Origin of the sequence: Paenibacillus nanensis (assembly GCF_003583765.1) — a bacterium.
In the GTDB taxonomy this organism is placed as follows: Bacteria; Bacillota; Bacilli; order Paenibacillales; family Paenibacillaceae; genus Pristimantibacillus; species Pristimantibacillus nanensis.
Genome location: NZ_QXQA01000012.1, coordinates 1 through 57,671, shown reverse-complemented (window position 1 = coordinate 57,671; position 57,671 = coordinate 1). Strand labels below are relative to the sequence as shown.

The window sequence follows — 57,671 nt, the reverse complement described above, 5'->3', positions numbered from 1 at the left end:
CGCGCGCATGCCGTACTCCCATTATTCTACACAGCTCCTTAAAATTATTGTTCGTCTGTCGATTACTATAATTTCAGAATACCCTTTTGACGATATAAATAGAAGTAGATTCGAAAACATACTGGACGGGGTGTAAGATGAAGAACTCAACTATTATCGGTATTATTGTAGGACTTGTCGCGGTGCTTGGCGGAATGGTGCTGAAAGGCGCCCATCTATCCTCCTTGCTGAATCCCGCTGCTTATATGATTATTTTGGTCGGTACGGCCGCTGCTGTCCTGATCGCCTTCCCGATGGGCGAGCTGAAAAAGCTGGGCAAGCTGTTCAAAATTATATTTACGGAGCAGAAGCTCCCATCGCGCGAAGAGCTGATTACCCGGTTTATGGAATGGGCTTCCATCACCCGCCGCGAAGGCCTGCTCGCTCTGGAAGCGAAGGTCGACGAAATCGAAGACGATTTCCTTCGCAACGGTATGCGTATGATCATTGACGGCAACGACCAGGATCTCGTTCGCGACGTATTGTTGGAAGACATCGCTGCAACGGAGGACCGTCACAAAGCCGGCGCGCTCATCTTCACGCAAGCGGGCACCTACGCCCCTACGCTTGGGGTACTCGGCGCGGTTGTCGGACTTGTTGCCGCCCTGTCTGATATGAGCGAGATGGAGAAGCTGGCGCATGCGATCGCAGGCGCGTTCATTGCAACCCTGCTCGGTATATTCACAGGTTATGTATTGTGGCACCCAATGGCTAACAGGCTGAAACGCATTTCCAAGCAAGAGATTCAAATCCGTCTGATGATGCTGGAAGGATTGCTCTCCATTCAATCCGGCGTATCCACGATCGCGATCAGCCAGAAGCTGTCTGTCTTCCTGACGCCTACAGAACGGAAAAAGATGAGCGAGAAGGAGGCAAGCGCCGATGAGCAAAAAGCGTAAGCACGACGACCATGAAGAACACGTTGACGAGTCCTGGCTTATCCCTTATGCCGACTTGTTAACCTTGCTGCTCGCGCTCTTCATCGTGCTCTATGCCATGAACTCCGTCGACTTGAAGAAATTCGAGCAGATGTCCCAAGCCTTCAGCATCGCGTTCAACAACAGCGGCGCAGGCATTCTCGATTTCCCATCCGCAGTAGAGAATGGAACGGATCCGAAGAAAAACGACTCCAACTCGGATGATAAGGACAATACGAAAGAAAGCCAGCGGCAGGACGAAGAGGATAAGACGAACAACCCGGAGTCAGACGCCTCCCTGCAAGAGCTGATTAAGAAAGAACAAGCCGAGCTTGAGGATTTGAAGAAAAAAATCGATGACTATATCGAGCAAAACGGCCTGTCCACTCAGCTGGACACCGAGCTTAACATGTCGCAGCTGCTGATTACGATTAGCGACAACGCGCTGTTCTCGCCGGGACAAGCTACCGTTAAGCCGGAGTCGAAGGATTTGGCCGTAGCGATCGCCAAGATGCTGCAGCAATATCCGAATTACGATATTATCGTGTCCGGCCATACCGACAACACTCCGGTTGACCGTTCGGAATTCAAATCCAACTGGGATCTCAGCTCCACTCGCGCGATTCGGTTCATGGACATTATGCTCGAGAACAAAAACCTGGATCCGAGGCGGTTCAGCGCCATCGGGTACGGCGAGTATCAACCGGTCGCCGATAACTCAACAGTGGAAGGCAAAGCGAAGAACCGCCGCGTTGAAGTCTCGATTCTCCACACCTATGTGGATGCGACAAACCCTCAGAAGCTGAACGTTCAATAGTCCGATCACGAAAAAACCTCCATCCCGACAAATGCGGGAATGGAGGTTCTTTTTTTCGCCTGCTAGGGCACGCCCTTATTGCGGTGTATAGCGGAGAATCGCGAACAGCTCGCGGCGCTCGTCTTCCGTCAGATCGCGCCACTTCCCGGTCGGCAGCTCGCCCAGGCGGATGTTCATAATCCGAACCCGCTTCAGCTTGCGGACATGGTATCCGAACGCTTCGCACATTCTCCGAATTTGGCGGTTCCGCCCCTCGGTCAAAATAATTCGGAAGGTCCGTTCGGCCACGCGTGTTACCTTACATGGGAGCGTTAAGCTTCCAAGCACTTTGACGCCTTCCGACATGCCTTTCACAAACGCATCGTTAATCGGTTTATCGACCGTGACGATATACTCCTTCTCATGCTTTCCCTCGGAACGCAGGATGGGATTCACGACATCTCCGTCATTCGTAAGCAGGATCAGCCCCTCGGAATCCTTATCCAAGCGTCCGATCGGAAAGATCCGCTCGGCATGGTCGACAAAGTCGACGATATTCCCTTTTATATGCTGCTCTGTCGTGCTCGTAATGCCTACCGGTTTGTTCAGGGCGATATAGACATGGCGCTTATGCGCGCCGATCCGCCGGCCCCCAATACGAACATCGTCGCCGATTTCCGCTTGGCTTCCAAGCTCCGCCACGACGCCGTTAATCGTAACTTTACCGCTCTCCACCAGCTTGTCCGCTTCTCTTCTCGAGCAGTAGCCTGTCTCGCTAATAAACTTATTAATTCTCACTGCTGACTCACCTCATTGTAGCGTATCCTACACTAAAGCGAGACGTTGCGCAACCGCTTGGCCAGAGCCGCGATCTCATCCGAAGGAATGATGAGCGGCGCGTCTTCGCGAGACATCGCCGCGACCAGCATCGCCTCCGCGATCTGCTTGGCCGAAATCGGCTTATACTTGCGCATCGGGCCCTGGAATAGAAACGGCAGCCATCGCGCCAGCTTGGCCGCAAGCTCCTCGCCGAACCTGTGCTCCTGACGGTTTCCTATGATAAGGGACGGCCTGAAGAAGTGAAGCCGTTTCAATGACAGCGCCTGCAAATCCCGTTCAAGCCTTCCCTTCACTTGGCTGTAGAAAAAAATCGATTTCTCGTCCGCTCCCATAGCCGACACGACAAGCATACGCTCCGTTCCATAACGCTTAGCTAACCGGCCCAGCGTCATCGGATAGCCGTAATCCACACGTTCAAACTGCTCCTTCGAGCCAGCCTTTCTCCTCGTCGTACCTAATGCGCAATAGAGATCGGCGCCTTCGAACTTATCGGCAGGCACCTTCTCGAGTTCATCATAATCGATAACGAGCTGCTCAAGACGCGGATGAGCCATATTCATTCGCTTCCGCACCAGCACCGTAATTTTTTTGTACGTTCGACGCTCCAAAAGCAGCTTTACAAGCTCGCTTCCGACAAGCCCCGTCGCCCCAGCAATTAACGCTGTCCGTTCCAAAACAGACTCCCCCTGCGCAATGATTTCTATGCTTCTTGCTTTGCCAAGCTTTCACCAACATTCAAAGCCGGGAGCGTCAGCTTCACGGATGTTCCGACATTCACCTGGCTTTGAATATCGAGCGTTCCCTGATGGCTGTTAATAATGCGCTGACTGACCATAATGCCTAGTCCTGTGCCTGTCTCCTTGCCTGTGAAGAAAGGATCGCCGATTTTCGAGATCATTTCTTCCGGAATCCCAACCCCCTCGTCTGTAATCGATATGGCAATGCTGCCGCCTTTCTTTTGAATCGAAATATGGATCGGCCCGCCTCCAGGCATGGCCTCGATTGCGTTCTTGAGCAGATTAATGAATACTTGCTTGAGCTGATTCTCCTCGCAGGAGATCAAGCACTGTTCTTCCGTAATGACCGTGCGGAACACAATATTGTGCAGATGCGCTTCGCTGTCGAGGAACAGCAGCACATCCTGCAGCACGTCCCGGACATCTTTGGTCACAAATTTGGTCGCCTGCGGCTTCGCCAGAATGAGAAACTCGCCGACGATGAGGTTAATGCGGTCGAGCTCCGACAGCATTAAGGTGACGTGGGAAAGGTTAAGCGACTTGCTCTGCAGCTGCAGCTGCAGAAAGCCCCGCAGCGTTGTAAGCGGATTGCGGATCTCATGCGCGACGCCTGCCGCGAGCTGACCGACGGTCGTAAGCTTCTCCGAGCGGCGAAGCAGCTCCTCCATCCGATTGCGGCTGCGCATATCTCTGCAAATACTTGCAAAGGCGCGAATCGAGCCGTCGGAGTCGCGAATCGGAGACACCGTGACGCTGACCGGTATCATCTCGCCCGTCCGCGTGACGCGCATCGTCTCTTGCGCGGGAAGATTTTTGCCCGCGAGCAGCAGGCCGATCATTTGGCGATTCTCCATCCGATGCGATTCCGGAACGGTCGGATACCTCATGCCGAGCACCTCCGACTCCTCGTAGCCGAACAGCTGCTCGAAAGCGCGGTTCACCTGAATGACTTTGCCGTCCAGATCCATGAGATGGATCGCGTCATTCGAGTGATTAATGAACGACTCCAAATGCTCCTTCATTCTTCGGTTTTCTTCGAAAGCTTTTCGAAGCTTGTCCATATAAATGCTCAGATTCTGGGACATCGCGTTGATCTTCAAAGCCAGAAGGCCGAATTCGTCCTTGCGTTTAATTTGAATCGGCTTATGAAAACGGACGGACGATACCTCATTCACCTTCCATAGGATATCCTTCAGCGGGCGAATCATGAAACCGACGAACCAATAGAGCACAACCATCATGACAAGAAGAAAGATACCGGTATACAAAAGCGTATAATCCTGCTTCATATCGACTAAGGTTGTAATACTGGACCGGTCATACACCATACTTATTACGTAATCGCCAAGCTGGTCGCTCGCGTAATAGCTCCTTAAGAGCTTCTCGCCGTCCCTGTTGAAGTTCCGAAGCGCAAATTCGCCGGAATCCATCGCTTGCACATTTGCCGGATCGTTGTTAGCATCAGAATAGGTGTAGGTGCCGTATACGACCATCAAATTGTTTTTCTGAAAGACGGTAATTTCTTTAATGTAAGGATTAACCGTCTGCAGCAAATCGAGCAGAAAAACAGGGTCCGCTGAATCGGCGTTATTCTGTTTGGATGTTTCTTCATAGTCCTTTATAAACTCTGCCGCTTGGATGGAGGTATGCTCCATCGAATCCTTCATCAGATCCTTGATTCCGTTCACCATCGAATATTCGCTGAACAGGTGATAGAGAATGATGACGGAAAATAACACAAGCGTTATCGCTAGCGACAGCTTAGTCTTGATCGACAATGAACGACACATCCTTCCTGAGATGATCGGAAAGCATTAGTTCCAATTCACTATTCACACTTCATGCACAAAATCAACAGAAGTTATGCACAGCAGTGGATGGATTGTGGGTAAGTTTGTGTATATATGTTAAGTTATCCACAATGTTATCAACAGTATGTTAACATCGGAATAGATGTTCGTTGTATAAGCACTTGTTCCCTATCCCTATATCCCCAAGGAGACGAACGCAAGATGAGAAGAGAAGAAGAAGACCAGCGCTGGATGCTCGAGGCGATCGCGGAAGCCGAGAAAGCCGAAAGCATCGGCGAAGTGCCGATCGGAGCCGTGATCGTCCGCGACGGCGAAATCATTGGCCGCGGCCACAATTTGCGGGAGACCAAGCATGATCCCACCGCTCACGCCGAGCTTGTGGCGATTCGAGACGCCTGCGACCGGATCGGAGCCTGGCGGCTGCTGGACTGTACGCTGTATGTAACGCTGGAGCCTTGTCCGATGTGCGCCGGCGCGATTGTGCAATCCCGCGTGAAACGGGTCGTCTACGGCACGCCCGACCCGAAGGCCGGCTGCGCAGGCACGCTTATGAACCTACTACAAGAGCCCCGTTTCAATCACGAAACGGAGCTCACAAGCGGCATCCTGCAGACGGATTGCGCATTGCTGCTCACCCGATTCTTTCGTAGGCTGCGTGGTCGTTAGACGCTATTTATTGTTTGTCCCGGTGTAATGATGACATCACGAATTCGTTACGTTGAATATGCTGAAGCGCAACAATTAATTGATCAGCTTCCTCACTAATAGCCAAGACTGCAGGGTCCGTCAGACTGCCCCTGGCCTCGGCGGTTTCGTGCAGCTTTTGCCGAAGCGATTGCAACTGTCTGAGCAGGTGTTTTTTATCCATAATCGCTTCGAGGCACACTCCTTATCTAGTAATCATGCGGTAATAGTACCATTATACTCGGTACTTTCCGAAGTGTTTGTAAAATCTTGTCGATGAATGGCTACAATTTTCAGGCACCATTCGACAAATAAAGGTTATTTATTCCATTTTATAGTACCATTTTCCTAGGGCGTTCTTTCGCTCATTATCACCGTTCGTGTAATTGTAATATAAGAAGCGATACAGTAAAATTGGTTTCATACCCCGATAGAATGGCGGGATAACTCTTATGGGTCATAAAGCGGTCATTCTTGGATGCAATTATTATATCGGTCTTAGCGCTATTCGCTGCCTGGGCAAGTACGGCATACATACCGTAGCTATCGATCATTCGGCCAACCGCGCCTACGGCGCCGCATCGAAATTTACGTCCGAGCGTCTCATCGCTCCCCACTACAAAGAAGACAAGGATGCGTTCATCGCGTTCCTGAAGGAATATGGCAGGCAGCAGGAGGTCCCTCCCGTTCTTATTCCTTGCCATGATTCGTACGTAGAGGTCATCGACGAGCATCTCGAGGAGCTGCGCGAGCTGTATCTAATCCCGCAGACCAAACAAGGCTTATACACGGAAGTCATGAACAAGGAGTCGCTGCACCGGCTGGCAGCCCGGCATGGGGTGAAAGTGCCGGAGACCGTTCGCCCTGGCGATGACGGCTACCTGGACAGGGTTGAGAAGGAGCTTAAGTATCCCTGCGTCGTAAAGCCGACCGATTCACCGTCATTTGTGGCCGTGTTTCGCCGAAAGCTATTTATAGCGCATAACCGCCAGGAGCTGCTGGAAGCGATTGAGAAAGCGAAGCATGCCGGGCTCGACATTATCATTCAACGAATTATTCCCGGCTTTGATGATCATATGTATACTTTTGACGCGTACTTGAATCAGAATTCGACAGTAACGCACTGGGTTTCCTGCCAGAAATTTAGACAATTCCCGATTAACTTCGGCGCATCGGTCTATACGGGGCAGCTTTACGTGCCGGAGCTTCTGGAAATCGGAGGCGCGTTCCTTGAGAAGATCGGGTGGAAGGGCTTTGCCGAAATCGAGTTTAAGAAGGATGCGGATACCGGCGAGTTCTACCTGATTGAAGTGAATGTCCGGATCACGAACCTAAATGAGCTGCTTCGCAAAGTCGGCATCAACTTCCCCTACGTCACGTACCGGGAGCTTACCGGCTCTCCGCTCGAACCGCACGCCGTAACGCAGAACACAAACCGGGTCTTTTGGTATTGCTACGAAGATATGCTGGCCATACGCGACTACATCAGGACGAAGCAGTTGACCGCGTGGCAGGTGCTTCGCTCCTTGTTGAAACCGAAAGCTTACGCCATATGGGCCTGGAATGATCCAAAGCCCGCTCTTGCGTTCGCTTCCGTCATCGCGAGCAAACTATGGAGCAAGCTACGGAGAAAATAGTTTTCTATAGGATTGGAGCGAAAAACATGCTGCTGGCTGACTTAGTGAAAGAGCTTGATTACAATGCCCTGCAGGGTGATCTACATATTGAGATTTCAGATATCGCGTTTGATTCGAGGGAAGTGACGAAGGGAAGTCTTTTTGTCGCGATCTCGGGCTTCACCGTGGACGGCCATCGTTATATCGATAAAGCGATCGAGCTTGGCGCTTCGGCAGTCTTGGTCGAAAAGGACGTAACGGCAGACCCTTCGGTTACCGTGCTCAAGACATCCGATACCCGCCAAGCATTAGCGCAAGTGTCGGCGCGCTTCTATGGCAACCCTTCCGAGAAGCTGAATCTAATCGGCATTACCGGGACCAACGGGAAAACGTCGACGACTTATTTCATCAAATCGATATTGGAGCATGCGCAGCATTCGGTCGGCGTGATCGGCACGATCGGGGCGATGATCGGCAACGAGCCGCTGCAGACGAAGTCGACAACGCCGACGACGCCGGAATCGCTGCACCTTCAGCATATGTTCGCCGATATGGTCGCAAGCGGCGTACAGGACTGCGTCATGGAGGTATCCTCCCATGCGCTCAGCCTTCATCGCGCCGATGCGACCCGCTTCCGGATCGGCGTCTTTACGAATCTGACGCCTGACCATCTGGAATTGCATAAGACGATGGAGGAATATTTCGAAGCGAAGGCAATGCTGTTCGATCTGACGAGCGATTACAACATCATTAACGCGGACAATGATTTCGGCCGCAAGCTGATCGATAAAGTAAGGGATAAGGAAGCAAAGCTGCTCACGTACGGCATCGAGGAAGACGCCGATATCCGCGCGTCGGATATCCGCTACGAGGCGGACTATACCACCTATGTCGCGCATACGCCGGAAGGCAGCATCGAAGTGAAAGTCAATCTCCCCGGCTTGATCTATGTCTATAATAGCTTGGCCGCTATCGCTTGCGCGTACTGCAGCGGGATAAGCCTTGAGCTGGCGGCCGCCGGCATTCGCGCGGTCGAGCGCATTAAGGGCAGACTCGAGGTCGCCTACCAGGATAAAGACCTTAAAATCGTAATCGATTTCGCGCATACGGAGGACAGTCTCGAGAAGGCGTTAACGACGCTGCGGCCGTTCACCAAAGGCCGGCTCCTTCTCGTCTTTGGCGTCTACGCGGCGCCGGGCGCGCTTGGCAGCGGCAAGCGGGAAGCGATGGGCAAGATCGCGGCGGAATACGCCGACTTCTCGATCGTGACGTCGGACAATCCGAAGGATCAAGACCCGGACGCCATTGTCGAGGAAGTGTGCGCGGCTGTGGAAGCCGGCGGAGGCCGCTACCGCGGTATTGTAGACCGCAGGGAAGCCATAGAATTCGCGATCAACATGAGCGAGAAGGACGACGTTATTCTCATCGCCGGCAAAGGCCATGAGACTACGCAGGTTATCGGCAAGAAGGAAATTCCGTTCAACGAATCGGAGATCGTGGCCGAGATTATGGCCGGGCGCAATACTAATTTTACATCAAAGAAGGTTTGACCATGGATCAGAAAAGCTTAGGCGTCATCGGCGGCATGGGTCCCAAAGCAACGGCCGTCTTTTTCGATAAAGTCATCGAAAATACGGTTGCCCAGCGCGATCAGGAGCATGTCGACATGATCATCTTAAATCATGCGACGATCCCGGATCGTACGACGGTTATTCTCGAGGGTACGGAGGAGCGCTTCCTTAACGCGGTAGCGCGCGACCTCAAGCTGCTTGAGAATGCCGGCGTGGCGCATATCGCCATCCCTTGCAACACCTCCCACTATTTCTATGAGGAGATGCAAGCGATGACCTCCGTGCCGATCATTAATATGGTGGACGAGACTGTACGGATGATTCATGACCGTTATGGCTCCGGCATTAAGGTAGGCGTGCTTGCCACCTCCGGCACGATGAAGAGCGGCGTCTACGCCCGGGCATGCGAGCGTTACGGCCTCGAGCATTACGCGCCGGATGAAGCGATGCAGGAGCAGGTGATGAAAATCATCTATTCCAATGTCAAAAGGGATATGGATTTCTCGCCGGATGAGCTGCAAGCGCTCATCTATGAGCTGAAGGAGCACCACGGCTGCGAATGCGTCATTCTGGCCTGCACGGAGCTATCCTGCATCCAGCTTGGACCGAAGTTTGAGAGCAGCGTCGTCGATGCGATGCAGGTGCTTGTGGAGCGCTCGATCACGCTGTCTGGACGGACGCCGAAGAGCAGGCAATAGCGAGCGAGGGGCTGCCAGGCTGCCTCTTACTGACGCTTTACTGTGTTTTCCACCTTTGCAGGTTTCGTTACGCGTCAGGTCGTCGCTCTAATGGCGTTTTCCACCACTACAGGTGCTGATACGCGTCAGACCGTCCCTCTAGTGGTGCTTTTCACCACTGCAGGTGCAGTTACGCGTCAGACCGTCCCTTTAGTGGTGCTTTTCACCACTACAGGTGCAGGTACGCGTCGGGGCCTCCCTCTAATGGTGTTTTCCACCACTACAGGTGCTGATACGCGTCAGACCGTCCCTCTAGTGGCGTTTTCCACCACTACAGGTGCTGGTACGCGTCGGGGCGTCCCTCTAATGGTGTTTTCCACCACTACAGGTGCAGGTACGCGTCGGGGCGTCCCTCTAATGGTGTTTTCCACCACTACAGGTGCTGATACGCGTCAGACCGTCCCTCTAGCGGCGTTTTCCACCACTACAGGTGCTGATACGCGTCAGACCGTCCCTCTAGTGCTGTTTTCCACCACTACAGGTGCTGATACGCGTCAGACCTTCCCTCTAGCGGGCGTTTTCCACCACTACAGGTGCTGATACGCGTCAGACGGTCCCTCTAGTGGCGTTTTCCGCCACTACAGGTGCTGATACGCATCAGGTCGTTCCTCTAGCGGCGTTTTCCACCACTACAGGTGCTGATACGTATCAGACCGTCCCTCTAGCGGCGTTTTCCACCACTACAGGTGCTGATACGCGTCAGGCCGTCCCTCTAGTGGCGTTTTCCACCACTACAGGTGCTGATACGCTTCGGGTCATCCCTCTAATGGTGCTTTTCACCACTACAGGTGCTAATACGCGTCAGACCGTCCCCCTAGTGGCGTTTTCCACCACTACAGGTGCAGAGCGCAGGCCGGCAATAAAGCCGAAGCCCCTTACTACAGCAGCCGACTTTTAGCCTAACATAAAAACCTCCGCCGATACGCAGTCTTTGCGCATTCGCGGAGGTTTTAGCTCTATTCATATTTATCGAATAACGAGTGCATGAGTGCCCAAAGCGTCATAAGAGGCGAAGAATTGATCCGCGTCATACGTCACTTGGCCTTGCAGCGGATTCATGACATGAACGCGGTTGTTGCTTGCCGAATAGCCGTTCAGCACGACGCAGTGCAGGTTGACCGGCGCTTTGAAGAGCTCGCCCGTCGTGTTCAAGTACCAGGAAGAGGTCACTTTCGGCGGGGACAGGTCCAGTGTCACCCAAATGACAACAGGGCGGCCCTGCTTCAGCTCCTCATAGATTTGCTCGCGCGTGCTGCCCGTCAGGTCGACCGGCTCATAGTCGCCGCCGAACTCGGTGAACACCGTATTCGCCGCTTCAATAATCGGCGGCGCGTAAGAGAACCACGCGATCTGGTCGCGGGGGTTGCCTGCGTAGGCTTTGTTCGGATCGGCGCCGTACAGCTTGCCGTCCTTGCGATAAAACGGCTCCTGCGGCAAGTAGTTGTCCGCCATCACTTCTTTGGACAAGTCATAGCCGAGACCGTTCAGCACACTGGTCAGCGACGTAATCTCGCAGCCGTTCGGAAGCTCCGGCTTCTGCATGACAAGCGGCACATCAATATAGACCTCCGTCATATCGAGCTGGCCGTCCGCCGTCCACTCATAGCCTTTGACAAAGGCCGGGATTTCGCTTACGAATGCGGCTTCTTGATGGTCCGCATTCAGCGCGACGCTCATCGGCTGCACCTTCAATTCGAACGGAGTCATAATTTTGTTCATTTTCACAAGATACGTGCCGCCTTGATCCAGCTTGGATGAAACGGCCTTGCCGTCCGCCCCGGTTGTGACGGTCTCGATCGTCTGGTTCGACCCTGCATCGACAATCGCAAATTCCGTCCCTGGAATCGGCTGCTGCGAAACGCTATCGGTATGAATAATCGTAATAATACCTTGTTCAACTTTTTTAACGTTCTCAGGCGTTTTTTCCGGCTGCTGACTGTTGCTGCTTCCCGTCTGTCCCGCTTCGCCGCCGCCAAACTCGAGCTCGCCCCGCGCCATCAGGACGACAACTACAATTACGCCGGCGAACAGAGCAAGCGTTATTAACCTTTTCAACTGTCGGTACCTCCATGCTTATTACTGGTTCACAAACTTCTGATACGCTTCTTCATCGAAAACACGGTCAATCTCGCCAATGTATTCCGTATAGCGGTCCGGATGGCAGAAGCCCTCTTTGAACTTATACAGCCCATCCGATGCGTCCAGCTTGAACACGCCGCCGAAGTCGTAGCGGTTCTTGCCCTGCTCTAGCGCCCACTTGATCATTTCCCACTGCAGCAAGTGCGGGGCCATCAAATTGCGCTTCTCGTTGCCGCTGGCGCCGTAAATATACCACGTCTTATCCCCATAACTGATAGCGACCGCCGCGGCGATCGTATCGCCTTCATGCTCCGCGATATAGATGCGCGTGTAGTCGCGGTAAGCCTCCAGCATTCTCGCGAAATAAGGATACGGCCGGTACGAAATGCCGTGTCGGTTGCTCATCACCACATATAATTGATGGAAAAGCTCCAGATCGGACGACTCTTGGCTGTATCGAGTGGTAACGCCTTTCCGTTCCGAGAGCCGGATATTGTATCTGGTTTTATGATGAAAACCGTCCAGCAGCTCCTGCTCTGTCTTCCCCTTCAAATCGAGCACCATGTTGAACCGAGGCTGCGTCGTATCCTTCGACGATACGTTGCGGTTGCGCAGCACGTAGCCGAGCTCCGCATATTGCTTATGCAGCTCTTCGTCAAATGGCGTCTCCGGGTCGATCCGAAGCACGAACGCCCCATAATCCCGTGCCGCGGCCTCCGCCTCTTTCATTAGCCGGTCGACCAGCGCCACATCGGTTGGATCGCAGACGGGACCTTTGCAGCAGTAAGCCAGCTTCTGCTCGCCGACGGCGTTCACCATCAACACCGACATGGCCGCGATGATCTCGCCCGCCTCCTCCAAATAAACGTACAGCGGAATCCAGTTGCTCTTCACCTCGGACCATCCCGTGTCCTGTGTCGTTGTCGCGTAAGGAGACGTGCGGATGAAGCGCTGATAACGCTCGTACTCCGCTTTATTCGTGATGTCTACGATGGGCATTAGAGATTTCCTTTCTGTTCGTAAAATTGTTTGTACCGGTCCTCATATTGCTTGTAATATTTACGGACATGCCACCAGCGCTTGATCGCCTTATCCGCATCGTATTGCAGCGTCATGCAGTACTTCTTCTCCTTGATGAGCTTCTTCATATAACGGACCGCTTCCTTGTCCTCGGTGTACGTCAGCGCCACTTCCTTCGGCACACCCAGCCACAGATGCTCCGTCTTCGCATAAACGACCGGCTCATGCTTACCGTATACGAGATTTTCTACAATAAACTTCGCCAGGTTGTAGCCGCTGCCCGTCGTGAAGAAGCTGCTTCGTCCTTGACGCAGGTTGATTTCGAAAATTTTATACTTGCCGTCCCGCGCGTCATACTTCATATCGAAGTTGGCAAGCCCCGTGTAGCCCAGCGCCTCCAGGAACTGCTGATACTGCTTGTAAATCTCTTCGTTGTATTCGTTCACGATCGCGACGTAGTTGCCGACAAGAGAAGGCGTGCAATCCTCGAGCAGCGGTCTGCCAAGACACATGAGCCGAACCTTGCCGTTCTGGTCGGAGTAAGCGTTCAGCACGCGCATATTCGAGTCGTCGCCGGGAATGAAATCCTGCACGATCATTTTACCGGTGTAAGTCGATCCGTAGATTGCCTTCAGCGTCCGCTCCAGCTCCGCCTGTTCTTTAATAATGTACGCCTTCTTCTTGCCTTCGAAAGAAGCTTCCAGGTAAGCGATGCTGTCCGCCGGCTTCAGCGCAACCGGAAATCCGAACGGAAGCTGCGGGGACTCGTAATTGTCTTTCGTCACGATATACGTCGCCGGAAAATCCAGCCCGTGCTTCTCGCACAACGCATAGAACCGATCCTTATACAGCAGCTCATCGATCCATTTCTCCGCCACGAAAGGCAGCTCGTAATAAGGCGCCAGCTTATCCTGGTTGCGGATAACAAGCTCCGCGTAGCTGTCGCTGCTCGCGACCAGCACCAGCTTGTCCGCCTCTTCCTTCAGCTCCCGGGCAAAAGCGATCATCTCATCCGCAAAGACAGCCGGATCGTCGAGATTCTCGACAACCTTGATCGTCGTAATGTCGGAGTAATTCGTCATGAACAGCTTGCCCTTGCCGATGCAGCGGCTTGTTACGCCGTAAGCCATATGGAAGGAACGCGCCATGCCGTACGCGTTAATGTCGGTGCCTAATATAACCGGAATGAAATCCTGCTTTGCCACGAGAACATCGATCTCCTTTTAACGTAGAACTCCTATTTAAGCATCAATAAAAAATCGTTTATACCATACTAAGAAGACATAGGTCGTCCAGATATAACGCGCGCGGTTCTTCCGGCCATGGAAGTGCTCATCGAGATAGCCGATAAGAATATCCGTGTTGAAGAAGGCTTTCGCATAGTCCGACGAAAACGTCTTCTTCACGCGGTTATAATAGCGCTCCTCGCGCAGCCAGTGGCGGACCGGCACCGGGAAGCCCAGCTTTGGCCGGTTCGCCCATTCCTCCGGCAGGTCCTTGAGCGCCGCCTGACGCAGCGCGTATTTCGTGTCAATCGCGTTCACCCGGTAGCGAGACGGCAGCTTCTTCCCGAGCTCCATGACCCGCTTGTCCAGAAACGGCACGCGCAGCTCGATCGAATGCGCCATGCTCATTTTGTCCGCTTTCAGCAAAATATCGCCCGGCAGCCACAAATGAAGGTCAAGGTGCTGCATTTTGGTCACGTCGTCGGCGCCCTTCACCCGGTCATACACCTTGCCGGTGATGCTGTAGACGGAAGGGCCTTTGCGATATTCCGGCTTCAGCACGCCAAGCGCGTCCTCTTCGCTGAAAATAACCGCTTCGCCGATGAAGCGCTCCTCGACCTTTTGGCCGCCTTTAATGAGGAACTCCGTCACCCGGTTTTTCGGCAGCCTTTTGGCGATGTGATGAGCGGTACGCCGGATGCCGTACGGCAGCTTCTCGTATTTCTCCATCTTCGGCGAGTTCTGATACCACGGGTATCCGCCAAAAATTTCGTCTGCGCCTTCACCCGACAGGACAACCGTCACGTCCTTGCGCGCAAGCTCTGCCAGGAAGTAGAGCGGCAAAGACGACAGGTTCGAATGCGGCTCGTCCATATGATATTGGATCGTCGGGAGGGCGTCGAAGCACTCCTCGGCCGTTACCATTTTGCGCTCGTTCTGGACGTTCAGCTGCTCCGACAGCTCCTTCGCCAGGTTCGTCTCGTTGAACATCGCCTCGTAATCGGCAAAGCCGACCGAAAACGACTTGTTCGGGCGAAGCAGCGCCGTAATATAACTGGAATCGATGCCGCCGGAGAGGAAGGAGCCGACCTTCACATCGCTAATCTTATGAGCCGCGACCGATTCCTTCATCGTCTCTTGGATTTGCTTCACGTAATGCTCAAGCGTATTCTCCTCTTCTTGGAACGACTTGTCCCAGTAAGGATGAACGCTGACCGAACCATTGTGAACCATCATAAAATGCGCCGGCGGCAGCTTGTACACGCCTTTGAAAAACGTCTCGTCCATCGCCGAATACTGGAACGTCAAATATGGCCGCAGCGCGTCCTTATTCAGCTCCTTCACGAACGAAGGATGCGGCAGGAACGACTTGATCTCCGATCCGAACAGGAAGGTGCCGTCCGCCGTATTGCGCGTGTAGTACAACGGTTTAATCCCGAAAATATCGCGCGCGATAAACGCCATGTTGCTCCTCTTATCCCAGATGCAGAACGCGAACATCCCCCGAAGCTTCTGCAGAACGCCGGTGCCGTAGGCCAGGTAGCCGTATATAATGACTTCGCTGTCCGACGATGTGCGGAAGGTGTAGCCCATCTCCTTCAGTTCCCCGCGCAGCTCCTGGAAGTTGTAAATTTCGCCGTTGAAGACAAGCACGATGTTGCCGTCTTCGCTATATAAAGGTTGATTCGCCGCCGTCGACAGGTCGATGATGCTGAGCCTGCGGAAGCCGAGCACGGCCTGCTCGTCCTCATGCACACCCCCGCTGTCAGGACCGCGATGAATGATCGTTTGAAGCATATGGTCAATCGTTGCCTGATGGTCAATCGCTTTCGTGCCTTTTAAATATCCAACAAAACCACACATAGAAGCTCACCTCGATTTCATACAATCGCACTCTATACATGATACCTTTATGCGGTGCGGTTGTCGACTTTTGCGGGCTAAGTTAAGCATAAAGACCGACCTGAGCAAAAAAGCTCGGATCGGCCTTTATATAAAGAACTAAGGACTTTCAGGCTGCCATGTGTTCCCTGGTACATAGCCATCCGCTACATGCTCTGCATCAAATGTGACAGGTACGAACACATAACCTATAACCTCGTAGTTTTCATCAAAGAATATATAGTAAACGATTTGATCATTTACCGTTTTAGGTCCCGAATCATTCTGGTAGGAGTAGGATCCTCCCATTTCTATTCTTCCGGAAGAATGATGGAATTCATTAATAGAACTTAAAATAGGAGCGGAAATCCCCTCAGGCACGACACCCGTTTTTATATCCTCCAGAGTAAATGCTGGACGCGGAACAGAACGAGGCGCATATAGCCATTCCACACTACTCATGTAATATTTTACGTTGGGCAGTTCCTGATACAACTTATCAAAATCAATGTACGTTTTCGTGGCGCTTCTTAACGGCTCCGACAAAAACGGCAATTCATGCACGAGATCAATTAACTCCTGCTTTGTAGCGGGGATAACTTCTATACCAACATCTTCTGGAATGAGATTAATTGGAGTGAGATCAAATTGATAGTCCCCTTGAGCGATAATTTCGTTGTTTCTAATCACTTCAATGTAGAAGCTGTTTGGTGTCGTTGCAAAGAAGCTGTTAGGGATGTAGACGCCCCAGCCATCTCCAGAGCTTATAAGCTGTTCCTTCGCAGAGCTCGTATATAGATTAACTTGGTCAGAATCGCTCAACCGACCGCCATTAATAAAGCCCGCATTTAAAGTATAGGAAGTGCTCCACTCTTGTGTGGATCCGCCAAAGTTGTAGTTGGTCGTTATTTTAAATGAATCCTGGATGGACCTGTCACGATAGATGATCACACTATAGTGCTTCCTGCTTAATTCGTCACCGCTTGTAACCGTAATGTCCAACCTGACATCTTGATCTGGTTTAAGCTCAAGATTATATTCATTCTGCTCTAGAACAACGAATTGAGAAGTGTTATCCTTCCCTTCGGTTATGGATATCCCTAAGGTAACCGTAGAATGATCAGTGCTTGTAACGGACAAAGGAATAGTCTGTGGACTATCAAGTGTATTTGCTGCCGAATACTTAAATGCATCAGGTTCAAACCCTCTATCGCCTGTAAGAATATCATTTGCGTTCAAATGATATAACTCAAAATTACCAATCTGAAGGCTTGTAAGTTCGGCTATCTTACATTCATCACTAGTACATGGATTTTGCGGCGTCTCTGGGTCTGTTGGCGTCTCCGGATCCGGCGATGGCGAAGGTGTCGGATTAGGGTTAACGACTACCGGTGGCGCTGGTGCTGGTGCCGGCGCTGGAGCCGGAGCACCTTCACCGTCGACGCTCACGGGCTTCGTCTCGAAGCTCGAGCCTTCCGCGCCTTTATTCACAACCGCATCTGCAACCTTGCCTTCCCCGAGCAGCTTCGTAACGGTATCCAGAACAAGCTTCAAGATTGTCGCTTCCTTATCAACCGTAATTTGATTGTCTGCCGCGCCTTCTGCAACGTTCAGAGATTCAACCGAGCCCTTAGGGATTTTTACTTTTACATTAGAAGACATGACGTTAACCGACTCAAAATGTCCTAAAAGCTCCACTTGAGAGCCCTCCGGCAACGCCGGCGATAAGTCCACTTGGGCGATTCGCGTATCGCTCGCAATGGATTCCTCGATCTTCACTGGTGAGTTAACCTTTATGTATCGAATCGAGGTTTCTCCAGCGACTACAACACGTACCGAACCGTCATTTTTGTCGACCGTAATCCGCACAAGCACGGAATCCTCGAAATGAACGGAGTTCGGTCCGCCGCCTTCCACGAATACGTCGCCTTCCACGGTCAGACCCTTAAAGAAAGCTTCGCCTTCTCCTACTTCTTCCGATACAGTAAGATTCCCTGTAATGACGACATTTTGAAGCGTTACGCCGGAAGCGCTAACTACAACGTTCCCGTAAATGATCTCCTTACCCGATGCCGGACCATACTCACCCGGCTTATCAAATACCGATGTTTGTTGCGTAAATTGCAGCGCATCCTCCAATAATGTGACGGCTTGCGCTCTAGTGAGCGGTTTATCGGGAGCGAACGAGCCATCCGGCAGTCCCTTCAAAAGCTCTTTCTCTGCTAATGCAGCGATCGATGCCTTTCCTTCTGCGGTGAATGCCGAAGCATCCGTGAACTTGTCCGCTTCTTCAGCAGCTGTTCCTTCCAGACGCAGCAATTTGCTCACCATAATGGCGGACTGCTCCCGGGTCACCGCTTGCTCAGGACGAAACTTGCCATTTGGAAAGCCGTTAATATAGCCTTCATTGACAGCGACTGCGATTGGCTCAAAGTACCACTTCGCGCTATCAACATCGCTAAACTTCGCGTCATCCGACTTCTCGGAGAAAGCAAATGCTCTATTAATAAGTGCAACAAATTCAGCTCTCGTAATCACTTTCTCCGGTTGATAGAATCCCTCTTCGTAGCCTTTTAATAGACCCGCCTCAATCCATTTGTTCAGATCCTCTTCCGCCCAGTGGCCTGTCACATCGCTTTCATTATTCGCTGCTGCGCTAACAACATGACTAACAGATAATAACAGGGCCACTGCTAAAAACATGCTTAACCATCTTCTTCTCGCTCTTCCCATCATCGCGTTCATGCGTCCCTCCTGTCGGAAATATAAAACTAGCATTACAAGGAATAGAGAACTAGGAAATATAGCCTATGTCTCTACACCGAGTTCCATTATAATACATAAAGTCCCAGCACTCGACAGTTTTTTAAATTCTACCCGTTTCTTTTACGCCGTCTTTGCCTGCAACCCAAGGCGGAACGATGCTTGCACCCCTTAAATCCCCATGATAAAATATGGAGTGTTGCGCGCCCGTAGCTCAGCAGGATAGAGCGACAGTTTCCTAAACTGTGCGTCGCGGGTTCGAATCCCGCCGTGGCGCGCCATTCATAATAAGCCTTGTCCCGTTTGCCTGAATGACAATGACAACCCTCCTCCAAGATTTCTCGTGCGGGAGGGTTTTTGCTATGCAAGTCGATCCGCAGGGTGGACGAAAAATCGTTAGGGCATTAATGGGAACACGGTCTCTTGGGAGGATGAAGGGAAAATGAAAAAGGCACTTATGTTACTGCTTGTGGTATCGCTCGTATTTGGCGGCTCCCTTTCGGCGAGCGCGGCGGAGAAGGCGAAGACGTACAAGAACTGTACCGCCTTGAACAAGGACTATCCCGGCGGCGTGGCCAAGGACGCCAAGGTCAAAAACAAGGGCGGCAAGACGAAGCACAAGCCTCACGTCTCGAAAGAACTGTACGAAGCGAATAAGAAGAGCGACCGCGATAAAGACGGGATCGCTTGCGAGAAATAAACAAGCCGCAGGGAGCCCCCTCGGCTTTTCTTATGCCGTCACATTTCGAACACCATCTTTCAAACGTTTCGGCTAACGGCAGGGCAAAGGTCCTGGAGAATTGGCCCGGGACGCGAGGACCTTTCCGTTCCATAGGGCAGAAAAGGTATAAGGACCGCCCAGCCAAAAATCTATACACAGTTGTTGTTTGATGGTATATTTGAGGGAATTGCGCCATTTATCAAATAAATGGAAGAGGCAATTCTAAAGGAGTGTTTCGTTCTGGAACCGACGATTCAGGAAGAGAGAAATCAAGCGCTGGCGCCCCTCGGCGTCTCCGGCTTAGGCGGCTGGCTGATCCTGGTGCAAATCGGGCTGTACGTCACTATTATCGGCGGCTTTACTTCGATCTTTACAACCTTCATTCCATCCTTCCAGCCCGATGTGCGGGACATATTTACCACGCCGGGCTCGGAGTACTATCATCCTTTATGGGGGCCGCTCCTGCTATTCGAAGCCGCGTACGGCGTCCTGCTGCTGCTGTCCGCAGCCGTGCTGCTCGTCTGCTTCTATATGAAAAAATCGTTTGTTCCTCGATTCTTTATCTGGCTTTATGCCAGCAATCTGATCTTGACGATCGCAGACTCCGCGCTGCTTCAAGTCATCGATAACGCGACAGGCATTCTCGGCGGTGACACCAGCACCTATTCCGACATTATCCGATCCGCTATCACCTGCGCCATCTGGATTCCGTACTTCAGGAAATCCGAGCGGGTGGCGAATACGTTTATCCGTTAATCTAGCAGCTTGCCAAAACAGCGGCCTTCTCATCCTTCGGGACGAAAAAGGCCGCTGTTTTCCACTTCAAGCTCCGTTCGCCATGGCCGCAATTATAGGAGAATCCGGTCCAAATGATAATTGACGACACGGCGAATTTCCTCGGGCGTCACGAGCTGCTTGCGGATCACGCCATGCACAACCAGCCCGTCCACCATGGCATGGAAACGCATCGCTTCCAAATGGGCGTCAATATCCGGTTTCGCCAGCCCATGCTGAATAAGCGGGTCCACGATCCTTCGGAATCCCTGATACAAAGAATCGTGCACCTCTTCACTAAGCTCGCGAAGCTTCGGATGAGCCAAAGCGCTGCCGACGAATGCGAGCCATACCTCGCATTCCGCTAGCCGCTCTTCGTCGAGCGGCACCAGCTCCCCGACAATTGCCTCGACATCCTGCCGAGGATTGCCGCTGTACCTTATGTTTTGAATTCTTTGATTGACCCGCTCCGAAACCAGCCGCATCGAAAACTCCAGCAGCTCGGACTGCGTCGTGAAATAGTGCCGCAGCGAGCCGAGCGACATCCCGGCCTCGTCTGCGACGCTGCGCACGGATACGCCCTCCACTCCGTCCCGGCGTATGACGCGCCAAGCCGCTTCCGCCAGCTGCTCCCGTCGCTCTTCATGATCTACAATTTTAGGCATGTCTTTAGTATAACATGATTTGCTTTTTTAATACACTTGTGCGAAAATAGGTTTACGTTTTATAGTACAGTTGTATCAAAAAAGGAGTGTCTTCTCTTATGGTTACCGCATTTATTATTGGCTGCGAAATCGGGTTCTGGATTCTCGTGCTGGCGGGCCTCGCCTGCCGTTACCTTCTGCGAATGAAAACGCTGGGCGCGATTCTACTGCTGCTGACTCCGGTCGTTGATCTGGTGCTCATTATCGCGACAGTTATCGACCTTCGGGGAGGCGCAATTGCCACAACCATACACGGCATCTCCGCTATCTATATCGGAGTATCCATCGCGTACGGCCACAAGATGATAAAGTGGGCCGATGTCCGCTTCGCTCACCGGTTCGCCGGCGGCCCCGCTCCGGCGCCAAAGCCGAAGTATGGCGCCGAGCACGCAAGCTACGAGCGGCGCATGTGGCTGTACCATTTGCTGGCCTGGCTGATCGGAGGCCTCGTTCTGCTCGGTATGATCTGGTACGTCGATGACGCTTCCCGCACCGAAAGTCTGCTCGCCATGCTGCGGCTCTGGTCCATTATCGTCGCAATCGACTTCCTGTACAGCTTCAGCTTCAGCATTTGGCCGAAGAAGGCAAAGGTCTAAGCGTTCGGATATACGAAGCTGCCAAGCCTCAATAGAAGAGCATCCGCTGTCCCCCGACAACGGATGCTCTTCTGGCGCTTCAAAGCGATATGCATTAGCCGTTCAGCAGCAGCTCCTTAAATCTTGTAATCTGCTCTCTTTCGCCTGCCACAACAATCGTTGTGTCGGCGGTAATCGGCTCGTTCGGCCCAGGATTTATTCGCTGCTCCTTCTTCCCTACAATCGCAAGGATCGTGGCCCCCGTTCGCTGCCGGACCTCAAGCTCCGCGATCGTTTTGTTTAAGCACTTGAAGGAAGGTTCTACCCTGAACCAATCGATAATCAGCTGCTGCAGCGTCACCTCTATCGTCTCCAACGCCTTCGGCTTGTAGGTCATCCCGCCGATGATGGAAGCGATCTGCCTCGCCTCCTCGTCTTCCAGCGTCACTTGAGAGATGCACTCTTCTTGCTCGCCATCTTCAAAATGGTAAATCTCCCGTCTGCCATCATTATGGATGATGATCACCATTTGATCGCCGCATGATGTTTCGATCTGATATTTCCTCCCGATACCGGGAAGATCACATTCCCTTATCGTTCCCATTGCTTGACCTCCAATAACAATTTATACCCCTTTTTCGACGGATACCGTCTCTTTGTCCTTATGCCATTTGAACACTTTATTTAGACCCTTGTAAATAGGCTTGGATTCCTTGGCCAACAAAGGCCCCACAATCGCCAGCACCAATACATACAGGGCGGAGAACGGCTTCAGTAAAGGCATTAGGCCCGCGGATAAACCTAAATTCGCGACAATAATCGTAAATTCCCCTCGAGCCATAACGGTCAGGCCGATATTGGTTGAAGCCTTATACGACAGGCCCGCGTTGCGACCTGCAATCATCCCCGCCATTATATTGCCTATTATAGTAAGAAGCACCGCTCCAACGGCAATCCAGGCCGCTTCGCCTAATGTCGTCGGATCTATGCTCAGACCGAAGCTAAAGAAGAACACCGCGCCGAAAAAATCGCGGAACGGAATGACGAGCTGCTCAATCCTCTTGCTGTGTTCCGTCTCCGAAAGCGCCAGACCAAATAGCAGCGCGCCGATCGCTTCCGCCACATGCAGCTTCTCCGACAAGCCGGAGATGAAGAGAAGCAGCGAGAAGACGACAATGATAAATATTTCATTCGAGGTAATGTTCAATATTTTATTCAACAAAGGCGGTCCTTTTCGAGCGATGACAAAAAATATTAACATATACCCCATCGAAATGGCAACAGATAGGAATACGCCGCCTATCGACGTAGCCCCTCCGAGAAGCAAGCCCGACATGATGGACAGAAAGACGGCAAGGAACAGATCGTCGAACAAGATCATGCCTAATATTAGTTCCGTCTCCGAATTTCCGGTCCGTTTCAAGTCCACCAGCACCTTAGCTACAATCGCGGTAGAAGAGACGGACAGCATGCCGGCAATAATTAAGGTCTCGTAGAGCGGGAAATTGACCAAGAAACCGTACGCGAGCCCAATGACAAAATTGAGCGCCACATAGACGGAGCCCCCGAACACGATGCTTCGGCCTGATTTCATGAGTTTGGAGACCGAAAACTCGAGCCCAATGTAGAACAGTAGAAACAGCACGCCGATTCTTCCGAGAAACGAAATGACAGGCTGACTCTGAATAAAGGTAAAATCAAATACGCCGATTACAGGCGCGTGGGGGCCGACTAGCATACCGAGTATTAATAAAAAAGGCACAATAGAGAGCTTCAGCTTCCCCGCCAGCAGCGATGCGAGAGCAACTAACAGCAAAGCGGTGCCGACCTCAAGGACCAAATACTCCATAAGACTATCACCTCACTATGCGGTTTTCGTAACTATGGTTCGTCGTAGATATGTCCTGCGTACTCCCGCCCCTGGCGCTTAAAGCCCGGATCATTTTGTTCTTCCATGCTCAACAATCCTTTCTATTTCTATACTTTTTGGAATTTTCAGACATTTAACGAAGTGTCTTTCCCCGTGAGTCATAGAAACTTCGGCCGATGATGCTTTTTCTGCATTTTTCCCATTAAGACCATCGGTTTCTTGCATCTTGGACATCGCGGCTTCATCTTCTCGTTGCCGGCTGGCTGCAGCCATTCATAACAAAATGCGCCTAGACATTTCCACACTTTCTCTTCCAGCCGATCGCTCGTTTTCATGCCGTCACCCCCATCCCATCGCGTAATAAATCGTCAATCCGATTGCGCCGAGGATAATAACAGCAGTTCCAATACCAGAGAGGTACAAGAAAAATAAGTAGTATTTTCTGTCGGGATCATCCACCTTCTTCACCGTGTTTCACCTCGCTTCCGCTTACAGAAGCTTTTTATCCCATTGTTCCGCCCTCACGCCAACCAACCGTTAGTACGAAACCTCAGCCAACCCCCATCACCTCCTATACAGACTCCTAAATGCGATTACTTTTAATGTAAAAAACCCCTATAAATAGACCGAGGCACCCCGCCTGGTAGACGGAATGCCTAGTTTCACTTACCATACCATGTAGATACTGGAATGTCAAAAAGCCCGTGCCGTCCACACCTCTATTGAACTTGGCCTGCCACTCTATAACATTTCATCAAAATGATTGCATCGCAAAAAATTTCTGCTACTATAGGAATAGCGCTGCGTATACAGATTTTGAGCATTTATGACATTTTTTTCTCGGTCAGCATGTTGTACTACGCAGGACGGCAAGATGCATATAATGCTACAGCGCATAATCACATGACGAGTTCGCCTCGTCGATTATAGGAGGTTAACCCCTTGAATCAACCCTTTTATCCGGTTTCAAACGAAGAGAGAACGATGGGCATGCTCTGCCATCTGCTCGCGTTAAGCGGCTTTATCATTCCGCTTGGCATGATCATTGGCCCGCTAGTAATCTGGCTTATTAAGAAAGATCAATCGCCGTTCGTGAACGACCAAGGCAAGGAAGCCCTCAACTTCAATATCAGCATCGTCATCTACAGCATTGTCGCGGGAATTCTTTGCTTAATCTTTATCGGAATCCTGCTGCTGTTCGCAGTTCTCATCGTCTGGCTGATCTTTACGATTATGGCGTCGGTCAAGGCAAACGAAGGCAAGATCTACCGCTATCCGCTCACCATTCGGTTTATAAAGTAAAAGCGAAAGCCCGCTGCTTCTCGTTTAGAGAATAGGCGGGCTTTCCTTTTATTTAGGCAGATGCGAGGCGTAACGCTTGCGCAGCGCATGAAGACGCTCCAGCTTCTCCATCGCTTCCCGGCCCCGCAGCTTCGTAACGCCGACAACTAGTGCTTCCGTGAGTGCAATCGGCGCCGTCATGGAATGAAAGCCATCCCATTCTCCTCGATCGATCTGCAGCTTGCAGTCACTTTGCGCGAGCATATCCGACACAAGCAAGTCGGTAACGAGTACCGTTACGCATCCCGCTTCCTTTGCATGCTGCAGGAGAACGGTCAGCTCAGGCGTTCTTTTGACGAACCCGAATAAGAAGAGGACATCGCCGCTTCCGGCATGCACCATCGTCTCGAGCAGCTCCCTGCCGGACACCGCCATTCTGATGACATCAACGCCGATTCGGCTTAACCGGTAGGCCATCAGTTCAGCAACACTGGCGGAAGGACCTCCCCCATAGAGGTACAGCTTCCTCGCGCGGTGAATCGTTTCGATTGCTAGATCGAACTGCCGGCGGTCGACTCTCTTGCCCGTCCCGGACAGGTTCGAAGACGCGACCCCTATCATTTCTCCCAGTATGTCGGCTTCATCATGCTCAACCTTATGGAGAATCTGCTTCATCTTACGCGCCGGCGTCGATAGGCCGGCCTGCAGCAGCTCAAGCTTAAATGCTTTCAGATTGGCATAACCGACAGCCCGCCAGAACCGCGACACCGTAGCCGTACTCACCCCGGCTTGGCGAGCAATATCTTCATCCGTGCAATACGGTATTTGCTGCAGCGAGCCGATCACATAATTGGCGATCGCCTGATGGCTTTTCGATAAGGTATCCAGCTCGACACGGAATTGAAAGTCCGCCACTATTTGCACTCTCCCTTGGCCCGATGTAGCTTTCCACCAGAGTATAGCATAGGATGAAAGACGATGAAAATTATATTTCATTTTTTTATTTTGAAATTTTATTTACAAATACCATATATGATTTTGATTATCCGTTAACAGTTCTCTCTTATATTGGTAGCGAAGCACTAACCAAGGAGGGAAGTTTGAATGCGTTCTTTGCTAAAAAATCGTTACGAGTTGACGCAATCCCAGAAGCTGATGGTATTTATTCTATCGATGGCCCTGTATGGCATTTCCAACATGTTCACGGAGCTGATCCCGTCCATCCAGCTTGGACCCATCGAGCTTAAGGTGGAATACTTCGCCTTTATTCCGCTGACGCTATGCATTCTGTTCCATCCTCTCTATGCGGCTATTGGCGCATCCTTCGGCGAAGTTATTTTCGGAGAATTGCTGCTCGGCCAATTCGGAGGGCTAGGCGAGCTGGAGAAATTCATTGAATTCACCCTTGCGATGTACATAGCCGGTCTGCTTGTTAGAGATCCCAAAAACCGCAGACAATTGGCGGTCGCTTCATTTGTAGCCGTCGGCATCGACCAGCTGCTCGGCGCGATTGTCGATATGGGGAAGGTATGGTTCGGCATTGAGGATCTGGAGACATTGCCGGGCATTCCGGAAAGCATGCTGCTGATTGAAGGCATCGGCTTTTTAAATGCAATGATCATTACGGGCATCCTCTTCTCCCTGCTGCCGACTTGGTACCTGGTTCCGCGTCTGTATGGCAAAATCGAGCCGCTTCTCGGCATGAAACCGAGAGATGGCCGCATCCCTGTCACACTGGGCGATATTTTGAAGCCCCGGCTTCTCATTCTTGCCATCGTATCGATATTTATCGCGGCAGCAGCTGAATTTTTGGCGGAATCCGATATTAACTTTGCGGTATGGGAGCCGGAATTTCTGGAGCAATACGGGAACGGATTTATTTGGGTAAGCATCGGCGCGGCAACGATTGTTCTTGTGATCACGCTATTTGCGGCGGTACGCTCCAGACGCCGAAACGCCGCAAGCCTTGAGGAAGTGAAGTCATGATCGAGGAGCTTCGGCACAACATGGCAAAGCCGAGCCATGCGGCTCCTATTCTGGAATTGCGGCAGGTCGGCTTTCGCTATCCCGGCGCGGAAGCCGACTCTCTTCGCGGCATCTCTTTAACCGTGGAGCCCGGCGAGTTTGTCGCCATTGCCGGCACGAACGGCAGCGGCAAGTCAACCTTATGCAAATGCTTGAACGGATTGATCCCGCATTACTATGTGGGTGACTTAACCGGCCATATCGAAATTGCCGGACTTACGGCCGCCAATGAGAGCGTGTCTACGCTCTCCCGCAAAGTCGCTTACGTCTTCCAGGATTTCGAGAACCAGCTTGTCCGCCCAACCGTCTATGACGAGGCCATCTTCGCTCCGCTTAATTTCGGATACGAGGATTATAAAAGCCGGGGAGAACGCGCCCTTGCCATGCTGGGACTTCAGCATTTGAGAGACCGGTGGATCTGGCAGCTCAGCGGGGGCCAGAAGCACTTGACCGCGCTGGCCGGCGTCTTATCCTTGGACCCCGATATTCTCATCATAGATGAGCCGGTCGCCCAGCTCGATCCACACCATGCCCGGCTTATCTATGACAAACTGAAAGTGTTGAACGAGCAATACGGCAAGACGATTATCGTCATCGAGCATCATACCGAATTTATAGCCGAATACTGCAGCAAAGTCGTGCTTATGGATCAAGGGACGATCCGCTGGACAAAGCCGGTCAAAGAGGCTTTATCCTCTGTACAGGAGCTTGCCGAGCTCAATATTTTGCCCCCGCAGGTCACGATGAGCGCTTATCTGTTGGATCCGAATAAACGGGATTATCCCGTGACGCTGGAAGAAGCCGAAGCATACTTCCGTCAGTTCCCGCTCCGTCCGGAAGCGCTCCAAGATGCGGCGGCCGCACAACTAAAGAAGGACAACGCTGGCGCCGTTCAAACGCTGGCAGATTTCCGGCAGGTATCGTATGGCTATAGAACAGTGACAAGAACCATCCATCCCGTCATCCAAAACGCGGAGCTGCAGCTGCGGGAAGATGACCGTGTCGCCCTAGTCGGCAACAACGGGGCCGGAAAATCTACGCTGCTTAAGCTGATATCCGGTTTAATAAAGCCTTTGAGCGGCATGCTGACGGTCTGCGGGATGGATACTAGGCAAGCCTCCCCGGAGAAGCTGGCCGACTACGTCGCCTATATTCATCAGAATCCGGAAGAGATGTTCATCGAAGATACGGTCCGCAAGGACATCGAATATTTTCTGAAATCGAGGAAGCTGCTGCACGATCCTTCCTTTATCGACGACATTGTAGACAGACTGCATCTTCAGGAAGTCCAGCACCGCGACGGACGTCTGCTCAGCGGCGGACAACAGCGGCGGGCTACGCTTGCGATCGCTTTGGCTATGCGGCCTGCCGTCATCCTTCTGGATGAACCTACGGCCAGCTTGGATGCGGCAAGCCGGCGGGAGCTTAGCGGTATGTTAATCGAGCTCCGGGACCGGGTGAAGCTGACCGTCATCGCCACCCACGACATGCAGCTCGTTGCGGAGTGGGCGAATCGTGTCATCGTCCTGCACGACGGCGAGATTGTGATGGACACGGATCCGCTCAGCTTGTTCAGCCAGCCCGGCCTGCTTCGGATGACCGGCCTCGTCGCGCCGCAAGCGACGACGCTGTCTCATCAGCTTGGCATCCGTCCGCCGGCGATGTCCGCCGCGCAAGTGGCAGCCGCTTTCAACTGCAGCGGGGAGAGAGAGGAGGGCATCGTACAATGGAACTCTTAAAACGGAATGTTCTCGATAAAATCAGCGTGGAGAACATCAAGCTGGAGCTCATGCGAACCGCCTTCGGCAGGCAATCTACGCTGCTGGGCAAGCTGGATCCGAGAATTCTGATCATCTGGTATTCCGTCTTCGCCGTTCTTCCGTGGTTTATCCATAATGAAGCGGTATTGGCCGGTTTGCTTATTCCGATGATCGTATTTACGTTCTTCTCTAAAGTCAGCCCGCTCGTTCTCCTTATTATGGCGATCGGCCTCTTGAGCGAAGTAACCTATATCTTTCTAGCCTCCTTCTTGTTCGGGGGCAGTCTGGAGGGAGTCTGGGCGCTGCTTGTTTTGACCTTGAAAATACTTATTATTTCCCTCGCAAGCATCGCCGTATTCTCGAGCATGGATCCTGAAAAACTGAGCGATGCGATGCTGAGCTTAGGGATGCCCTCTCAATTCAGCTTTGGCGTCTCCTACGGATACCGGATGCTCCCTATTCTCATCGAGGAGTATCAAAATCTGATTCATTCTTACCGGCTGCGGGGCAAGGCGCCGGAGCGGAAAGGCATTTTACGCCTTCGCTCCCTGCTCTATATGATTAAGCTCAGCATGATCGCATTCTATCCTCTTATCTTGAACACGGCCAAACGGATCCGCACGACGGTGGAGGCGCTGGAGGTTCGCGGTTTTACCTATTCACTGGTCAGCAAAGACGCCAAACGTTTAAAGCTCGCTTATCTGCGTGTCACTTGGCGGGATCTTCTCTTTCTCGTCCTTAGCCTCTTATATGCAGTGAGCTTATTTTGGGCGGGGAGTTATATTCATTTTTAATCCGAATAGAATGGAGACTTCATCATGATGAATATTGATTTGCATACGCACGGCAAGCTGTCAAAGAAGACCGAGTTCTCCCTCGACTATTTTTTATCGATGGCAAGGGAAGCGAAGGACAACGGCCTGCATGCCGTCGCGCTTACGGAACATTTCAACACTCGCCATTTCTTCGATATGATGGACCAGCTGGACGCTTCCTTCGACTACAAGGGCGATTATTACGAGGTCGACGGCCTGCGTGTTTTCTCCGGGATGGAGATTGATGTGAAGGATACGGGGCATATTCTTATCATTGCGAACCGCGACAACATTCGCGATCTCCGCCGCAGCCTCGAGAACTATACGGAGAAGGACAGATTCATCCCGTTCGAATCGCTGCTCGACTATACGGAGGGGTGGCCGGCGCTGCGAATCGGAGCGCATCCCACCCGCCTGAGCACGCCTCTTACGCACCATGCCCCCGCTCTGCTCAGCCGCCTGGATAGTCTCGACATGAACGCGAAGGATTTATACGAGGCTGGCCTTAATGTCGCGAATGACGTGCGCATGCTTGCCGAGAAGCTGCAACTGCCGGTAACGGCCGGAAGCGACTCGCATCAGCCCCTTCAATTCGGCAGTGTACTGAACCGGTTCGGCACCCTGTGCGATACGGCGGATGAGCTCCGGAGCGCCGTGAAATCGCGCCGTTTCGAAACGGAAATTTCCCCTTGCCTGCATGTGAAAGTGAAGGGCGCGCAGATGCTGAAGGAATTATTGAAACAAACGATGATCGTTGATTAACTTGCACAATCGGAGCTATCACCTAGCAAACAGACGTCCCCCCTGGGCGTATCGGACAGCTTTGGAGCCGCCGATAAAGCTCAGGGGGGACAACTTTGCACTTATTAAATCGGCAAAGACGCCGATTGGAGCTCACGCTCAAGCTCCTCCTCATCATTTTGAAGCTGCTCATCGCTATATTTTAAATAATCCGCCATACAACCGATGACGCCTTTCTTCCACCGCTTCACCCATTCGATATCGAAAAACATCGCCCCGGTGCGTCTTATGAAGAAATCGACCGGTTTGACGACCATTTCCTCCTCTATGCCGTATAGGAGCGCCGCATACAGTTCAACAGGCAGACCGTGCGGGATCTCCCAATCGCGACGCGCCTGTATGCGGTCATAGATAGCCGACACGTTCGAGCCGTAGCGGCGGACGAGCAGCTCCGCGATCTTAGGCGAAAGCCCCATACGTTCGCCTTGCTCCGTCATCTGCCGGACGAATGCCGGGAACCGCCCGGATCCGCCGACGTCGCCCCCCGAAATAGGCAATGTCCGAGTCGAGCACGGAGCGAACGGCCCGCGCCCTTCCGACTGAAGCTCCTTGGCTAGAAGATCCGTTACCGTCTCGGCCATTTTCCGATATCCCGTCAGTTTACCCCCGGCGATCGTCAGCATACCGGATGGCGAGACGAATATTTCATCCCTTCGGGACACTTCGGAAGGCGATTTGCCCTCCTCGTAGATCAGGGGGCGCAAGCCCGCCCAGCTGGATTCCACGTCATCGGCGGTCAGCTTAAGCTCCGGAAACATATGATTGCCGGCAGCCAGCAGATAGTCCCGATCCTCGGCGCTCATGCGGGGATGAGCGGTATCCCCCTCATAATCGGTGTCGGTCGTGCCAAAGTACGTTTTGCCGTCGCGAGGAATAGCAAATACCATGCGCCCATCCGACGTATCGAAATAGATCGCCTGCCGCAGCGGGAATCGGGCTCCGTCGAACACGAGATGGACACCCTTCGTGAGCCTCAGCGTCTTGCCCGCCTTGGAGCGGTCAAGCTCGCGAAGCGTATCGACCCAGGGCCCGGTCGCATTAACGACCTTTCGCGCCCTTATTTGATACGTCTTGCCGCTAATCGCATCTCTTGCAATTACACCGGCAAGCCTGCCTCCATCGTAAAGCAGCTCCTCGGCTTTCACATAATTGACCGCGTTCGCCCCCGCTTCCACCGCCTTCTTCATGACCTCAATCGTCAGGCGCGCGTCATCCGTCCGATATTCCACATAGTAACCCCCGCCCTTCAGGCCCTGCTTCCTCAGAAGCGGCTCCTTCCCGAGCGTCTCTTCCTTGCTAAGCATCTTACGCCGTTCCTCGCGCTTCACTCCCGCCAAGAAATCGTATACCCGAAGGCCGATCGATGTGGAGAACGCTCCAAACGTACCCCCTTTATAAAACGGCAGCAGCATCCACTCCGGCGTCGTGACATGAGGCCCGTTCTCGTAGACGACCGCCCTTTCCTTCCCTACCTCCGCGACCATCTTCACCTCGAACTGCTTCAAGTAGCGCAGTCCGCCATGAACAAGCTTCGTTGAACGGCTGGATGTCCCCCCCGCGAAATCCTGCATCTCGATTAACGCGGTATTCATGCCGCGCTTCCGGGCGTCAAGCGCGATGCCCGCCCCCGTAATTCCGCCGCCGATAATCAGCACATCGTAAACTTCCTTTTCCATCTCCATGAGTCTGCCTTGACGAGCTGCACCTGAAAAACCCTGTGTCATATGATAACCCCTCTTATGAAAGATTGTGAAAAAAAAGAACCATGAACAACCCGGCAGCGTCAATGCTGCGGGAAGTTTCATGGTTCTCCGGATCTCCTACCAAACTATTAACTTGTTATCTTCTATTATAAACCGATCAGAGCTTAAACGCCATGGCCGCTTGAACGGCTTTCTGCCAGCCTGTGTACAGGCGCGTTCTCTCGTCCTCCGGCATAGCCGGCTTGAACGACCGGTCCAGCATCCAGCCGTCCACGATTTCTTGCTTGTTCGACCAGTAGCCTACGGCAAGCCCCGCAAGATAAGCGGCCCCGAGCGCCGTCGTCTCATTCACGACAGGCCGCTCGACCTCTGTCCCCAGCAGGTCGCTTTGAAATTGCATCAGGAAATCGTTCCGAACCGCGCCACCGTCAACGCGCAAGCTCTTCAGCTTTAAGCCGGAATCCATCGTCATTAAGTCCAGCACATCTTTGCTTTGGTAAGCCAAGGATTCCAACGTCGCGCGAATGAAATGCTCTTTCGAGGTGCCGCGAGTCAGTCCGAATACGGCCCCTCGCACGTCGCTGTCCCAATAAGGAGTGCCCATCCCTACGAAAGCCGGCACGACATACACGCCTTCCGTGGACGTCACTCGAGTCGCGTAAGCTTCGCTGTCCGACGTGTTCTTCAGCATCCGGAGGCCGTCCCGCAGCCATTGCAGCGCCGATCCGGCCACGAATACGCTCCCCTCCAGCGCATATTCGACCTGCCCGCCAATTCCCCAAGCAATCGTCGTAAGCAATCCATGGCGGGAATCGATGGCTTCGCTTCCCGTATTCATCAGCATAAAGCAGCCGGTGCCGTATGTGTTTTTGGCCATGCCCTTGTCGAAGCACGCCTGACCGAACAATGCCGCCTGCTGGTCGCCCGCGATACCTGCGATAGGGATCTGCTTGCCGAAGAAATGATGTTCTACGGTGTGCCCGTATACCTCAGATGAGGAGCGAACCTCCGGGAGCATCGCGCGGGGAATGTCCAGAATGTTCAGCAGTTCTTCGTCCCAGCAGAGCTCATGTATGTTATAAAGGAGCGTCCTTGACGCATTGGAATAATCCGTCACATGGACCCTGCCCCCGGTCAGCTTCCATACGAGCCAAGAATCGATCGTGCCGAAGAGCAAATCCCCGTTCTCCGCCCTCTTCCGGGCGCCTTCAACGTTATCCAGCAGCCATTTAATTTTCGTCCCGGAAAAGTAAGCGTCAATCAGCAAGCCTGTCTTCCTGCGAAACAAATCGTCATGCCCTTGCTGCCTTAGTTCTTCACAAATATCATTTGTTTGCCTGGACTGCCATACGACGGCGTGATAGATCGGAATGCCCGTATGACGATCCCAGACGACGGCGGTTTCCCGTTGATTCGTGATCCCGATCGCTTCAATCTGCGCTGGGGAAATTCCCGCTTGGGACAGCGAGGCTGCGATGACGCCAAGCACAGACACCCAAATCTCGCTCGCATCATGCTCCACCCAACCCGGCTTCGGGAAAAATTGATGGATTTCCTGCTGCGCCGTACTGACGATTCGGCCGCCCCGATCAAAAATAATGGCCCGGGAACTCGTCGTTCCTTGGTCGATGGCAAGAATATACGTTTGTGACACTCAATGTTCCCCCTGTCTCCCGTTTAACTCGAAATGCTTCCACAGCTCGGTGTTCGATGTCGTAACCGCCGACGCACCCGCCCGAATGGCCTGCTCCACGTCGTTCACGGTACGGATTAAGCCCCCGGCAAAGATCGGAATTCCCGTCCGTTCCGTCACTTCTGTAATAATATGCGGGATTACACCCGGCAGTACTTCAATAAAATCCGGCTTCGTTCTCTCGAACATAACATAGCTTTTCTCAAGAGCGTTCGTATCGAGCAGGAACAGCCGCTGAATCGCGAGCACCCCGTTCTGCTTCGCCTTCGCGATGACGCCTGCCCGGGTGGACATGATACCTGTCGGCTGCACGACCTGACACAAATATTCCGCCGCGTATTCGTCGTTTTTTAGCCCCTCGATGAGATCGGCATGCAAAAGCGGCTTCTTCCCGTTGGATTTCGCCAGCTCGACGATCGATCGGATTTGACTGATGTGGGTGTCCAATATCACGATATATTCATACGATAATTTCATTAATTTTTCCAAATCCTTCACTTTACGAGCTGCAGGCAAAATGATTTGATGATTGAAACTCATGACCGTTTCCCCTCCTTTACTTCTCATCGGAACGCTATGATTGGCTCAAAAAAAAGGAGAAACACGAATTGATCGACGACGACCAATTTCGTGTGTTCTCCCTATCTCCGCCACGGTTATTAACTTAAGGCTATTATAATGGAAGTTGCATGCCGTGTCTATAACGTTCCATCTCTACAGCTCACCTAATTGCGTTAGACGAGATTCCAGAACAGCGCCGTATTGGCAACCGTAATCATCGTGAACAAGATGGTGTTCAAGAATGCGGCAAGCCATACGTTATTGGTTTTCTCGAATACTTTGCGGGAATAAACCGCCGCCACTGCAAGACATGGCACCAGAGCGAACAGCAGAATCGCGTTCAACGCTTGCCCTGGGTACAGCGCGACACCCGTGATAAAGTTTTTGCCGTATTGCGCCGCCATCCATAAGACGAGTCCGCCAATGTTCAGAATGATGGCCAGCAGGTAGCCGCCTTTTTGCCCGCGTGTATTGGCGTTGAGCGCAACCGTGCTCACGAAATAATAGACGAAGAAGAACGGAATGTAGCGCAGCGCCGTAATGACATGCTCTACTTGGAACGTCCGCACCGCGAGCACCCAGATCCGGAAGTCCGTGCCGAATACAGCTTGGAGCGCGAACAGGATCAGATAGCCGATTACGACTGCCGCAACCGCTGCGATTAAGCTGGAAACAATCGTTCCGACATTCAGGCTGATACCATAACTGCTGAACGATGTCCCTGCATCCTTCTTCGAGAAATAATGGAACGCCAGCGTTACGAACATCGTGATCAACGCCGATACGAGTGCCCAATATACGATTTGGTTTGTCGTAGGCTCGTTGAAGAAGGAACCGAGCTGGATAATCGAATCGGCTTGATGGAATACCAGCCACATGACGAGAGACACAACCGCAAGCAACACGCTGCCTACGCCAACGGAGCTCTTTTTCGTAATGAAGCCAATCATAGCGCCGATAACGCTTATTCCAAGCAAGATGAGAGATATCACGCTCAGCGTGTCCAATCCCGCAGCGTCCTTATCCATAAGGGTCGGGAACAAAATAGCCGGAATCAGCGTGCTGAACACGATGGCCAGCCAGTAAACCGTTTTTTGCTTGCCGTTAGACGGCGCTGACACCGTCGCAATGGTTCCCGACACGGCTTTGTTCAGGAACGGCACTTTAATCAGCAGGCTGACAAGCGGAACGAACAGCAGGAAGAAACCGATCAGCGCAATGAAGTTGCCGGCTTCCTTCAGCCACCAAATCTGATTGCCGGAATCCAAGCCGACATGCGTTTGGTTTGGCGACGTGACGCCTGTAAACGCATGGTCATAGAACTCGATCAAATGCGCCGTTACTTCCGGGGAAAAATGGTTCCACGGATGCGTTTGGTTCGGCGTGTAAATGATGCGTTCGCCCGTCTCGGAAGCGCGTACCGCATTCCCTTCCACGAGAACGTCTCCGGATGGCACGGAATAGAATGTGCCGGCTTCGGCCTGCTGGTCCGCCGGAACGCCGAGGAATGCTTTGCCCGATGCGGTCGCCGCGAAGTCCTTGCGTGTAACCGTGCCTGCGACTTCTTTCTCTTTAGCGCTCTTCTCCTCATCCGATTTGTTGAAGAAGAACTCGTCGTATTTGCCGGCGATTACGCCGACCGTCCGGCTTCCGTATGCGGCCTGCAGCTGATCCTGCGGCGCGATGGCGGAAGCGTAAGAGAAGTCCGCGCCGACCGCGACCCCTGCGTGGATCATGCGGTGGCCGGTTTGCAAAGCGGTCATCTCATCCATGTACATCGCGACCAAGGAGGAGAATCCGCCCATGGAATGGCCGCTTACCGCGAGATAGGCATTGCCGTTTTCGTCTTTTTTCGTATACGGCTGCTGGTACATATATTTCGCCGCGTCGAACTGGGAATAAATCCAGAAGGTGGCGAACATATCCTTTACCGGGATATCTCCTGTCCATCTCGAATCCCCGTGGTCGTATTGGTCCAGCGCCAGCACGATATAGCCGCGCCTCGACATTTCGATCGCCGGCGCGTCCTGCATCTCCTTCGTATTCAAATAGCCGTGCGTCGTGATGATGACCGGCCGCGGATCATCCGGACCAGCGCCTTCAGGCATGTACAGTAATCCGTTCAGATTCCCGTGGTCGCCCTTAAACGAAATTTCTTTTACCTTGACCGAATAAAACGAAGCGTGAAAAAGTCCTGCCGCAAAACTGCCGAGAATCATGAGCACTAGCGAAAGGGCCAGCAATCCCTGCGGTTTTTTCAAAAACGAACTCTTCATGTGCAATCCCCTTTGAGTCAAATTATTTGACAGCGCTGTCATTCTTGCTTTTGAAAAATACTACAGCCTCATCCTAAACCGTTCAGCTCTCTGCGAAGGCTGTTTCGGCGCCTCCTTTCCTCACGCATGTCAAGCAGCCGGATCCAATGAAAAAACACCACAACAGCTTCGACCGCGCGAATCGCGCAATCAAACGTTGTGGTGTCTCCCGTTCTCCGACCAGCTATTAATTTATGACTCATTATAACACGATCGGTTTTTATTGAATAGCCCTAGATTTTGTTCTAGAATCCGGACATGCCGCCGAATTGCTCCGACAATTCATCCATTGTCATTGCGTCCGTTGGAATCTCTTGCTCGAACTCTACCTTCTTGTTCAGCTCGGAGTATTCCGTTGTAACGGACAATCCGACCTTCGCGTCCAGACCGCTCTCCTCGTCCTTCACTTGAACGCCGATTTTTGCGGCTTGGTATACGAGGTAGTCACCTTTAATCGCGCCTGTCATTTCAAGCACGTTGAACTTCAGGTTGTTTTGAAGCACGTTCAAAATTTCTGTTTTGTTCGTCTCCAAATCTGCTTTCGCTTGCTCCAGATCCGCCTTCTCAAGCTCGGCGTACTCCAGGAACGAATCGTTGCTCAGCAGCACATCGATGATTTCAGGAAGCGCTTTGTTTACCAAGGTTTCCACCGTTTGCGCGTAGTTCTCTTCGCTGATCGCGAATTTCACCACTTGATCGGCTTTTACGCTTTCCGGCAGACCCGCTTCGCTTGCTTTCAGCTCAGAGAAGTAGGTCTTCTCGTCAAAATGCTTCAGCAAAGCCGCGGACAGCTCTTGCACCAGCTTCTGCTGAGCCGCAACGTCCATATTCAGCTCTGCGCCTTGCTCTTCCGCCAGCTCTTCTACATCGATCTGTACAAACTTATCGGCAATCGTCTCCGGAATACCAAGCATAGGAATGTTCGGGATCTTCACATAAACGATCTTATCGGTAACGATCATTGGAACTTCCAGCTTCATATCCATCATTCCTGGCAGAATCACTTCCAAATTCATATCCAGGCGCATCGGATCCTTCGTATACACCGCATCCGCTTTAATCGTCGCATCTTTGATGATGCCTGCAATTGCCGTTGTCGACATTCCCGCTTCGAGCTCCGGCGACTCTGGCAGTTCAAGCTCATCAAGCTGCAAAGTCGTCGACATCTTGTAAGACGTCGCCTCCATCGTTTTCAGGGTTGCGGCCTGCAGAGCTTCCTTCGGCGGCGTTTTCGAGCCGCAGCCTGCAATAATCATTGTCATGATGACCACAAAGATAAGTGCTAAACGCTGTACTTGCTTCATTAAATCAATTCCCTCCACTTTCTCTTTTTTTAGTCAGCAACTCCATTCTATTATATTTGGGAGGGGAATAGAAGTATAAATGGCAAAAAATCCCGCATCAAATTTTGGATGCGGGATTTCTCTTTCTATCTGCTAGGCTTATCCTTCGGGATTTTGATGGCCTACTTGATTTTGTATTTTGACCTTATGGGAGCCGGATAACGGCTTTGGCATTCCGCTGTCGTCATCCCGTCTCTTCTTCTCGTTACGGGGTACGGCATCCGGATTCGGATAAGTGTCGGGCTTACTCATCGCAATTTCCTCCTTAAGCTCTAGGTTCCGCCTCGTTGATGCTCCAGATCGGTCGGCTGATCGAAGTTAAGCGAATCTTGATGGCGGCGGTCATTTTTGTCCTGATTGAACTGCTGCGCTTGATGGCTGTTAACCGGCGTCTCTTCCAGCGCTTCAACCACGTTGGACAAATTTTTGTCCGCCGTTCCTTTGGCCTTCGTCATTCGAATCTCTCCTTAAGCGTGAGTCAGCTGCTGGAGCGCCTGCGCGCATTCATGCAGATGTCTCTTATAATCGTCGATCAATTGCTGAATAATATCGGTACGCTCATCCACCGTGACGTTGTCTTTCTCAACGTCGATCAGCTCCACCTTCACTTCACGGCTGTCGACATAAGTCACTTTGAAGTCAAACTCGTACCCTGTATGCCCCGCCGAATGTATCGTGACGCGAAGCGCTTTCTCATCGGCTTCATCCCGCAGTACGACACAGCGGTCGGAAACGTTCATCGTCCTAGGCAGTGTGCGCTGCCATGCATCCGCCAGCTGCTGGGGATCGATTCGAAGCTCATCAGATTTAGCCATAATTAGTAGCACCTCCACACGATTAAGATGCGATGGAGGCCGGGATTTTATACGAGTCCGGCTTAATCCGGCTGAGACGGCTCAAGCACAAATGTTTCCCAGCCCGACGCCGTGCTTCGATTCGCTATTAAGGGGCCGGCACCCGCGTTCTCGGCGGATACGAAGAGATTGTTAGCCGCCGATTTTAACGTTACGCCGCCGCTTACATTCGCGATCTGGAACGTCTCCCAAGTGCCGATCGCATCCGCCCTCGCGATGAGCGGACTTCCGCCCGCGTCCTCCGCCGTCACATACTTTCCGTTCACAAGAGAACGGAATGCCACGTTATTATTGCCCAGATCAATCCGCTCGAATTTCTCCCAGGTGCCGACGGAAGTGCGATTCGCGATGAGCGAAGCGCTGCCGCCATTGTCAGCCGAAACATAGCGCTGGTTCACTTGCGCTTTGATCGCGACGATCGGATTCGCGCCGGCCATCGCGCCATGCCATTTGAACGTAACCGCCGTCTTAGCAGGCACGGAATACGAGAAGCTTTGGTTGCCCCATTTCACTTTCACCGTCTGGGCATATGTCTGATTGTTGTACGCGACGACGACCTTCGATCCATCCGGATTTTTGAAGGCGACGTTCTGCATATTGCCGAAGGTCGGCGTCGCGATCCGGTAAGCCCCCGGCACGACAAACTTGCTGAATTGTCCGATCGCGTAATATTGGTTGCGGTATGTCACTTGGTCCATGCCGTCGCTTCGGATTTGCAGCATGCCATGGTTGATGCTGCTTGGCAGCACCGTCGGGCCGTTGTTCTGGTCAAGCGCGAGGTTCCAGGCGATGAACGATTTCGACCAGTTTCTCGGAATCGTAATAAGCTCCCACATCATATTATCGAAGCTTGGGTTCCACGTGCCGAAGCCGCCCTCCGTGAACCAAATATCCTTGAGCGGATATTTATCGCGGATGGTCGTCATCGCGGAAGGATTGCCGCCGTAATGGTGATAAGCAGTACCGGCGAGGTATTGATACACGGCAGGGTCGGCCAGCAGCTGGTCGGGCACCGCCGTATTATCCCAGTTGAAGTCATAGCCCATAATTTTTGTGCTGAGCCCTGCATTCCGGATCGCCGGACCGAGGTTATTTTTAATAAAATTGATCTGGTCGTCCGTCGACATGTAGGTCGTTGGATAGTCCTTGATTTGCAGGCCGGGTTCGTTCACCGGACTTATAGCATAGATCGGAATGCCTTGACCCTGATAAGCTTGAATGAACTTGACCAAATAGTTCGCGTAGCTGCCATAGTATTGCGGCTGCAAATAACCCGTTGCCATCGGATGCACAGCGTCGGGGTAATGTCCCGCCTTCATCCAGCCCGGCGGGCTCCATGCGGCAGCCATCACCTTCAGCTGAGGATTAACGTTGAGCGCTTGTTTGACTCTCGGGACAATATAGGGCATATCTCTGGAGATTGAAAAATTCGTGAGATTAGGATCGTTCGGGGTATCGTTATAGCTGTAAATTTCCCAGTTGAAGTCGGACGCGCCGATTGTTTGGCGAAGCAGGCTGAGACCGATGCCCGAGTAGCCGAACAGCTTCTCGTACACCTCGGCCCGCTTCGCGTCGCTCAGCCTGTACGTGAGCAGCCACGCCGACGCATCGGTGATCGATACGCCGAAGCCGTCCATCTGCTGGTACCTAATGTTTTCATTGACGTCGATCGTCAGCGGGTTCGAGCCGCTGTTCGGGCCGAATGACACATTGGCCTCCCGGTTCAAAGCCTTGCTTAATGTTTCATTCGTCATCCACACCTCGACGCTTTCGCCTGCAGCAGATACGTCCGCCGGCATCACAAGCAGCAGAACGAGGGCCAATCCTAGAAAGCTTTTGATGAATCTTGACATGAATCCACTCTCCTTTTCATTCGGAATGATATTCACTCTTCTCATCAAGCTATAACCAAGGAAGCTTTCTTATCGTAGCACGGCCGCCGCCGAAGCATAACGCGTCATTTTTTAGATGGACTGCAGCGTTTTTCACAATAAAAAAAGGCATAAAAAAAACCGATTCCTTTTCAGGAATCGGGCCGGTTTTGTGTCTGGCGGAGAGGGTGGGATTCGCTCCGTCGCTCGCGACAGTGCCGGTTGGCACAGTCACGATAATTGCGACTATCACGCCGGGGCCTACGAACATGCCTTTTGGCATATTCGCTTAACGGCCCGTTCTCATCCCACTCTGCCAGATACAAAAAACCGATTCCTTTTCAGGAATCGGGTCGGTTTTTGTGTCTGGCGGAGAGGGTGGGATTCGCTCCGTCGCCCGCGACAGTGCCGGTTGGCACAGTCACGGTAATCCGCGACTATCACGCCGGGGCCTACGAACATGCCTTTTGGCATATTCGCTTAACGGCCCGTTCTCATCCCACTCTGCCAGATACAAAAAACCGATTCCTTTTCAGGAATCGGGTCGGTTTTGTGTCTGGCGGAGAGGGTGGGATTCGAACCCACGTGAGCTTGCGCTCTAACGGTTTTCAAGACCGCCCCGTTATGACCGCTTCGGTACCTCTCCACATATAAGGTTGTGACGTGACAGAACTCATTGTACCACAGGTCAAATTTGAGAAGCAAGCTCTTCTTGATCTGTCGCGGCACACAATTGTTGGGTGCTGAACCGAATTACGGCTCAGCACCGCAGCTTTGTATTAAGGAGCCGAAATGACTTCCACTCCGCCCATGTAAGGACGCAGCACTTCAGGAATGACGACGGAGCCGTCCGCCTGCTGGAAGTTTTCCAGAATCGCGGCGACCGTACGGCCAACCGCAAGTCCCGAACCATTCAGCGTATGCACGAATTCCGGCTTGCTCTTCGGTTCTCTGCGGAAGCGAATGCCTGCGCGGCGCGCTTGGAAGTCCTCGAAGTTCGAGCAGGAGGAAATCTCGCGATACGTATTCGCGCTTGGAATCCATACTTCCAGATCGTAGGTCTTCGCGGACGAGAAGCCCATATCGCCTGTGCAGAGTGTCAGCACCCGGTAAGGCAATCCAAGCAGCTGGAGCACCTTCTCCGCATCGGCGGTCAGCTTCTCCAGCTCATCGTACGAATCTTCCGGCTTCACCAGCTTCACGAGCTCAACCTTGTTGAACTGATGCTGGCGGATCAAGCCGCGCGTATCGCGGCCGGCCGAGCCCGCTTCGGAACGGAAGCAAGCGCTGTACGCCACAAAATACTTCGGAAGCATCTCCGCATCCAAAATCTCTTCCCGATGAATATTGGTAACCGGCACCTCCGCCGTCGGAATCAAATAATAATCCGTATCCTTCAGCTTGAACAGATCCTCCTCGAACTTCGGAAGCTGTCCTGTGCCGACCAAGCTGTCGCGATTGACGATATATGGCGGCAGAATCTCCTCGTAGCCGTGCTTATCGCTGTGCAGATCCATCATGAAGCTGATCAGCGCGCGCTCCAGCCTTGCGCCAAGTCCGCGGTAGAACGTAAAGCGCGAGCCCGTTACCTTCGCCGCGCGCTCAAAATCGAGGATGCCCAGCTCAGCCGCAATGTCGTAATGCGCCTTCGGCTCGAAGCCGAACGAAGGCACGTCGCCTACGCGGCGCATCTCGACGTTCTCTTCCTCCGACGCGCCCACCGGAACGCTCTCGTGGGGAATGTTCGGAATGCTCAGCGTCAGCTCTTCCGCTTGAACGTCCATCTCGCGAAGCTCGTCGTCCAGCGCTTTGATGCGGTCGCCAACCTCGCGCATCTCCACGATCAACGCTTCGGCGTCGCCGCCCGATTTTTTCAGCTTCGCAACCTCTTGGGATACCGTATTGCGGCGGTTCTTCAGCTGCTCGGTCTCCTGAATTACCTCACGGCGCTTCTGGTCCAGAGCAGGGAAGCCGGCAACAAGCTCAAGCGACGCGCCGCGGTTCTTAAGCGCTTGCTCTACTTTGTCAAACTCCGTACGTAACAATTTCACATCTAACACGATTCACTGAAGCTCCTCTCTCGAGAGCGTATTATGTATAACCATTGTCGGCAGCAACCGAGGCGATTATGCCTTGGCTGCCGCCGCTTCCTTCACCATGTCCAAGAAATAAGCATGCAGACGGTAATCGTCCGTCAGCTCCGGATGGTACGATGCCGCGAGCAGCGTGCCCTGTCTGGCCGTCACGATCTCATCCTTGTACGTGGACAGAACCTCTACGTCTTCACCGACAGACTTGATCAGCGGCGCGCGAATGAATACCGCGCGGATCGGCTCATCAATTCCCTTCACATCCAGATCCGTCTCAAAGCTTTCCCGCTGGCGGCCGAACGCGTTGCGCGCTACGGTCATGTCCATGAGCCGCAAATGCGCTTCATCCTGGCCTTCAATCCGGTCAGCCAATACGATAAGTCCCGCGCATGTGCCGAAGAGCGGCTTGCCCTGCGCCGAGAACTCGCGGATCGCTTCCATAAATCCGTATTTGCGCATCAGCTTGCCGATGGTCGTGCTTTCGCCTCCCGGAATAACCAAGCCGTTCAGCTCGTCCAGCTGCTCTACCCGTTTCACGGCGACAGCTTCCGCGCCGGCCGCTTCCAGGCTTCTAATATGCTCCGCTACAGCGCCTTGCAGCGCCAGTACGCCTATCTTCATGGCTTTACACCTCGCTATCCTTTAAAAGCCGGCCTCCCCCGAAGGATTGGCCGGCTTGTCTGTTTCTATTAGATTCCGCGGTCCTGCATACGCTCAGCCGCGTGCAGCTTCGAAATCTCGATGCCTTTCATCGGTGTGCCCAGGTTCTTCGACACTTCCGCGATCAGCTTATAATCCGTGTAGTGAGTCGTCGCTTCCACGATCGCGCGGGCGAATTTCTCCGGATTATCGGATTTGAAAATACCGGAGCCCACGAATACGCCGTCCGCGCCCAGATGCATCATCAGCGCCGCGTCGGAAGGTGTCGCCACGCCGCCTGCAGCGAAGTTTACGACAGGCAGCTTGCCTGTCTCATGTACGCCGAGCAGCAGGTCGTAAGGAACGCCCAGCACTTTCGCTTCATTATAAAGCTCGTCCTTCGACAAGCCTTGAATTTTGCGAATTTGACCGTTGATCAAACGAAGGTGGCGAACAGCCTCTACGATATTACCCGTTCCAGGCTCGCCTTTCGTGCGAAGCATCGCTGCGCCTTCTTGAATACGGCGAAGCGCTTCACCCAGGTCCTTCGCGCCGCACACGAACGGCACGGTGAATTCATTCTTGCTGATGTGGAAAATCTCGTCAGCCGGCGTCAATACTTCGCTCTCGTCGATGTAGTCTACGCCCATGGACTCAAGCACTTTCGCCTCCACATAATGACCGATACGCGCTTTGGCCATGACAGGAATGGAAACAACCTTCATAACCTCTTCCACGATCGTTGGGTCAGCCATACGGGCAACGCCGCCGGCCGCACGAATATCGGAAGGCACGCGCTCAAGCGCCATTACCGCTGTCGCACCAGCCGCTTCTGCTATCTTCGCTTGCTCGGCGTTCATAACGTCCATGATGACGCCGCCTTTTTGCATTTCTGCCATACCGCGTTTTACGCGCGAAGTACCTGTCTCCATCTTTTTCGTTCCTCCTATTATTCATCCCTTAGAATGGTAATTATACCGCAGATGAGTTGCTCTAACCATTGATTTTACAGGAACTAAGGGTAATCGACAAGCCTAAATTCCCTGCTAAATGCTCGGAATTAGAACAAATCCATAATGCTGTTCCACAGATTCGAGAAGAAATCGCCGATCGCGCGGAAGAACAAGCTGAACCAGCCCGCTTTCTCCGCCTCTTCCGTCGTGACGAGGTTGACGGTATAGTCCAGATCTTTGCCTGTTGCGTCGTCCTTATACGTGTACGTGACCGTGCCAACCTTCGTGCCGGCCGCGATAGGCGCCACCAGCTCGCTCTCCGGGAGCAGCTCGTAGCCTTTCATTTCAATCTTCGGCTCGACGCCTTTCTTCACCATAAACGTAATGTCTTTGTCCGTGACGACCGGAACCGTCTTTTTCTTGCCCTTCTTAATCTTGACCGTTTCCAATGTTTCTACCACCGATTTTGGCGGCAGAACCGTCTTTTTCTCAAACGTTGCGAACGCGTAATCATACAGCTTCGCCGTTTCATAGAAACGCGCGTCTTTGTTCTTCGTATCCATGACGACGGAAATGTAGCGAATGTCGCCGCGCTTCACCGTACCTGTGAAGTTATAGCCCGCCGCGTTAATGAAGCCGGTCTTCATGCCGTCAACGCCTTCGTACGCCAAATGCTGCAGGAACTGATTGTTTTTGTTCGCGCCAAGCATATAGTTGAAGTTAATCATCGGCGCGGCGTCACGCTCGCGGAACTTATATTCTTGAAGGCTGGAGATCTCCAGGAATTCCGGATGCTCAAGCAAAATATGACGGGACAGCACAACGACGTCTCTAGCAGACATAACCGTCGTATCTTCAAACCCCGTTACACTTGTAAAATGCGCCGAAGTCAGGCCAAGCTCCTGCGCCGTTGCGTTCATTTTCTCCAAGAATGCGTCGATGCTTCCCGCTACTCTGATCGCGAGCGCCTTCGTCGCGTCATTCGCGGAACCTACCGCCATTGCTATATAAAGATCACGGACCGAATGCTGGTCGCCGGCCGCCAGATAGATTTGCGATTCCGACGGATCGGTATCAGCCGCTACCGGATCGACCGTTACGATTTCCTCCCAGGTCAGACGTCCGTTCTTAATTTCCTTCAATACGAGATACTCTGTCATCAGCTTCGTCATACTTGCAATCGGAAGCGCTTGATCCGGATTGACCTCGAACAGCACCTGTCCCGAATCCGCTTCGATGAGGATGGCGGATTTGACTTCCAAGCCTAGCGAGTTCTCCGTACTGGGTCTATTATCGAACCCAACAGCCAGCGCGCTTGTAGCGCCCAGCGACAACACAGCAAGCCACAACGCCAAGCTAGCAGCAATCACCGACAACCATCGAACCGGTCTTCCTATTACTTTCACTATCGTTTCCCCTTTTCCCTTAGTTTGTCCATTCCTCATTGTATCATAGTAGAATACCGCAATTAAACCTCTTTCCCCGCCTTATAAAATGAGAGTTCCTTCATCCCTTGCCAGTTATCCGCCATAAAAAAGAAAGGCCGAAACCTCCCGCTGGTCGGGCTTGTCTCGGCCTTATCTATCCGTTCTATTCGCGTCAGATTAAAGAGAGTAGTTCGGCGCTTCTTTCGTAATTTGAACGTCATGCGGATGGCTCTCGCGAAGACCCGATCCCGTAATCCGAACAAATTGCGTATCGTTGCGAAGCTCATCCAGCGTCGCCGTTCCGCAGTAGCCCATACCGGAGCGGAGTCCGCCAAGCAGCTGATGAACCGTATCGGCGAGAGGCCCTTTGTAAGGAACGCGTCCTTCGATGCCTTCCGGAACAAGCTTGCTCTCGTTCTCCTGGAAATAACGGTCCTTGCTGCCTTCCTTCATCGCGCCAATGGATCCCATACCGCGGTATACCTTGAAGCTGCGTCCTTGGAAAATTTCCGTCTCGCCCGGGCTTTCCGCCGTGCCCGCGAACAAGCTGCCGATCATAATCGCGCTTGCGCCGGAAGCGATCGCTTTCGTAATGTCGCCGGAATACTTGATGCCGCCGTCCGCAATAATAGGCACATTGTATTCTCTAGCTACCGTCGCGCAATCGTAGATCGCCGTAATTTGCGGTACGCCAATGCCGGCAATAACGCGAGTCGTACAGATGGAGCCAGGTCCGATACCGACTTTGATAACCGATGCGCCGGCTTCGATCAGATCTCTTGTCGCTTCTCCCGTCGCCACGTTGCCTGCGATAATCGTAAGATCCGGATAAGCTGCGCGCAGCTTTCGAACCGCTTCGATAATGTTGATGTGATGGCCGTGAGCCGAGTCGACAACCAGCACGTCGATGCCTGCGTTCACGAGCGCTTCCGCGCGGTCCATCGTGTCTTTGGAGATACCGACAGCTGCGCCGCACAGCAGTCTGCCATGCGCATCCTTCGCCGCGTTCGGGAACTGAATGGCTTTCTCGATATCCTTGATCGTAATAAGGCCCTTCAGCGTATTCTCCTCATCGACAAGCGGCAGCTTCTCGATCTTATGCTGCTGCAGCAAAACTTCCGCTTCTTGAAGCGTTGTTCCCACCGGCGCCGTCACCAGATTCTCGCGGGTCATCACTTCATTGATTTTGATCGAATAATCGTGCACGAAACGAAGGTCGCGGTTGGTCAGAATACCGACCAGCTTCTTGTCCTCATCCACAATCGGCACGCCGGAGATCCGGTATTTGCCCATCAGCTCTTCTGCGTCGTACACATGATGATTAGGCGTCAGCGAGAATGGATTCGTAATAACGCCGCTCTCCGAACGCTTCACACGATCCACTTCTTCCGCTTGCTGCGCGATCGTCATGTTCTTATGAATGATGCCGATCCCGCCTTCCCGAGCAATCGCAATGGCCAAAGCGGATTCCGTTACGGTATCCATCCCTGCGCTAATGAGCGGAATGTTCAGCTTGATGCTGGCGCTTAACCGGGTTGAAATATTGACTTCTCTTGGCAGCACTTCTGATTTGCGCGGAACGAGCAGAACGTCGTCGAACGTTAGCCCTTCTTTAGCGAATTTCGTTTCCCACACGAGTATGTTCCTCCCTTTTTTTCATTGCCTCTGACGTATATTATTGCAATATTAGCAGAGGGGGTAGGGGCTGTCAAGGCGAGAAGAATGCCGTAACGGCGCGGTTTTTTCCATTTTTAATTGTGCAGAATTTTGGCAATCTTCAGAAAAAGTCCGGCAAGTATGTCATACGTTCGGGTATACGATTTTGTAAGCGATTTATTGCTTCCATGTCGCCCCCGATACGGTTCAAAAACGATAAATCCGACGCATTTCGGTAAGATAGCAGCATGGAAGTCAATGTGCCGATTCCCATTTTTACCGTCTCTTCAACTGGACGTTCACCGGTCAGCCGCTTCGCTTCCGCTTGGCCCGATTCGCCAATGAGGAGTTCGAAGCATCCGTTGTTCCAAGGCGCATGCTCATCCGTAATGTCCAAGCAAACCCGGTCTGCGGAGCCGGAAGCCAGGAACGGATACGCGCCCAGGAATGCTTCCACATCCACGATGCGCGCCATGAAGTAAGGGACGATCTCCTGTTTGATACGCGGATCCGCGATCATGTCGGTCAACCGATCATTCATCGGCACAGTCATCGTCACCTTCTCGATCATCGAATCGTGCTGCCCGATGAACGACCAGATCGCTTCGTAGGCCTCGCTCGTCAAATAGACGAATTCATGTACGGTTAACTGCTGCTCCTTCACTTCATAGATCAAATATCCTTGAGCCTCTCCTTGCGAATCCCGGTATACGGCGATCTGGCCGGGCTTCCGCATGGGGATGCGGTGCTTCCACCACAGCTCGGACCGGCGAAGCGTGCCATTAAATTTGGATGCGTATGTCTCATATAATGCCTGTAAGCTGTTATAATCATACAACCGCTCGAATCGGCCTTTATAAGGTTTCCTCACGGGCAGCTGCCGAGTCTGAATTGTATACGTCTTATGTTCGGTATACGTCTCCCATCCATACTTCCGGTAGAAGGCGAATGCGAACGGACTGAGAAACGATACGGTTTGCCCTCTTTCGCGCATGCGTTCCAGAAGATGGACAAGCATCTTGGCGACATAGCCCTGTCTCCGATGCTCCGGCCAAGTCGAGACGGCCGCGACTCCCCCCATGGCAAACACTTTACCCCCTATGTATGTAGAAAGCTCCAATACGGCGGCTTGCGCGGCAAGCTGTCCATCCACGAACACGCCCCAGCGCTCCGAAGGCTCCTCTTCGATTCTGACCCGAATCTCCTCCAGCTGCTGCTCCGTCCTTGTATATTGAAAGGCGAATTGCGCAAGCTTCATGCTTTCCTGAAAATGCTCGTCACCAAGCCTGCCGATACGAACGTTACTCATCGAACGCACCCCCGCTATTGTTATCATTCTGACTCCATTATAATGGAAAAGCCGTCTTCCGGCATGAACCGAAAGACGGCTTTTCTTATTTTAGTCTACTTTGTCTTCAAGCTCGCGGACGAACGTTTCCGTTCCGTCCGCATTCCATGTCGCCTCGTGCGATACCGTCGCTTCAAGCGCATGTCCGAATCCCCATGACGATTCAGGAACGTCAGGGAACTTCGCGTCCACGCCGACAAGAGGTCCGCGGAACAGCATGCTGTTAATCATCGCGACCGCTTCCAGACGTGTAATTTTGTTGCCTGGCTTAAAGGTGCCGTCCGGGTAACCGCTGATGAGGCCGCCGCGCAATAATGCTTCGATTGCATCCTCAGACCAGCGTCCCTCGACATCAGAGAATTTGCCGTCAATGGAATGCGATACCGTCATGCCGATAAAACGCGCCATAACGGCAGCCAGCTCCTCGCGCTTCACCGGATCCTCAGGACGGAAGCTGCCCGTCGGATCGCCTTCGAAGATCCCGTTCTTCGATGCGATATAAATATAACGATGAGCCCAATGGTCCTTCGCCACATCGGTATACGGAATGCTTCCGTCTTCGCCGCCGCCTAACAGGCGAGCGACGATAGCCGCGAGCTCAGCGCGCGTCAGATTGCGTCCCGGCTTGAACTCTCCATCCGGATAACCCAGGATGTAGCGGATATGCTGTACCGCGCCGAACCGGTTCGATACGAGCTTCATCTTGACGGAAGCCGCTGCGTTCCGAATGCCCGCCGTCTTCTGCTCCGTGCTGATCTCCGCCGTTACTGTCACCATTTCTTCGGATTGCTTCAGCTGCGGCGATTTGACCATAACCGTAAATGTGCCTTTCTCAAGCGCGTCAACATCATGAACAGTCCATGAAATCTTATTGCCCTCGACCTTGCCGCCATCGGCGTCCACAACCGTGAAGCCTTCCGGCAGGGTCATTGTAACCGTTCCTTCCTTCAGCTTGCCGTCGCCAATGTTTTGATAAGTCACCGTTATTGGCATTTCCGTCTCTTCTGCCGCTTTGCTTTGCTCAATCGCAATGTTCACAACGAGCTCCGGCAGTTCTTCGCTGGTCTCAACAGGCGGCGGCGTAACTGGCGGCGCTGTCGGAATGACCGGTATCTTGTCCATATGCACGTTATGGCGCACAATGTCCCAATCAACCCGAATATGTCCGCTGTTATAGCTGAAGTAGCCCGGCGCCGTTACGTACAAATAGTAGTCCGTATTCGGATAGACCATGTAAGCGTACTTGCCGTCCGCCCCTGTCACCTGCGATGGCGACTGGTTATCGAATGGCAGGAAACCGCTGATTGCCGGCAAATAAACCTTTTGGTCCGTTGCCGGATTCAGCACGCTGACCGGCAGCAGGTTGCCGTTGATGTCCTTCGGATAATAGTACAGCGTGACCGTTGCGCCAGGAATGGCTTGGAGCGTACTGCTGTCCAATACATCGCCGTAAGGGTCGACGAGCTCTTCCAAAATATTCAGCTCGCCGTCTTCATCCAGCTTAATCGTCGGGTAAGCGTAAACCTGCTGCCCGCTGCCGTCAAGAACAGGATTGCCGTCCGCGTCGAACTGCGGCTTCTGATTAAACGCGATTTCGACGACATCGCCGTAATTCGGATTGTCTGGATCCGTGATTTCGATTGTATAGCGGATCTCTAACTGATATTCGGTTCCTTTGTCGAGGCCCGGAATATTAAATACGCCGTTATCGTCAAGCGCGAACCAGTTCTGCCCGTTGTCCGGATTCGTTACATACGTGTTATCCGGCTTCTTCAGGTAGACGCGGAATTGCTGCAGCTCTTCCTCCGTGAACAGCTGGGATTTGCTGCTGTCCGCCGCGTCTTTGATGCCGACGATGCCTGTTGCCGTCTTAGTCGACGGATAGTCCTGCTCATCTCCGCCTGAACCGGTCACTTCATCGACCCATACCTTTTGCTTGAAAGGAATGATAATGGGTTCATCCGAACCGTTGCGGCCAATCTCGATCGGCTTATAAATCTCCAAATCATAGCTCACATCGCCGCGAGGTACCGCAATCGTGTACTTGCCGTCGCTGTCCGAAGTCGTCTCCGCCGAGAAATCGATGATGCCATCGCCGTCAAAGTCTTTGGTCAGCTTAACCAAAGCGCCCGGCACGACCGTGTACTCTCCATTAATCGTGCTCGTCACGATGCCGGACACGCTGGCCGGCTCGAACGTAATGAAAATTTGCTCCCAATCGTAGAGATGATGCTCCGTGTCGTCGACCGTTGCTTTTACGGGAACCTTCTGCGAAATAATCCCTTCGATCAAGCTGGAACGATATTGAACCTTCGCTTGGCCTTTGCTGTCGGTCACCACAGTCGTATCGCCGAGGAAGGTGCCGACCGGATTCGAATCCGTCCCTGCCGAGAACTCAACCTCGATGCCGGCCATCGGTTTGCCGTCCTTGTCCGTTACAACGGCAGTCAACCAAGTCGTTGTCTTTCCGTCTCCCACGATAGAGGATGGGTCAGCTTTCAATTCAATACGGAAGTTGACGAGCGCAAAATCTTCCCTGACCGACGATGCATGCGGGTCGCTCGGTAGCGTATCGATATTGCGTTCCTTCGTGCTGTATCCCGGCTTTTTAACCGCAATCAAGTATTCGTTCGTCGGGATATTATCGAATCTATAGTTCCCTTCAGCGTCCGTTGTTGCTTCGTAGTTCTCATACTTGTACGTGCCGGTCGGATCGTAGAGCTGAATGGCAACGCCGGCAAGCGGTTCGCCTTCGTCATCCACTATGGTGCCAACCAAATCAATACTCGAGACCACGTAGAACGAATTGTCACTCAGCAAGCTGCTTGGCTCGGTCTGAATGCTGTCCGCTCCGTTAAACGCTTCGTAGGTTACAGAATAACTGCCTGTAATCGCATTATCTGCGAGCCGGTAAGTCGTGTGCGACCACAGTTTGTAACTGTTTTTCTCGTCGCTTACCGTTTTCGAAGCGGTCATCGTTACAACATCCGTTTTGGTATGCTCGACACCGCTTGCGTCCTTCACTTTGTAGGTAACCGTCGCCACGACCTTCGTCGCTTCCGCCACGCTCACTGCCGAAAGCTTAAGCGGCGATCCCGGCCTCAGCACAACAAGCGGAGTCAGCTCTCCACGTTGGCGCTGGCCTACCCATCCATCAAGCGGCTTCTTAACGGTCACTGTTACCGTTACCGTCGCGCTCGTAAGTCCATCTTCGTCCGTTACCGTGTAGCTGAACGTATCCGCTCCGGTGAAGTCCTTAGCCGGTGTGTACGTGATCTTCCACGGCTCATTCTCGTCTTGCGTCAACGTTCCGCCCTGCTCCGTTGTATTGGAGCTCAGGCTGTACACCAAATCTTGTTCAGAGGTATGGTCGTCCGTACCGCCAAGCGTAATGACGGTATCCGTGTTTTCATTCGTTACCGTACCCGTTACCGGTTCCGCGGTTGGTTTTCCGTTGACCGTAATTGTGACCGTTGCGGCTGTGCTTGTCTGCGACGCGTTGTCCGTCACCGTGTACGTGAACGTATCCGTTCCGCTGAAGCCAGCCTTCGGTGTGTACACGACCTTCGCCGGATTCTCCGGATCTGGAGTCAGCGTTCCGCCTTCTGTCGTTGCAGCCGGCACATTGTAGACAAGGTCTCCCGCCAACGTCAGATCGTCGGAGCCCTCCAGCGTAATCGTTATCGATCCGCCTGCGTTAACTTTCCCTTGCTTCGGCTGCGCTGTCGGCGCGCCATCGACTTGAACCGTGATGGTCGCCTCTGTTTTTAAACCATGCGCATCCGTTACTTCATACGTAAAGGTATCTGTGCCGCTAAATCCGTTAGCCGGCGTATATACCCATTTATTTTTGTCCGTCTGATCTTGAACAAGCGTTCCGTGGCTAGTTGTTGCAGGAACGTTATAGCTCAGATCGTTGACTGCCGTCAGATCGTCAGCGACGTCCAGCGTAATTGTCACGGCTTGACCCGGCTTTGTAATTACCGAATCGTCTTCCGCTGTCGGCGGCGCATTGACGGTTACCGTTACCGTTACCGTCGCGCTCGTTAATCCGTCCTCGTCCGTTACCGTGTAGCTGAACGTATCCGTTCCGGTGAAGTCCTCAGCCGGAGTGTACGTGATCTTCCACGGCTCGTTCTCGTCTTGCGTCAACGTTCCGCCCTGCTCCGTCGTGGTGGAGCTCAGGCTGTACACCAAATCTTGTTCAGCGGTATGGTCGTCCGTACCGCCAAGCGTAATGACGGTATCCGTGTTTTCATTCGTTACCGTACCCGTCACTGGTTCCGCAGCCGGTTTTCCGTTAACCGTAATCGTGACCGTTGCGGCTGTGCTTGTCTGCGACGCGTTGTCCGTCACCGTGTACGTGAACGTATCCGTTCCGCTGAAGCCAGCTTTCGGTGTGTACGTGACCTTCGCCGGATTCGCCGGATCTTGGGTCAGCGTCCCGCCTTCTGTCGTTGTTGCAGGCACATTGTAGACAAGGTCTCCCGCCGCCGTCAGATCGTCGGAGCCCTCCAGCGTAATCGTGACCGATCCGCCTGCGTTGACTTTCCCTTGTTTCGGCTGCGCTGTCGGCGCGCCATCGACTTGAACCGTGATGGTCGCCTCTGCTTTCAAACCATGCGCATCCGTTACTTCATACATAAAGGTATCTGTGCCGCTAAATCCGTTAGCCGGCGTATATACCCATTTATTTTTGTCCGTCTGATCTTGAACAAGCGTTCCGTGGCCAGTTGTTGCAGGAACGTTATAGCTCAGATCGTTGACTGCCGTCAGATCGTCAGCGACGTCCAGCGTAATCGTCACGGCTTGACCTGGCTTCGTAATTACCGAATCGTCTTCCACCGTCGGAGGCGCATTGACGGTTACCGTTACCGTTACCGTCGCGCTCGTTAATCCGTCCTCGTCCGTTACCGTGTAGCTGAACGTATCCGTTCCGGTGAAGTCCTTAGCCGGAGTGTACGTGATCTTCCACGGCTCATTCTCGTCTTGCGTCAAAGTTCCGCCCTGCTCCGTCGTGGTGGAGCTTAGGCTGTACACCAAATCTTGTTCAGCAGTATGGTCGTCCGTACCGCCAAGCGTAATGACGGTATCCGTGTTTTCATTCGTTACCGTACCCGTTACTGGTTCCGCAGCCGGTTTTCCGTTCACCGTAATCGTAACCGTTGCGGCTGTGCTTGTCTGCGACGCGTTGTCTATCACCGTGTACGTGAACGTATCCGTTCCGCTGAAGCCAGCTTTCGGTGTGTACGTGACCTTCGCCGGATTCGCCGGATCTTGGGTCAGCGTTCCGCCTTCTGTCGTCGCAGCCGGCACATTGTAGACAAGGTCTCCCGCCGACGTCAGATCGTCGGAGCCCTCAAGCGTAATCGTGACCGATCCGCCTGCGTTGACTTTCCCTTGTTTCGGCTGCACTGTCGGCGCGCCATCGACTTGAACCGTGATGGTCGCCTCTGTTTTTAAACCATGCGCATCCGTTACTTCATACGTAAAGGTATCTGTGCCGCTAAATCCGTTAGCCGGCGTATATACCCATTTATTTTTGTCCGTCTGATCTTGAATAAGCGTTCCGTGGCTAGTTGTTGCAGGAACGTTATAGCTCAGATCGTTGACTGCCGTCAGATCGTCAGCGACGTCCAGCGTAATCGTCACGGATTGACCCGGCTTCGTCGTCACCACATCGTCTTCCGCCGTCGGAGGCCTATTCACGATAAAAGTGACTCTTGCTTCAACGTCTTGTTCGTTGCCTGTTGTTCCATATTGCGTGATAGCAACGAGCGTTACCTCACCTGAATCTAATGCCGGCTTGTCATCAGGCCATGGCATTTCCCAATTGCCGTCACCCGTTGAAGTAACGCTATCTATGAGAGTAAGCTCTCCATCCTCGTCTACCAGATAGACCGAGACTGTTTTCGATACGCCACTGTCCGTTACTTGACCCTTTATCGTTGGCTTCACATTCGTGATGACCTTACCTTCAGGCGCGGTTACGAGATCTACTTGCGAAATCCTAATAATCAGAACATAACTGAAGTCGATCTCTTCATCTACATTACTTCCTATCGTAACTACCTTCTCAGATCCCCAAGGCTGCGTTGTCGCTTTTCCTTTCAATCCATCATGCTGAGACGGATCAATGGAAACGGTTGCCTCGCCAAGATAGACCGGCACCGAATAGCTGCCGTTCGCGTCGGTAACTGCTGAATATTGGATTACACCCGCCGCATCTTCTAGCTCAACGCTAATATCAACGCGAATGCCGCTCAGCGCCTTTTCGCTCGCGTCCTTCACTCCGTTACTGTTCGAATCTTCATAGACATTGCCGCTTACCGTACTATTGGTTACATAAAAAGTAAGCTCCGCGGTATCTCCGGGAAAATACGTCCATGTATCGATTGCTTTATTATTTCCGTATCCCGCAGTGTCTCCTAAAAATTTATGAGCGCCGTTTACACTGTTTACGCCTTTACTTTTATTTTCTGGCGTGTGGTTAGCTGCGGGCAGGGACAGCATCGTACCGTCCTGCAGATAATATGGGCTGCTGTCTTCATAGTAAACGGTTGTTGGGGAAATAGGATTTCCGTCGCCATCTAGCCCCTTGAACTCCATATCGGCGGGTTTATTAAGCATCTCGATAATGATGCCGTTTGGCGCTCTCTCCACGTCGAGCATTGGGAAGTGATATTCCCCGCCTTTGGTCAGGAGTTTAGCAGCGTATTTTCCTGCCGGAACAATCGTATTGTTGCGGTTTTTACCGTTCCATTTGAAGACCGTCTTTCCGGATGCCGCGCTATCCTCTATGACAGTATCCGTACTTGGATCAAAACCAGGCGTTCCGTCCGTATCCAAAATAATTTGGTACGAACCGCTTCGTGACAATTCAAAAGAAAACTCTCCTCCGCTTCCAACCGTTGCTACTGGAGAATTGCTGGTCGAATTGCCCATATAACCATTGAAGCTAAACGTTGATTTATCGCTAATCTCATCCTTAGCAATCACTGGAGGTATGTCAGGGGTTGTCTTGATGTACCCCGAACCACCCGTTTCCCTAAAAGTTCCCAAGTCATCGGCGGGCTCGTTGAAAAACACCCGATGAGTCACTTGTTTATCCGTATCCGGACTAAATGGATTCTGCACGATGATTTTGCTTCCCGTTTTACCCACATCATCGAGTGAAACGGAGTGGTACAGCGTCTTAGGCACTGACCCTGAAATATCAATAAAACCGCTGTTATTCGAGAAGAAAACAAATCCAAACGGGTCCATGCCGTTCATATTGGACTTATATAAGTAACCGTCCTTGGTGAGAACATAGACGGAAGAAAAAGCGCCGCTTCCATTCTTCAGCTCAACACCAATATTCAGAGCAAGAGAATACGTATACATCCTGCCTGGAATTTCCGGACTCATTCTATTAGGATCAATGACCGTTACGTCCCAAGCCGCGACACCCCCGGAAGTTTTTTGATCCCAAGCTGTCCCAATGAGATTAGCTCCCGGGTTACTGCTGCTCGTATCTCCATTACCCCGGAACTCTACAATCCACTCGCCTGTCTGATCAACATCAACCTCAATAGGCTTGTAACCGCCCGAGTTATAAGTTGTGCCGTTAATCGTATATGTAGGCCCTTTTGTCTCTTGGCTATATGAGGAAATATAACCTTCACCGGTACTCTTTACATCCAGATTGAGAGAAGTCCCATCAGGTTTCCTTACTACAATATCGCCCAAAGGCGTAGCAGAGTTGGAAGTGAAGTTAGTCGTTACGCTCGATCCGAGCAGCAGCTTCTCCCCTTCCTTCACAAGCACCCGTAAATGCGTCTGTCTTTTCACACCGGACAGATTGAAGCTATCGTTCAACCACTCCAAATATGGACGGTAGGCTTTCGAACTATTCGATGGGTCAACCTCTACTAAGTCTCTACTCCCCTCCGCATGTATGGACTGCTGCTGAAAAATCAATGATGCAAGCATGAAGGCAAACACCAATAGTAAAACATATTGCAATCGCCTGATTACCATTTCAAAGCTCCTTTTCCCTTACTTTAATATGATGATTTCAAAATGATAGGACTATCTGACTACTATACTACCAATCAAAACTATACAATTTCTAAACCACACTCCGCTTTTAACCGTATTTAACCAAATATCATAGGCACAATAGTCCTTCAATACCACTAGATAGGAGCAATTGATAGATTTTTGTTGCTTCAGAGCTAGTGAGATATCGAATGAAGGCACAAAAGGAGACTACGGTCGGTAGGTGATATAGAAAAACAAAAAAACTGCCACAGAAATCTGTGACAGGTCATTCGTGCTTGGCGACGTCCATTCCGCACTGGGATGAATACTCTTCGCAGAGTTACATCAACGGTCGGCGTCTGAACCTTCCTCTTCAGGCCGGGTCATGTATCATCGAATTGCTTCGATCACAAGGTTCAGACACTCTCCCCGTTGGGAGAGAAACGTCGCCATGCATGAAAACAAAAAACCTGCCACAGATAACTGTGACAGGTCATTCGTGCTTGGCGACGTCCATTCCGCACTGGGATGAATACTCTTCGCAGAGTGTGCATCAACGGTCGGCGTCTGAGCCTTCCTCTTCAGGCCGGGTCATGCATCATCGAATTGCTGCGAACGGAAGGTTCAGACACTCTCCCTGTTGGGAGAGAAACGTCGCCAGACCATTTCGGATAGCGGAAGCATCATCCGAAATGGTCTACACACAACAAAAAACCTACCGTATCGACTACGGTAGGTTATCTGTGCTTGGCGACGTCCTACTCTCCCAGGACCCTGCGGTCCAAGTACCATCGGCGCTGGAGGGCTTAACGGTCGTGTTCGGTATGGGAACGCGTGGTTCCCCTCCGCCATCGCCACCAAACGGATCAAGGTTTGTACCTTGAAAACTGGATACGAAAGTTTAGCTGTAGTGATCCTTTATTTATAGGATAAGCCCTCGACCGATTAGTATTCGTCAGCTCCACACATTGCTGTGCTTCCACCCCGAACCTATCAACCTCGTCGTCTTCAAGGGGTCTTACTAATTGGGAAATCTCATCTTGAGGGGGGCTTCACGCTTAGATGCTTTCAGCGCTTATCCCGTCCGTACTTGGCTACCCAGCGGTGCTCCTGGCGGAACAACTGGTACACCAGCGGTACGTCCATCCCG

The 57,671-nt window shown here is 52.5% G+C and carries 45 protein-coding genes, 2 tRNA genes and 2 rRNA genes (1 of these 49 running past the window's edge); 15 read left to right on the top strand and 34 right to left on the bottom strand.

From position 1 onward, the window contains the following. Positions 1-22 carry the beginning of a hypothetical protein gene (locus D3P08_RS17935; RefSeq protein ID WP_119601092.1) on the bottom strand. Its footprint begins 272 nt before the window's first position, so only the first 22 of its 294 coding nucleotides appear in the window; it begins with the start codon at positions 20-22; the stop codon falls past the left edge of the window. Between the two features lie 115 nt (positions 23-137). On the opposite strand from D3P08_RS17935, the gene motA reads away from it, so the two are divergent. Then, complete coding sequence (motA, locus tag D3P08_RS17930) at positions 138-938, top strand: flagellar motor stator protein MotA (protein WP_119601091.1); 801 nt, start codon at positions 138-140, stop codon at positions 936-938. Continuing rightward, entirely contained in the window at positions 922-1,773 is an 852-nt protein-coding gene (motB, locus tag D3P08_RS17925; RefSeq protein WP_119601090.1) for a flagellar motor protein MotB, read from the top strand. The genes motA and motB overlap by 17 nt, the downstream gene beginning before the upstream one ends. A 75-nt stretch (positions 1,774-1,848) precedes the next feature. On the opposite strand, the gene rluF is transcribed toward motB, so the two are convergent. From rluF to D3P08_RS17910, 3 genes are read right to left on the bottom strand one after another with little or no spacing between them, the layout of a single operon-like run. Beyond that, positions 1,849-2,550 carry a 23S rRNA pseudouridine(2604) synthase RluF gene (rluF, locus tag D3P08_RS17920; RefSeq protein WP_119601089.1) on the bottom strand — a complete coding sequence of 234 codons (702 nt, stop codon included), beginning with the start codon at positions 2,548-2,550 and terminating at the stop codon, positions 1,849-1,851. Positions 2,551-2,582: 32 nt separating this feature from the next. After that, positions 2,583-3,266: an NAD(P)H-binding protein gene (locus D3P08_RS17915; RefSeq protein WP_119601088.1), complete on the bottom strand. Its 684-nt coding sequence runs from the start codon at positions 3,264-3,266 to the stop codon at positions 2,583-2,585. A gap of 26 nt (positions 3,267-3,292) precedes the next feature. After that, the gene (locus D3P08_RS17910) at positions 3,293-5,107 is read right to left on the bottom strand and encodes a PAS domain S-box protein (RefSeq protein ID WP_240647633.1); all 1,815 of its coding nucleotides are present in this window, start codon (positions 5,105-5,107) and stop codon (positions 3,293-3,295) included. A 234-nt stretch (positions 5,108-5,341) separates the two neighbouring features. On the opposite strand from D3P08_RS17910, the gene tadA reads away from it, so the two are divergent. After that, on the top strand, positions 5,342-5,806 hold the full coding sequence (gene tadA, locus D3P08_RS17905; protein ID WP_119601086.1) for a tRNA adenosine(34) deaminase TadA: 465 nt from the start codon (positions 5,342-5,344) through the stop codon (positions 5,804-5,806). A 7-nt stretch (positions 5,807-5,813) separates the two neighbouring features. Here tadA and D3P08_RS17900 read toward each other — a convergent pair whose 3' ends face one another. After that, positions 5,814-6,008, bottom strand: a complete 195-nt coding sequence (locus tag D3P08_RS17900; protein WP_119601085.1) for an aspartyl-phosphate phosphatase Spo0E family protein — start codon at positions 6,006-6,008, stop codon at positions 5,814-5,816. A 268-nt stretch (positions 6,009-6,276) separates the two neighbouring features. Here D3P08_RS17900 and D3P08_RS17895 point away from each other — a divergent pair, with 268 nt between their 5' ends. The 3 genes from D3P08_RS17895 to cuyB are packed head-to-tail and all read left to right on the top strand — an operon-like array spanning position 6,277 to position 9,709. Next, complete coding sequence (locus tag D3P08_RS17895) at positions 6,277-7,461, top strand: carboxylate--amine ligase (protein WP_119601084.1); 1,185 nt, start codon at positions 6,277-6,279, stop codon at positions 7,459-7,461. A gap of 26 nt (positions 7,462-7,487) precedes the next feature. Beyond that, positions 7,488-8,990, top strand: coding sequence for a UDP-N-acetylmuramoyl-L-alanyl-D-glutamate--2,6-diaminopimelate ligase (locus D3P08_RS17890; RefSeq protein WP_119601083.1), 1,503 nt, complete (start codon positions 7,488-7,490; stop codon positions 8,988-8,990). Between the two features lie 2 nt (positions 8,991-8,992). Next, positions 8,993-9,709, top strand: coding sequence for a cysteate racemase (gene cuyB / locus D3P08_RS17885; protein ID WP_119601082.1), 717 nt, complete (start codon positions 8,993-8,995; stop codon positions 9,707-9,709). Between the two features lie 1,005 nt (positions 9,710-10,714). Here cuyB and D3P08_RS17880 read toward each other — a convergent pair. The 5 genes from D3P08_RS17880 to D3P08_RS27910 all read right to left on the bottom strand — a co-directional run bounded on the left by D3P08_RS17880 (position 10,715) and on the right by D3P08_RS27910 (position 18,699). Beyond that, positions 10,715-11,803, bottom strand: coding sequence for a C39 family peptidase (locus D3P08_RS17880; protein WP_119601081.1), 1,089 nt, complete (start codon positions 11,801-11,803; stop codon positions 10,715-10,717). A gap of 21 nt (positions 11,804-11,824) precedes the next feature. Further along, complete coding sequence (locus tag D3P08_RS17875) at positions 11,825-12,826, bottom strand: lipid II:glycine glycyltransferase FemX (protein ID WP_119601080.1); 1,002 nt, start codon at positions 12,824-12,826, stop codon at positions 11,825-11,827. Then, the gene (locus tag D3P08_RS17870) at positions 12,826-14,052 is read right to left on the bottom strand and encodes a carboxylate--amine ligase (protein WP_119601079.1); all 1,227 of its coding nucleotides are present in this window, start codon (positions 14,050-14,052) and stop codon (positions 12,826-12,828) included. Before D3P08_RS17870 ends, D3P08_RS17875 begins: the two co-directional genes overlap by 1 nt. Positions 14,053-14,088: 36 nt before the next feature. Further along, on the bottom strand, positions 14,089-15,936 hold the full coding sequence (asnB, locus tag D3P08_RS17865; RefSeq protein ID WP_119601078.1) for an asparagine synthase (glutamine-hydrolyzing): 1,848 nt from the start codon (positions 15,934-15,936) through the stop codon (positions 14,089-14,091). 138 nt (positions 15,937-16,074) lie between these two features. Beyond that, the gene (locus tag D3P08_RS27910; RefSeq protein WP_162848522.1) at positions 16,075-18,699 is read right to left on the bottom strand and encodes an S-layer homology domain-containing protein; all 2,625 of its coding nucleotides are present in this window, start codon (positions 18,697-18,699) and stop codon (positions 16,075-16,077) included. A 221-nt stretch (positions 18,700-18,920) separates the two neighbouring features. Between D3P08_RS27910 and D3P08_RS17855 the strand changes: the two genes are divergently transcribed. From D3P08_RS17855 to D3P08_RS17845, 3 genes are all read left to right on the top strand, one after another. Continuing rightward, positions 18,921-18,998, top strand: a tRNA-Arg gene (locus tag D3P08_RS17855). Positions 18,999-19,159: 161 nt separating this feature from the next. After that, positions 19,160-19,417 (top strand): excalibur calcium-binding domain-containing protein, encoded by a 258-nt coding sequence (locus tag D3P08_RS17850; RefSeq protein WP_119601076.1) that lies wholly within the window; start codon positions 19,160-19,162, stop codon positions 19,415-19,417. Positions 19,418-19,645: 228 nt separating this feature from the next. After that, positions 19,646-20,194 (top strand): DUF2569 domain-containing protein, encoded by a 549-nt coding sequence (locus tag D3P08_RS17845; protein ID WP_119601075.1) that lies wholly within the window; start codon positions 19,646-19,648, stop codon positions 20,192-20,194. A 92-nt stretch (positions 20,195-20,286) separates the two neighbouring features. Here D3P08_RS17845 and D3P08_RS17840 read toward each other — a convergent pair whose 3' ends face one another. After that, positions 20,287-20,877 (bottom strand): TetR/AcrR family transcriptional regulator, encoded by a 591-nt coding sequence (locus D3P08_RS17840; protein WP_119601074.1) that lies wholly within the window; start codon positions 20,875-20,877, stop codon positions 20,287-20,289. Positions 20,878-20,975: 98 nt separating this feature from the next. Here D3P08_RS17840 and D3P08_RS17835 point away from each other — a divergent pair, with 98 nt between their 5' ends. Next, positions 20,976-21,512 (top strand): hypothetical protein, encoded by a 537-nt coding sequence (locus D3P08_RS17835; protein WP_119601073.1) that lies wholly within the window; start codon positions 20,976-20,978, stop codon positions 21,510-21,512. Between the two features lie 94 nt (positions 21,513-21,606). Here D3P08_RS17835 and D3P08_RS17830 read toward each other — a convergent pair whose 3' ends face one another. The 3 genes from D3P08_RS17830 to D3P08_RS27105 form a co-directional block, all read right to left on the bottom strand. Further along, positions 21,607-22,095 (bottom strand): cation:proton antiporter regulatory subunit, encoded by a 489-nt coding sequence (locus D3P08_RS17830; RefSeq protein ID WP_119601072.1) that lies wholly within the window; start codon positions 22,093-22,095, stop codon positions 21,607-21,609. Positions 22,096-22,116: 21 nt separating this feature from the next. Then, positions 22,117-23,340, bottom strand: coding sequence for a cation:proton antiporter (locus tag D3P08_RS17825; protein WP_119601071.1), 1,224 nt, complete (start codon positions 23,338-23,340; stop codon positions 22,117-22,119). Positions 23,341-23,430: 90 nt separating this feature from the next. Next, positions 23,431-23,634, bottom strand: a complete 204-nt coding sequence (locus D3P08_RS27105) for a hypothetical protein (protein WP_147381824.1) — start codon at positions 23,632-23,634, stop codon at positions 23,431-23,433. A 669-nt stretch (positions 23,635-24,303) separates the two neighbouring features. On the opposite strand from D3P08_RS27105, the gene D3P08_RS17820 reads away from it, so the two are divergent. Continuing rightward, positions 24,304-24,663 (top strand): DUF4870 domain-containing protein, encoded by a 360-nt coding sequence (locus D3P08_RS17820; protein ID WP_240647632.1) that lies wholly within the window; start codon positions 24,304-24,306, stop codon positions 24,661-24,663. A gap of 48 nt (positions 24,664-24,711) precedes the next feature. Here the strand turns inward: D3P08_RS17820 and D3P08_RS17815 are convergent, their stop codons facing one another. Then, a complete protein-coding gene (locus D3P08_RS17815; RefSeq protein WP_162848521.1) occupies positions 24,712-25,557 on the bottom strand; it encodes a MurR/RpiR family transcriptional regulator in 846 nt (281 codons plus the stop codon). A gap of 189 nt (positions 25,558-25,746) precedes the next feature. On the opposite strand from D3P08_RS17815, the gene D3P08_RS17810 reads away from it, so the two are divergent. From D3P08_RS17810 to D3P08_RS17795, 4 genes are read left to right on the top strand one after another with little or no spacing between them, the layout of a single operon-like run. Next, the gene (locus D3P08_RS17810; protein WP_119601069.1) at positions 25,747-26,628 is read left to right on the top strand and encodes a DUF8171 family membrane protein; all 882 of its coding nucleotides are present in this window, start codon (positions 25,747-25,749) and stop codon (positions 26,626-26,628) included. Then, the gene (locus D3P08_RS17805) at positions 26,625-28,406 is read left to right on the top strand and encodes an ABC transporter ATP-binding protein (RefSeq protein WP_240647631.1); all 1,782 of its coding nucleotides are present in this window, start codon (positions 26,625-26,627) and stop codon (positions 28,404-28,406) included. The genes D3P08_RS17810 and D3P08_RS17805 overlap by 4 nt, the downstream gene beginning before the upstream one ends. Further along, complete coding sequence (locus tag D3P08_RS17800; protein WP_119601068.1) at positions 28,394-29,221, top strand: energy-coupling factor transporter transmembrane component T family protein; 828 nt, start codon at positions 28,394-28,396, stop codon at positions 29,219-29,221. Before D3P08_RS17805 ends, D3P08_RS17800 begins: the two co-directional genes overlap by 13 nt. A 24-nt stretch (positions 29,222-29,245) precedes the next feature. Continuing rightward, positions 29,246-30,004 carry a PHP domain-containing protein gene (locus D3P08_RS17795; protein WP_240647630.1) on the top strand — a complete coding sequence of 253 codons (759 nt, stop codon included), beginning with the start codon at positions 29,246-29,248 and terminating at the stop codon, positions 30,002-30,004. Positions 30,005-30,108: 104 nt separating this feature from the next. On the opposite strand, the gene D3P08_RS17790 is transcribed toward D3P08_RS17795, so the two are convergent. The 19 genes from D3P08_RS17790 to D3P08_RS17695 all read right to left on the bottom strand — a co-directional run. Beyond that, entirely contained in the window at positions 30,109-31,767 is a 1,659-nt protein-coding gene (locus tag D3P08_RS17790) for a glycerol-3-phosphate dehydrogenase/oxidase (RefSeq protein WP_119601067.1), read from the bottom strand. Positions 31,768-31,903: 136 nt separating this feature from the next. Continuing rightward, complete coding sequence (gene glpK / locus D3P08_RS17785; RefSeq protein WP_119601066.1) at positions 31,904-33,400, bottom strand: glycerol kinase GlpK; 1,497 nt, start codon at positions 33,398-33,400, stop codon at positions 31,904-31,906. Continuing rightward, entirely contained in the window at positions 33,401-33,979 is a 579-nt protein-coding gene (locus tag D3P08_RS17780; protein ID WP_119601065.1) for a glycerol-3-phosphate responsive antiterminator, read from the bottom strand. Positions 33,980-34,173: 194 nt separating this feature from the next. Further along, the gene (locus D3P08_RS17775; protein ID WP_240647629.1) at positions 34,174-36,276 is read right to left on the bottom strand and encodes an alpha/beta hydrolase; all 2,103 of its coding nucleotides are present in this window, start codon (positions 36,274-36,276) and stop codon (positions 34,174-34,176) included. Positions 36,277-36,560: 284 nt separating this feature from the next. Further along, entirely contained in the window at positions 36,561-37,619 is a 1,059-nt protein-coding gene (locus D3P08_RS17770; RefSeq protein ID WP_119601064.1) for a hypothetical protein, read from the bottom strand. A gap of 138 nt (positions 37,620-37,757) precedes the next feature. Beyond that, on the bottom strand, positions 37,758-37,910 hold the full coding sequence (locus D3P08_RS17765; protein WP_119601063.1) for a small acid-soluble spore protein P: 153 nt from the start codon (positions 37,908-37,910) through the stop codon (positions 37,758-37,760). Between the two features lie 20 nt (positions 37,911-37,930). Beyond that, entirely contained in the window at positions 37,931-38,113 is a 183-nt protein-coding gene (locus D3P08_RS17760; protein WP_119601062.1) for a hypothetical protein, read from the bottom strand. 12 nt (positions 38,114-38,125) lie between these two features. After that, positions 38,126-38,473: a hypothetical protein gene (locus tag D3P08_RS17755; RefSeq protein WP_206098974.1), complete on the bottom strand. Its 348-nt coding sequence runs from the start codon at positions 38,471-38,473 to the stop codon at positions 38,126-38,128. A 62-nt stretch (positions 38,474-38,535) separates the two neighbouring features. After that, a complete protein-coding gene (locus D3P08_RS17750; protein WP_119601061.1) occupies positions 38,536-40,365 on the bottom strand; it encodes a DUF7910 domain-containing protein in 1,830 nt (609 codons plus the stop codon). A gap of 575 nt (positions 40,366-40,940) precedes the next feature. Next, positions 40,941-41,029 (bottom strand) — tRNA-Ser (locus tag D3P08_RS17740). 133 nt (positions 41,030-41,162) lie between these two features. After that, positions 41,163-42,443 (bottom strand): serine--tRNA ligase, encoded by a 1,281-nt coding sequence (gene serS / locus D3P08_RS17735; RefSeq protein WP_119601059.1) that lies wholly within the window; start codon positions 42,441-42,443, stop codon positions 41,163-41,165. Positions 42,444-42,509: 66 nt separating this feature from the next. Beyond that, positions 42,510-43,094, bottom strand: coding sequence for a pyridoxal 5'-phosphate synthase glutaminase subunit PdxT (gene pdxT, locus D3P08_RS17730; protein ID WP_119601058.1), 585 nt, complete (start codon positions 43,092-43,094; stop codon positions 42,510-42,512). A 68-nt stretch (positions 43,095-43,162) separates the two neighbouring features. Then, positions 43,163-44,044, bottom strand: a complete 882-nt coding sequence (gene pdxS / locus D3P08_RS17725) for a pyridoxal 5'-phosphate synthase lyase subunit PdxS (RefSeq protein ID WP_119601057.1) — start codon at positions 44,042-44,044, stop codon at positions 43,163-43,165. Positions 44,045-44,172: 128 nt separating this feature from the next. After that, positions 44,173-45,471: a D-alanyl-D-alanine carboxypeptidase family protein gene (locus D3P08_RS17720; protein ID WP_240647628.1), complete on the bottom strand. Its 1,299-nt coding sequence runs from the start codon at positions 45,469-45,471 to the stop codon at positions 44,173-44,175. Positions 45,472-45,669: 198 nt separating this feature from the next. After that, complete coding sequence (gene guaB, locus D3P08_RS17715) at positions 45,670-47,127, bottom strand: IMP dehydrogenase (protein WP_119601055.1); 1,458 nt, start codon at positions 47,125-47,127, stop codon at positions 45,670-45,672. 142 nt (positions 47,128-47,269) lie between these two features. Beyond that, positions 47,270-48,457, bottom strand: coding sequence for a GNAT family N-acetyltransferase (locus D3P08_RS17710; protein WP_119601054.1), 1,188 nt, complete (start codon positions 48,455-48,457; stop codon positions 47,270-47,272). Between the two features lie 90 nt (positions 48,458-48,547). Beyond that, positions 48,548-56,470, bottom strand: a complete 7,923-nt coding sequence (locus D3P08_RS17705) for an Ig-like domain-containing protein (protein ID WP_162848520.1) — start codon at positions 56,468-56,470, stop codon at positions 48,548-48,550. Between the two features lie 796 nt (positions 56,471-57,266). Beyond that, positions 57,267-57,383, bottom strand: a 5S ribosomal RNA gene (gene rrf / locus D3P08_RS17700). Between the two features lie 63 nt (positions 57,384-57,446). Further along, positions 57,447-57,671 (bottom strand): 23S ribosomal RNA (locus D3P08_RS17695); the annotation flags it as partial.

What these genes read in the sequence shown, in the direction of transcription:
- D3P08_RS17795 (WP_240647630.1), top strand. Translation starts at nt 29,246, where the DNA reads ATGATGAATATTGATTTGCATACGCACGGCAAGCTGTCAAAGAAGACC.
- D3P08_RS17875 (WP_119601080.1), bottom strand. Translation starts at nt 12,826, where the DNA reads ATGCCCATCGTAGACATCACGAATAAAGCGGAGTACGAGCGTTATCAG.
- motB (WP_119601090.1), top strand. Translation starts at nt 922, where the DNA reads ATGAGCAAAAAGCGTAAGCACGACGACCATGAAGAACACGTTGACGAG.
- motA (WP_119601091.1), top strand. Translation starts at nt 138, where the DNA reads ATGAAGAACTCAACTATTATCGGTATTATTGTAGGACTTGTCGCGGTG.
- asnB (WP_119601078.1), bottom strand. Translation starts at nt 15,936, where the DNA reads ATGTGTGGTTTTGTTGGATATTTAAAAGGCACGAAAGCGATTGACCAT.
- D3P08_RS17835 (WP_119601073.1), top strand. Translation starts at nt 20,976, where the DNA reads ATGGTTACCGCATTTATTATTGGCTGCGAAATCGGGTTCTGGATTCTC.
- D3P08_RS17750 (WP_119601061.1), bottom strand. Translation starts at nt 40,365, where the DNA reads ATGTCAAGATTCATCAAAAGCTTTCTAGGATTGGCCCTCGTTCTGCTG.
- D3P08_RS17890 (WP_119601083.1), top strand. Translation starts at nt 7,488, where the DNA reads ATGCTGCTGGCTGACTTAGTGAAAGAGCTTGATTACAATGCCCTGCAG.
- D3P08_RS27910 (WP_162848522.1), bottom strand. Translation starts at nt 18,699, where the DNA reads ATGAACGCGATGATGGGAAGAGCGAGAAGAAGATGGTTAAGCATGTTT.
- D3P08_RS17895 (WP_119601084.1), top strand. Translation starts at nt 6,277, where the DNA reads ATGGGTCATAAAGCGGTCATTCTTGGATGCAATTATTATATCGGTCTT.
- D3P08_RS17710 (WP_119601054.1), bottom strand. Translation starts at nt 48,457, where the DNA reads ATGAGTAACGTTCGTATCGGCAGGCTTGGTGACGAGCATTTTCAGGAA.
- D3P08_RS17840 (WP_119601074.1), bottom strand. Translation starts at nt 20,877, where the DNA reads ATGCCTAAAATTGTAGATCATGAAGAGCGACGGGAGCAGCTGGCGGAA.
- D3P08_RS17805 (WP_240647631.1), top strand. Translation starts at nt 26,625, where the DNA reads ATGATCGAGGAGCTTCGGCACAACATGGCAAAGCCGAGCCATGCGGCT.
- D3P08_RS17755 (WP_206098974.1), bottom strand. Translation starts at nt 38,473, where the DNA reads ATGGCTAAATCTGATGAGCTTCGAATCGATCCCCAGCAGCTGGCGGAT.
- D3P08_RS17845 (WP_119601075.1), top strand. Translation starts at nt 19,646, where the DNA reads ATGGAAGAGGCAATTCTAAAGGAGTGTTTCGTTCTGGAACCGACGATT.
- tadA (WP_119601086.1), top strand. Translation starts at nt 5,342, where the DNA reads ATGAGAAGAGAAGAAGAAGACCAGCGCTGGATGCTCGAGGCGATCGCG.
- D3P08_RS27105 (WP_147381824.1), bottom strand. Translation starts at nt 23,634, where the DNA reads ATGGCTGCAGCCAGCCGGCAACGAGAAGATGAAGCCGCGATGTCCAAG.
- D3P08_RS17760 (WP_119601062.1), bottom strand. Translation starts at nt 38,113, where the DNA reads ATGACGAAGGCCAAAGGAACGGCGGACAAAAATTTGTCCAACGTGGTT.
- D3P08_RS17825 (WP_119601071.1), bottom strand. Translation starts at nt 23,340, where the DNA reads ATGGAGTATTTGGTCCTTGAGGTCGGCACCGCTTTGCTGTTAGTTGCT.
- pdxS (WP_119601057.1), bottom strand. Translation starts at nt 44,044, where the DNA reads ATGGAGACAGGTACTTCGCGCGTAAAACGCGGTATGGCAGAAATGCAA.
- D3P08_RS17830 (WP_119601072.1), bottom strand. Translation starts at nt 22,095, where the DNA reads ATGGGAACGATAAGGGAATGTGATCTTCCCGGTATCGGGAGGAAATAT.
- D3P08_RS17765 (WP_119601063.1), bottom strand. Translation starts at nt 37,910, where the DNA reads ATGAGTAAGCCCGACACTTATCCGAATCCGGATGCCGTACCCCGTAAC.
- D3P08_RS17770 (WP_119601064.1), bottom strand. Translation starts at nt 37,619, where the DNA reads ATGAAGCAAGTACAGCGTTTAGCACTTATCTTTGTGGTCATCATGACA.
- pdxT (WP_119601058.1), bottom strand. Translation starts at nt 43,094, where the DNA reads ATGAAGATAGGCGTACTGGCGCTGCAAGGCGCTGTAGCGGAGCATATT.
- D3P08_RS17790 (WP_119601067.1), bottom strand. Translation starts at nt 31,767, where the DNA reads ATGACACAGGGTTTTTCAGGTGCAGCTCGTCAAGGCAGACTCATGGAG.
- D3P08_RS17850 (WP_119601076.1), top strand. Translation starts at nt 19,160, where the DNA reads ATGAAAAAGGCACTTATGTTACTGCTTGTGGTATCGCTCGTATTTGGC.
- D3P08_RS17800 (WP_119601068.1), top strand. Translation starts at nt 28,394, where the DNA reads ATGGAACTCTTAAAACGGAATGTTCTCGATAAAATCAGCGTGGAGAAC.
- D3P08_RS17810 (WP_119601069.1), top strand. Translation starts at nt 25,747, where the DNA reads ATGCGTTCTTTGCTAAAAAATCGTTACGAGTTGACGCAATCCCAGAAG.
- D3P08_RS17900 (WP_119601085.1), bottom strand. Translation starts at nt 6,008, where the DNA reads ATGGATAAAAAACACCTGCTCAGACAGTTGCAATCGCTTCGGCAAAAG.
- cuyB (WP_119601082.1), top strand. Translation starts at nt 8,993, where the DNA reads ATGGATCAGAAAAGCTTAGGCGTCATCGGCGGCATGGGTCCCAAAGCA.
- D3P08_RS17775 (WP_240647629.1), bottom strand. Translation starts at nt 36,276, where the DNA reads ATGAAGAGTTCGTTTTTGAAAAAACCGCAGGGATTGCTGGCCCTTTCG.
- D3P08_RS17705 (WP_162848520.1), bottom strand. Translation starts at nt 56,470, where the DNA reads ATGCTTGCATCATTGATTTTTCAGCAGCAGTCCATACATGCGGAGGGG.
- D3P08_RS17780 (WP_119601065.1), bottom strand. Translation starts at nt 33,979, where the DNA reads ATGAGTTTCAATCATCAAATCATTTTGCCTGCAGCTCGTAAAGTGAAG.